Here is a 54,517-nt window from a genome sequence, read left to right on the forward strand (position 1 = left end):
CAATTCCTGTCTTTGCCCATTCGACCAGGATGTCGCGCGCTTGGCGAAGGAAATATTGTTGATGGTTCGGCAACGAAGCGCCATAGTTTTCCAGATCTGCGGCGGTCAACTGGTTAATTACGCGAGTGGGATCAGTCGTTACGAGAAATTTTAGAATCCCGCGCGTCCGGCTCAGCAAGCGCACGAGCCGTTCAGGCGCATTCGCCAAAAGCAACGCTGCAAATGCATCTCGCGCTTGGTGGCAAAACTCTTGGGAGGCGCCAGGCAAGTTGGTAAAGTTGAAGCAAACCGCCCCGTGCGCAGTCGGAATCTTCCAGCTTAGCGCCGATGGATAAAACTCAATTCCGTCGATGGTGCGGGCAGCAGCCTGCGGTACACTGGGAGCACGCGCGGTCATGGCTTTAGTCATCCTGCTCTCCCTTCGTCGCCTCTCCCACCACGGCTTGCTGTATCTTCACGGATGCTTCGGTCGCCTGGCGTCGTGTCCGGCGCTTCAGATAGTGGTCGGAGCTATTCGAGAAGTCGGACCAGCCCATGGCATGGTTGCGGGCGCGGCGTTCGTCCTCCGGCGCCAGTCCTGCCTTGTCGGCCACCTCGGAGAAGTCTTCGTTCCAGGTATGCCGTAGGACATGCGAACTCAAGCCATCGCCTACTGCTGGGTGTCGCTCGCGTAGCGTCCGAAAGACCTTGGAGAGCGCTGCCAGCGATAGCGGCAGCCCCGTATCGTCGGCGACGAACAGGAAATCATGCTTCCGGGCTCCCCGCAGGCTGGATCGGTGCTTGACGATGTGCTCGTGGGTCAAATAGGCCAACTCCTCGCTGATGCCGATGCCCCGTTCGCGGGTCTTGGTGTTGGGTTGGTACTTTCGAGGATCCTTTTTGTCGTCCGGCCGCCGGACAATTTCTGCCATATTCCGGCGAAAATTGAGCAGCTTGATTCGCAAACCAAGCAGCTCGCCCCGCCGCAGTCCTGTACCAAGTCCCCACAGGACGATGAGACGGTTGCGCTCGCGGACGAACTCGCCCTCCCAAGGGTTGTCCGGGCAGCGAGGATCGACCACACGAAGCAGTTCGGCCTTCTGTTCCGCTGTGAGGCTTAGGCGGCTGGATTGCCCTCGCGCCTTCGGCGTGCGGGAGCGCAGACGACCAAGAAACTCCCGTAACAGGTCCATATACTCGGTCTTTTGCTCAAGCGTCTTGCATACCTGCCGGGCCGCACGATGCCCCAGCCATTCCAGGTACGCGCCGGCATAGTAAAGACGGATGGCAACAGTGCTGAGAGCGACCGTGGATTCCTTCCTGGTCTTAACAGCACGACTGCGCACCTTATCGAGGCTAATCACCTTCGGGGCTGCCACTTCCATATTTCGGCCGCCGGTTGGCGTGCTGTCCATTGGAAGGTAGGCTGTCCGAACGAGGTCGTCCAACTCGTGCAGGTCAAGAAACCGCGCCGACGCGAACCGCCCTTCCAACTCTATCTTCCGTTCCCCGATGAAGGTCAGGAGAAACTGGACGCCGCGCAGCGCCTGCTCGATTGTGGCTGACGAGCCGGTGTTCGGGCGGATATCGGTACAAGCGTAGACACAAGGGTCGTAGAGCGGAATTCCGGTGGCAGCATCCACCAGGACGGGCATCCTTTCACCGTCCTCGAACACCGTTGTGCGGACCGCGTAATTGACAGTGTCGCTCATCTACCGCTCCTGCCGCGCAGTTAGGGCATCCAGGCAGACCTTCACTGCCGGCACGAATCCCAGTCCGGTGACATGCCGGGCAAAGTCGATTGCGCCTCCGCCACCGCGGTTGGCTGCTTCTGGCGGAAGCAGCTCGTTGACGAACTTCTCGTCTGTGACGACGAACCGGAAGTCCCGTCCGCCATAGGAAACGTGCACACGGCGGCTCTTACGTCCGGGCTCAAGCGGCTCATAATCAGCGTCGACTTTGTAATAAGCGCCGAGAAAATCCAGTACGGCCGAGAACTTCACTTCGCGCGCCGCATCGATCTGCTCCTGACCCCACGGACCACCCATAAAAGCACTCCTGAACAGCACTACTGCTTTAAGAGATATTTCTAACCCATGGAGCACTTATTTACACATTCGACTGGTGCACCATATGTTGAAAAGCCTACCATAATGTTTTCCGGTAGACAACAAGCATAGTGCGCGGGAGTATGCGTCGAAGATCGGAGTTGTTACCACTTTTGATGGTAGTAACCCTAACAGTTCCGACTGGAAGCTGACCCCACAAATTCGCTTGCGCACCCGGCTGGCCAAGGACATGGCTGCTCGCGGTTACCGGGAAATCGTGACCTTGATCGGTACGCGCTTTGACGAGTCCGAAGCCAGGGAGCGCGCGATGCGCGACCGACAGGAAAGCGAATCCATGCCGGTGCGCGACAATGCCGGCCACCTGTCATTGTCGATCATCGCTTCGTGGAGCACGGATGATGTGTGGGAATGCATCAGCAGGTTCATGGACGAGGGAACGGCGCCATTTCCGCCAATTGCCCCCGCCCGCACATTTGTCCGCCTTCACCAGCTCTACAAGGACGCGAACGAAGGTACTTGCACCATCGTCCTGGGTGAAGGCGGCAACCGGGCCGCTTGCGGGGCGCGTACAGGCTGCGCTGTGTGCACGCTCAGTGGAGAGCGCGACAAGAGCATGGAGTCCATGATCCGGGAGCCGCAGTACGCGCACCTGGCCGGGCTGAACCGCTTCCGCAACCTGCTGCTGGAAAACCAATGGGATTTGTCCAAGCGCGAGCTCGTGGGCCGCACCATCAGCGACGCGGGATACATCCGTATTTCCCCGGACACGTATTCCTATGCGTACCGCATCCAGCTGCTTCGTTACCTGTTGACGCTGGATGCCATGGAAGCCGATCGCGCCGAGCAGCACGAAGCCGATTACGTGGCAGGCCGCATTCCCCGCACCCCGGAGAATGAAGAACTGTGCTCGCCGCAGTTCGAGTTCGTTACGCCACGAAAGCTCGTGGCTGTCGATTTCCAGCTGTCGATGCATCACTTTTGCGACGGGGCTTTCCCGGCGATTCGCGAGTGGTTCAACGTGCGAACGCTGGGCAGGCGGTATCACATGCCAGCGCCAAAAACACCCGTTCCCAAGCCGGCAATCCCGGTCCATGGGTGGTACAAGGTTGGCGCCTTTGATGCGGAAGTGCCTACTTGGGGCCTGTACTCGTTTGAGGCCGAGAAATGGAATCGTTACCGCCATTCCGACCGCTCAAGCGCCTATGCGCAATCCACACAAGGCGAGCGCATGGTGTATTTCGAAGAGGCGGACCAGATGGAGGTGGACCCGATGGATGCCAACTTGTTTGTCACCGCAACTTTCGACATGCAGATGTACCAGCAGGCACAATGGATGGATCCGCTCGAGTCGGCGCGGTTCTGGCTCAATGAGGGCTTTTTGAGGCTTCCCTCTGGCATGTCGGCGGTCTACCAGAACATGGCGACAAGGGCGCAGTACTTCCGCCACCTTGCAGAAAAGCTCAACGTCACGCCAGCGGAACTGGATCAGCACCTGATTGCCAATGGCATTTCGGAAGCTCAGCATACGCTGCTGCTTCGCTCGACTGCTGCTGACGACATGCCGCTGTTTGCCGTTCTCGACGAGGAACCGGTTGCCGATCATCCGCCAACCGATCTATTCTCCGCTGAAGAACTGTTTGCTTGATCCAAAGCCGCTACCCATCCGGGTGGCGGCATTTTTTTTGTCCGCACATTTCCACGGGCCAGGCGACTTGCCTGCTACTTTGGAGATACCAAGATGGACATTTTCGTTCGCAAGGGCGAGCCGACGCCCGACCTGCTTAGTACCTGCAATACCCTGTATTTCGAAGACCCGCACCTGAGTTATCACTACAGTCACACCGGGATGCGCGTGCGCCTCTTGGACAACGCCTTCAAGCCTGGCGCGGTCGTCCGGTGTTACTACGTCGAGTCGCGCTTCAATAATCCGGTGGCCACCTACAACCACATCAGCCGGGAACTGGGCGGCGACGTGCGGCCGGAAACGATCGCGCAATACCTGTCGACGCTTTCCTTTGCCGCCGGGCGGTACGGATTCGAGCCGATCGACGTGTCCGACGAAGTGAGGTTGCATTACTCCGAGGGCAATGGCACCAACACTTTCAGCCCCTTCGCCCTGGACCGTTTGAAGCCGCTCAGGGAGGTGCCGGCGAAATGGACGATGGCGCATGCCAAGCGCGCATTGGCAAATCACCAGTTCAGGAACCTGCGCTGCAACGGCGTCTATTCGGATGACTACGCCTACGACGCCGCCGTGGACTTCCATCGCGGCCCGGTGGATCACCTGGTCATGCTGGAAAAGCTGGTGGAATCCCCGTCTGGCTGGTGGACATCGCTGGATGGAAACGGCAGCGTAAGCCTCTGTTGCCACCACTTCGATTCAAATTCTTTCCAGTTGGAAATGCAGCCGTATTGATCCTTATGCCCGCTTGTCTTCGGACAGGCGGGTTTTGTTTTTGGGGTTCAACGGTGACATCGCCCGCACAGTTGGTCTATGCTGAAAGCTTGAACGACGAGGATCCCAATGAATCGATTTTCCGATGCTTTTTCAAACATCGACAAAAGGATCGACAAGATGGCGATCGGCATTTCCCGATTGCAATTGATGGCGGGCGCTTGCATGGCGCTGAACCTGTTCATTCTGTTCGCGCTTTTTGTAAGCTAACCGCCAAAGAACGATTCCTTTTTCATTTTTCGACATTTCTCCTGCTCTGCCAATAGTGGCAGGCACTCATCTAGGAGAAAACCATGTCGAAAGACGTATTTGCCCAAATCGTGCAGCAAGAGCGGGAAAAGCGCCAAAACGAAGCCGCGCGCAAGCAGGCATGGCACAAGTCTGCAGGCGACCTCGTCAAAACCTTGCACGCGACCTTCCTGCAGTTCTCGGATTGTCTGCTGGACTTGGCGCTGTGGAACGGCACCCCGCTTCGGAACGTGCAGGATGACGGCACTTTGCGGGCCGACGGTATCCGTGTTCGCTACAGGAACGCGGACAAATGGCAATGGCTGGACCTGAAGGTGGTTGCGGAAACGGAGAAATCCCGTCAATCCGTGACGCTGGAACAAGGTGGACAGGGCATGGGCGGTGATCACGAGGTGTTGGTCCGGTTTCCGGAACAAGCAACGCCCACGTATATGTGCAGATCGCTCCTTGAGGCGCTGATGCCGTACCTGCAGTTGCCGGAGCCGCAGCCAGAGGAAAAACCGCAAGACAAGGATGACGAGGCGCAGACAGGCCAGTGGCGCCCCATGTCGATTGCGTTTTCCCGACTGGACAGGCTGGAAATCACCAATCTCGCGGTGCTGCACATCGATACCTTGCACAACGACGCTGACCAGGCTATCCGCGCCATCCGGCGTGCTGTCACTGCTTGGGTACAGTCCAGCCAAGCAGGGAAGGTTGTCTATGCCGGCGCAGACGACGATCTGAACATCGGCGATCTTCTTGGGCATGACGCCCTGGAGGACAAGGATCTGCTGGCATTGCTGCATGCGCATGGCGTGGTCGTGCACGATGTCGACGATCCAATCATCGTGCCCTACGACCGCGTTCTGGTGGATTCGATCATGGATGCCGATGATGGCCAGATTGAGCGCTGAGCGACGGCGGCTGATTACCGCCATGCGACGCATGACTCAAGACGCGCGCTCCCGGCTGATCGCAAATGCGAGCGCTGGAGACACCCGCGATCCGCGGATCACACCGTCCCGGCTGGACAAGCTCATGGCCAGTGCCGGCGGCAACGCCGCGCAATATCGGATTGTCCATGTCGTGGAGGACGACATCGTCACCTACATCAAGACGAGCCGCCCGGCGAGCGATGAAGGGGTGACCAGGCAATGCACGCTCGCGTCATGGCGAAACTGGGCTGCCAAGGCTGTCGTTGTCCATCAGGCGTCGTTGAGCTTCTACATCCCTGATGCTGGCTGGATGCTCCACTGGGAAGTCATTGCCGCGCTTGACGAGCTGGACGACGTCCCATCGCCCAGTTGACCTTGACCTATTGCTCCCTCGCCGCCGGCGAGGGAGTTTTCTTTTTGTGTTCGCTACATCTCCGAGCGCTCCGCAATCCCGCAGGGCATACCAGTTTTGAACCAAAGGAAATCCAATGACACAACAAGTCAGCATCACCTATTGCGGTATGGACGGCACAGGCAGGAACGTGACCGAAGCCAAGAAGGACGCCGCACGCAAAATCGAACGTCTCATCACAGGCGATTGGACCCCATTCATGTTCCGCCACCACGGCTGGACCGGTTTCGTTTTCCGAACCAACATCCAAGCCCAGGAATGGGGCTACAAACTTTACCAAGACGATGAAACCAGCCAAGCTGTCTTTGCCGCGAGCCTGTTTGCCAGCCGGGACGATGCGATCACGGCCGCAGCGTGGCATATCTCCCAGAACGCTGGCACCTATGCCGGACTGGAAAAGTGGCTGACCGGCGCCAAGCAGCGCGAACTGGACGAGTATTTTGCGTGGCAAGCGGCATATGCTCAGGCCAAGGCGGAAGGACACCTGCCCGAGCAATGCCATGTTCTTGCCAACCAATCCAGGGCGGGCGTTTCAGAGGTGCAGCATGGCTGATCGTACCGGCTTTCATGCCTGCGTGGCGCAGCCCAACACGCCGGAGACGGATCTGCAGCCCCGTGTCCCGCACCTAGTTACGTTCTGGACCGCGGGCGAGGAGATCGCGATCCGCATCATGGCCGAAGCCCCCGACGACGCCATCGACAAAGCGCGCCGCATGACTGATGAGGCAATCGCCCGGCACCGCGTTTAACCATACAGATCCTACCCAGCCCCGCAAATGCGGGGCTTTTTCATGTCCGTTGCGAACGCGTTTTGTTTTCCGATGCATCTCGTCCACTTTGCCCATTTTTCAAGGAGAGCATGATGCAGCAAATGTCTTTAGAGTGGCTGACCGGCGAGGCCGGATCACAGCGCTGGCGCCAGCACCAGAGCAGATTCGTCCCGCCGGCAGTCCGATTCGACCCGTCGCGCGTGGAGGTGACCGAGATCCCAGAAGCGATCGCCAAGCCGTTCGTGCTAGGCCATCATTACTCGGGCAGCTATCCGGCAGCCCGGTTCCGGGTGGGCCTGTTCGTGAAGCCAGTCTGTGGTGACGAATACCTCGGCGGTGTCGCCGTGTTCAGCGTACCAATGCAGAACGCCGCGGTCCCCAAGTATCTCGGGGTGGAAGCCGGGCAGGGCGTTGAGCTTGGCCGCCTGGTGTTGTTGGACGATCCACTGCTCGGCTTCAATGCAGAAAGCTGGTTCGTTAGCCGTGCCTTTCGTTTGTTGCGCGCGCGTTTGCCACAGATCGCTGGCGTGCTGTCCTATTCCGATCCCATGGCGCGATATGCGCAAGACGGCAGCAAGGTCTTCCCCGGCCATGCCGGGATCGTCTATCGTGCGCTTTCCGGCCATTATCACGGCAGGTCGTCCGCCCGAACCCTGATCGTCGCCAAAGACGGCCGGACCGTGTCCGAGCGGGCCTTGAGCAAGATTCGGCTGGGCGAAAGCGGTGTCGAATACGCGATACGCCAGCTTCAGGCCATGGGCGCCCCCGGCAGGCTCCCTTTCGAGGATGGTGCCGGCTACGTGGCACGGGCATTGGAGGAGGGCGGCTTTCGGCGGGTGAAGCATCCCGGCAACCATGTCTTTAGCTGGACACTCAGGCGGGCAGTCGCTTCACCGCCTTCGAGTCATTGATACCCAATCCCCGGTCGCCATGCGCGCCGGGGATTTTCTTTTCCGTTCCACCACATCTCCATTCGCAATGCATGCACCGCCCGTCCACCCGGACCGGCGCAACCATTCCAATTGGAGAATCACATGAAAACCGAACACGTTTCAATCGGTGCCTATCACGTCACGCTGTCGCTGGACGATGACGGTCATCTTTCCCTGTACGTGCGAAGCACTGACGGATCGTCCATCGTCGATGTTTCCGACGACAATGCGCAGGCAGGGGAGGCGGCGTTTCGTCTGTCCACCCGCGCCATCGAGGCAAAAGCGCGGGAACATGCCGAGTCCGGCGAAGAAACCCAACAGCCGCCCCTGTACCAGCGAGAGTTCCCGAACTTCGGCGTACTCGACGTCCAGATCCCTGGCGGCTTCGTGGACGTGTCCTGGCACAACAATGCCTGCCCGAGCTGGCGCGTCGAGAAAGGCAACGGCCACTACCTGCAGCTGTTCGTCGACTATGCCCGTCCGGAAGACCGGGACACGCCAACCCTGCCGCGATTCAGCCTGCATCTGCACGATGCGCACATGGACTACATCACGCCGGTGATCCAGTCCAACGACTATGCGGACATTCTCGCGCTTCTGGAGAACTACGCCAGCGCCATGCCGAAGGTTGTCATCGACCACGTATCTACCTTGAGCCGGGAGCAGATGAACGCCTGGTACGAGTCGAATGTCGGGTACCGTCCGGACGACGACGCGGAGCTCACGCTGGATGAGATTGGTCTGCAAACTGCCGAGATGCTCTATTACCACGCCGGCGGCGAAGAGCGGCACTGGAGGCAAGCCGATACGGCTGAAATCTGGAAGCTTGCCCGGGACGTCAAGAGCGGCTACGTGATCTATTCGGCCAACGAGTCGGCCGCCGCCGATGGCTCAGGCTTTTGGTCGGACCGGGACGGATGGGTGCCGCTGAATCAGGCCACGCGGTACTCGGAAACAGACCGCAACACACTGAACCTGCCGCTGGCCACCGGACAGGATGCGCAATGGGTCATATTCAATGTCGCCAAAGCGCACTACGGATGATGGCCCATCGCCAGTCCTGACACGCGATTGCGTTTGACTCTCCGCCCGGCGTCAGCAATGAGGTCGGGTTTTTTATTGTCGGCCCTTTTTTTTGAGCTTGCATCTCGAACTGCTTTGTTTTGCGGGGACCGCCCCGTTTTCCACGTTCGAGGCAATTTCGCCTCTTTTCCCAAGGAGATCCACATGCAGGCAGCAGTCGCACAAACTACCCCCATGCTTCCCCTGTCGGCCATCCACGCCGGTAAGAACCCCCGTACCTACTTCGATCCGAAAGAGATGGAGGAACTGACCGCCTCCATCAAGGCGAAGGGCATCCTGCAGCCGATCCTGGTGCGTCCGGTGGGCGACGCCTACCAAATCGTCGCCGGCGAGCGCCGCTTCCGGGCAGCGACCGCCGCAGGCCTGCCGGAGATCCCGGTCAGCATCCGCGACATGACTGATGACGAGGCAGAAGCCGCTGCACTCATCGAGAACGTCCAGCGGGCCAACATGTCGCCGTCGGAAGAAGCCGAAGCCGCCGCACGCGTGCTCGGCACCTGCCGCAATGACCGCGACGAAGCCGCAAGGCTGCTTGGCTGGTCGCGCGAGGTGCTGGACAAGCGCCTGGCCCTGAACAATCTGTCGGAGAAGTCCCGGACCGCCTTGAACGAGCGCAAGATCAAGCTCGGTCATGCGGAACTGCTGGCTGCTGCCCCGCGCGACATCCAGGACAAGGCGCTCGATGCCATTCTGGCAAACGGCATCACGGTCGAAGCCTGCAAGGAAATGCTGGCCAAGATCGCCCGTAGCATGGCATCGGCCATTTTCGCCAAGGATGACTGCGCCGGCTGCCAGCACAACTCGGACAACCAGTCCGTGCTGTTCGGTGAATCGGTCGGCCGCGGGTCCTGCACCAACGGCGCCTGCTACGACAAAAAGACCGAGGAAGAACTGGTCAAGCGTCGTGACGCCCTGGTCGACGAGTTCCCCAAGGTCGAAATCGTCCGCCCCGGACAGCAGTACACGGTCATCAAGCTGAAGGTCGATGGACAGAAGGGCGTGGGCGAGGAACAGGCCAAGGCCTGCCGCGCCTGCGCCAGTTTCGGGGCAGTCGTGTCGGCCACGCCGGACAAGCTGGGTCAGACGTTCAAGGACCTGTGCTTCGATACGGTGTGCAACAGCAAGAAGGCGGCAGAGTATGCCAAGGCTGTCGAGGAAGCGGAAAAGCAGAAGGCCGCAGAGGAAGCAGCCGCGCAACCGGCAGCAACGGATGCGCCTGAAGCCGCAAAGGCAACCAGCGACAAGGCCAAGGTGGCATCCACGGCGAAAGCCGGTGCCAAGGCTCCCGCCAAGGCAGCGCCCAAGATCAAGGTGCAGATTCAGGAAAGCACGCGCCTGAAGGAATACAGGGTTGAGCAATGGCGGAAGATCGCCAAGGCCGAACTGGTCAAGCAGCCGCAGCGCAACCTGGTGGTACTGATTTCGCTGGCGGTGTGCAGCAACATCAACCATGTGTCGTCAATGAAGATGGCCGACGGACTCAGGAAGCTCTCCGGTTCGGATGTGACGTCCTCTTTCTACGACATCGGTATCGCGCTCGATCTGGCCGACAAGCTCGACGAGAACGGCAAAAAGACGATGTTCCTGGGCCTGGCTGCCACAGCAATGGACGGTATCTCGGAGAAGAACCTGTGTTCCGTTCTCAAATTCCTTGAGGTGGACATGACCGTGCATTGGTCGCTGTCGGACAAGTTCTTCGAGCTGCTCACCAAGAGCGAGATCGAGGTACTGGCCGAGGAAGTGGGCCTGAAAGCCGCGCTGGGCGACAAGTTCAGCAAGGTCATGTCCGGCAAGAAGGACGAGATCATCAAGGCGCTGATGAAAGTCGATGGTTTCAAGTACGAGGGCTGCGTGCCCAAATGCATGATTTACCCGTCCTGATTTTCCCTGTTTGACCAACCAAGCCTGCCCGGATATTCCGGCGCAGGCTTTTTTTTTCGGGCACATATCCCTGTGCTTCGACTTTTCCCTGAGCAATTCCGCTCATTTTTCTAGGAGATCTACATGTTTGCGCAACTCACAGATTTACTGAAACAAACCGGACTCACTCTCACCCTGGAAGCCAAGGGCGAGCAGATCCAAGTGGTCGTTTCCCCCAAGGTCAAGGCCGGCAGCAATGTCGGGCTGGCCCAGCCGCTGGTGCTGATCGGTTCGCCCGAAGAACTGGACGCCGAGTTCGCCACTGCGCTGGCCCAATTCACTGGCGCCCGTCAATCGCTGGTCGACCAGGTCGCCATTTCCACCGCAGCACTGGAAGCCGCCAAGAAAGCCACCGCGGCCAAGCCGGCGACGGCAGCCAAGTCGGTTGCCGCTAAAACGTTGACTGCCAAGGCCAAGACGGACGAAGACGACACGCTCATCTTCGGCTCCCAACCGGCGGCGGCATCCGTTGCAGACGACAACGACGACGCGGAAGAGGGCGATGATGCTCCCGCTCTTGCCGCCGCTGCACTGGCACCTGCCGCATCAGTTCCGGCAACCTCCGCCGCGACGTCGGACTACAACATTTTCGCTTAAGGAGATACGCATCATGGCAATCCAAACCCAAACCCTGACCCGTGTTTTTTCCTACAACGGCGCGGAAATGGCAGACCCCGGCGCGCACATGTCGGTGGAAGAAGTCAAGGAAGTCTATGGCGCTTCGTTCCCCGAGCTCGTCAACGCGACCATCGAGGGGCCCGAAGTCAAGGGCGACAAGGCGGTCTACACCTTCGCGCGTGCGGTTGGCGCCAAGGGCTAGACATGAATGAGAAGCCGCTTGACGCATGGCTGGAAGCGAAAGCCACCCTGCCATCGACTGACAAGGGCCAGCGGCGCATCGCGCCGCTTCTTCAATCGATCACAGAAGGAGACGTGAAATGTTTCTCGATGTTGAGTACGCTCGGCTCATCCCGAAGGGGCCGGGCCATGCAGGTGCCCAAGGAATTCCTGCTGCCCCTGTTCTGACCATACCGCGCCTGGCTGCAGAAATTCCCATGGAGTTCCAGCAGCCCACGCATCCGTCGCTCGTGCTTCTGGTGCGGCAACTGTACCGCGCCGGCGTCATCAAGCAGGCGGACCTCGACCCCGATGTGTCAATCCCCGCGCTGCTGGAATCCGTCCTTCGCCGCGGCGTGCATTCGACGCTCGGCAGTACCGAATTGTCGAATTTCTTGATCGGCATTTCTGACAGCCAGGACGACTACTACGAAGTCGATGGCCGGCTCGATGACCATATCGACGAGGACAAGATGCCAACCGCCGACGAACAGGTGCGGCTTTTCATGGCGCCGCAGAGCATGCCCACGGTTTTTGTGGGCAAGAAGATCGCGGCACTGGAGGGGATCGAGCCGGGGCTGGGACAAACCGTCTACGCTGCGCTCGAATGGGCGGCATGGGGCGGTATCGGCGTGTTCACCATCAGTCATGTGCTGCACGACATCCCGTACCTTTACAACCTGGAAGACGGAGACGATATCGACCTGGATGAGGACGGTGAAGGGACAACCGACCCGAATGAAGATGATGACGAGCGCATCACGGCTGACGTGCTCAAGCAAGGCTTGCCCGACTGGGCAGACAAGGCCAAGCTGCTGCTCACGCCAGCGCAATGTCTGAAAGCGATTCAACGCCCCGACACGCCGGAATGGGCCAAGCAGGTGGTTCACGCAACACTGGCCGCGGCAGACGTGTTCAAGGCAGGAACGGGTAACCTCGGTTTTGTCGATCGCTACGAGCAGGAGCCGTTTTTCCGGCAAGCCATCATCCGGTTCTCGGACGAGGACCAGATCGGCCGGGCGGCGGATGACTACGAGAACATGGCCAACCAGTGTTCCGACAATTATACCGACCTGGTGCACCTCGCCAGGGTGGACTTGCGGGATGTTGGAAACGTAAAGAAATGGTGGCAGGGTGTCTTCGACGGATGCAAACTGATCCATGCCATTGACCAATTGCTGCTCGCCCTCAACGACGACTAGCAACCCAGCCGCAGACGCCTTCGGGCGCTGCGGCTTTATTTATGTCACTTGGGTGCGGACTGATCACTCGAACCCGCAACAGCATCGGATGGCATGAACCCATGTGCCTTAGCGTCGGCAATGCACGCCTCAAAACCCTGGCGCAGATATACGCCTGTGACAATTCCGCTTTTCCCGCTCGCCTCGCAGGTGACGGACTGTCCTTTCGAATTGGTCAAGGTAGTTTTGTACGTTGCGCAACCCGAAATAGTCGCAATGCCAATCAATACCGGTGCAAACAACCTTGTCAATTTCCGCATAGATGTCCCCCAATTTTTGCCGGTTACCGAACGTGTTGCATGACCAGATATTTGCAAAGTCTTACTGGGCGTCGTTACGGGGATAGTATGTTCCGGCAGGGTGTGGCTTGCTAATAGCATTCTTAGAATTCCGATTATCCTAGCAGCGCCATCAAGGAAGAAGCCAGCGCGACTGCGCCGCACGCGATCGCGAATTTTTTATCTCTTCGGAGGTACAAAAACCCGATCACCCCAACGACTCCAGCCGTGAGTAAAAAAAATGTCTTCAAAGACTAGCCCTTTCGTATGCGTTCGTAACTGACATCAACATCAAGACGGACAGACGCCCCTTCAATACAATCAAGGATCTCGCTATAGTTTATTGGCACTCGCGTAGTGACGCTTCGAATGTACCTGAACCGATGACACCCCCGCGGTAATACAAAGTACGTGAGCCACTCGCTGTGTTGTCGATATCGGCGAGCATTCCAGCACCACCCATACCGTTCAGCCACATGACTGTATAGCCTTTTTCCGTTTCCCTCATACTCACGGGCACGGTCGTTCCCAAGTAGCCTGCGCCGTTCTCCCAACGATCTGTAATACATATAGCGACCGTCTTAGCCGACTTTATGCTGTTAGCGACGATGTCGGGGGTGGTATTCCTCAATGCTCCAGGAGTGCTGCATCCCGAAATAGCCGCAGCAAATATAGAAGCGTTGCCGATTAAAACAATTTTGTTTGTACGCATAAGGAATAATCCAGTCTCTCAATCAGCACTTCGGACGGGATGGAATTTTCACTATTCACCGTCTTGAAAATGTCATCTTCTTGAAGAAGAAGCAAGTCTATACGGTGTATAACCAAGTGTCGATATTCCTCGACCACATTCAATGCATCAGCCGTTTTCGACCGTTTCTTTTTTTTCCGCATATCCCTCCATTACGACAACCGGGCGCAAGCCCATCTTTTGGAGGAAAACATGGAAATTACCATCAGCAGCTCCGCACCTACCTTTCGGGCACAGAAGGCTTTCATCATCTATAGCGACGGCGCCGCCGGCAGGCGCGCATTTGTCACCTCTCACCCCATCGTGGAGACAGAAAAAGGGCCGATCTTGGCCGAGGGCGTGCGTGCGACAGAAGACGCGGTCCGGGACGTCATCAAGAGCCTGGCCGAAACGATCGTCAATCCACTGTGCCTGCTTGATCCGCACATTCTGGCGGCCTCCGATGAAGTCACCATCTGGTGGGTTCCGTCCGGTCACCGCCGCATCGCCTTCGACACGAAGGAGATCGGCAAGCGCGCAGCAATCACACCGCAGCCGGCATTGCTGTTCGCCGTGACCCGCAAAGGCTGGTTTGTCCATGCCCTCAAGACGGATGAGCGGCCTACCGCGAAGACCAAGCTCTATGTCGCACCGTACTTCAATGTCTGGTCGCAGGGCAAAATCTGCACCGGCTCGACCGTCATGCCGCAGACCGCGGCGAACATGGATCCAAACGTTTGGACGACGGCATTCTTCGCGTCGGCTTTCACGCATCCAAACATCCATGGCAAGAACCAGCTGCTCAAGCATGAATTCGGGCCGTTTGCGTTCTGGCGGGATATGTTGGACGGCGAGCATGACACTTTCCCGGACGTCCTTGTGGAGTTTCGCAATGGCTCGTCCAAGAAAGCGGTCACGCTGGGCGACTACCTTGACTTGCATGCGCGAGGTGCGCTGTGATGAATCCCATCGATACTGCGCTGCAAAGCGTCACGCCTACCGTCATGGTTCCGCGCCATGAGCCCTTCGTCCCGCTGCAAGCCAATGGGCACCGCTTTCTGGCGGCGTCCGATGGTCTTTGGCTGGAAGCCCGTCGCCCCTGGCTGTACCTGTGCTGGCCGCTGGTTAGGCAGGAGAAGGTGGCGATGCCGTACGGGACGCTTAAGCAAACGCTGTCGGCAGTCCCCGTAAAGTCTCACCTGATGGACGAGTTCATCATCATGGCGCAGGAAGTCTACCCGCTCGAATGTGCGGCATGGGTGGTCTGGGACGAAGTGACAGATGATCAGACGCTATTGCCGATGGTGCCGACTTCTGCCACGGTCGCGTCAGTCGTGTTTCAGCGGCCGCGGCTGCAAGCGGGGCAACACTTGTTATTGGACCTGCACTCGCACGGACAGCTCGGCGCATTTTTTTCTGGGCAGGACAACCGGGATGACCGGGGCGAGTTCAAGCTTGCCGGCGTTCTGGGCCGGGTCAATACCGTCATTGAGGCGAAGTTTCGCCTGTGTGCCAACGGACTGTATGTAACGCTGCCTGACCGCATTTACGGCCAGCGGCCCCAAACATTGGAGAGAACCTATGAAAGAGCATTTCATCCATTCTGATCTGCTACGCAGGGAAGTCAAAATCGACGTCATCGGCGCCGGCGGCACAGGAAGCCAAGTCATCAACGGCTTGGCACGCTTGCACCTCGCGTTGCTATCCCTCGGGCATCCGGGCGGTCTTGACGTGACGCTCTGGGACGACGACGTGGTGTCGCAGTCCAACGTCGGCCGGCAGGCGTTCTTCCCGGTTGACGTCGGCTCGCACAAGGCTCCCACGCTGATCAACCGATTGAACGTCGCGTTCGGCCTGGGCTGGGAAAGTAGGGTAGAGCGCGTAGCCAGCCGCACGTCCTTGCGATCAGACATCGTCATCGGCTGCGTGGACAACAGACGGGCGCGTCGAGCCATTCTCGACGCGGCTTCGGACGGCTTCCATGCGAAGTACTGGCTTGATTGCGGAAACCGCATGTCCGACGGGCAGGTTATTCTTGGCGAAGTGCCGAGCCGCATGGACCGGGATGACACGCCGCGCCTGCCGCATGCCGGCGACCTGTTCCCCGAACTGGTTGATCCGTCGCTGGACGCCGCTGACGATGCGCCAAGCTGCAGTTTGGCCGAAGCGTTGGAGAAGCAGTCGCTGTTCATCAATACCGCCATGGCGATGCAGGCCTGCCAGCTGCTATTCGAGCTGTTCCGGCATGGACGCATTACTCATCATGGGCTGTTCATGAACCTGAAAACAGGGAGGACCTCGCCGTTGCCAGTCTCTCCCGAGACATGGAAGCGGTTCGGATTCATCATGCCTACCCCCAAGCCTGCAAAGCAAGCGAAGGGAATGGTTGACCGCCTCGCCGCCTGATCCACCAACCGCTACTCCTTTCCGGGGTAGCGGTTTTTCTTATTTCTACCGCTGCATCTCTCCCACTTTGTTTTTTAACCGTGGCGATCGCCACTTCTTTAGGAGATGCAAACATGGGAGCAACAATCACCTGCGGCAAACTGGCCTCCGGCTTTAAGCGTTCGGATGGTACCGTCGTCTACGTTCTGTTCGAGCAGACGTATGAGTCCAACTGCTACCCCCATACCCCAAAATGGAGCGCGGTCGCCATCGGCTCGTACCAGGACGTCATGCACTTCGTTTTCCACGTCGCGGCCGTCTGCGAAGGTGGCATGGTGCGCACGCCGCGCGGCGACATCACTGCCCAGACCTACATCAAGGGATGGAAGAGGGCGCTGGCGCAACCGGTCATCATGCCCGACGTTGCCGTGCGCCTGAAGATCAGCGACTCATGGCGCGGGACCATCGACCGCGAGCAATGGGAAGCTGCCAAGGCAAGGCTGCATTCGACCGGCCGCAATGATTTGGTCGAGGAACTGGAAGCGGGCAGGGAAGTGCTGCTGTCGCTGCACAGCGATGCGGAGGTCATCATCGCCGTGTACGGGCGCTTCGGGCCGTTCTCGCCGTGGCGCATCGTTAAGCGTGAGGACACCGTTGCCGAAGTCGACAAGAGCCTGGTGCCCGAGCCGGTGATTGGCCGCGTTAGGATGCCGTCGATCCGCATGCTGCAAGTGTCGGCCTATGAGTCGGAAATGCTGCAATCCGTGGACGGCGGGCCGTGGAAGCTGGCTGGCTGGCGGTATTCGGCCATTGGCGACTTCGTGCGTCAAGTCGCCTATCCGGCTGAAATGGCATGTACCGGCAGCGCCAAGGCGATGATCGCGGCCTACCGGGAACTGATGCAGGCAGCGCCGCTGGCGCCGAGAGAAACCACGGTGACGGTGACGGTTTCGCCACCGGACGTGAACAAGTACCGCGTCCAGACGGCAACCGAGCTGGCCCAAAAGCTGGGGTATGCGGCGGAAGGACAGCCGATTCCGGCGCAGTACACGGTGTCGATCGGTGAGTTGGAAGCGGCGGATCCAAATCGAGACAAGCACGTCGTCTATAACGCCACGCACCTGGACGAGAACCAGTGCGACTGGCACGTGCCGGGCATGGTTTCATCCAACGGATCAGATGGAGAAATTGTGAGTTCTGAACAGGCGATGCCGATTGAGCAGATCGCATTGATCTGATTGTTGAACCGTCTACCCGTTCAAGCCATCGGCTTGGACGGGTTTTTCATTTCTTGAATCCCATTAGTTCAAAAGCGATTTCTATGTCGAAATAACATTATTAGAAAGATCAAAATTCAGGGAGCTGCCATGCTGGTTAAGGGAACGACACTTACCGACACCTTGTACGACACCGCCGAGGACGATCTCATTCAGGGCTTCGAAGGTAATGACAATCTCTATAGCCTTTATGGCACCGACACCATATACGGTGGCAGCGGTGATGATGTCATTACCATTTACTATCAGGCCAAAGGCGGCAAGGCGTATGGTGAAGACGGCGACGACAAATTGTCTGCCTACAGCGGCTCCAAAATTGTGCTTGATGGCGGGGCAGGGAACGACACTCTTTATGTGGGCGACAAGGTAACGGATGCAACGCTGCTGGGCGGCGACGGTAACGACACGCTCAACGCGACTGTTGCAACCGGCAATATCCTTGACGGTGGCGCCGGTAATGACAAGCTTTATTCCTACAACACTGCCACGCAATCCACGATGTACGGTGGTGATGGGGATGATTATCTTAGTGCAACGAGCGGAACGGGCAATAAGCTCTATGGCGGCGCTGGCAATGATACGTTGTATGTCAGCACGGGATCGGGAAACTTGCTAGACGGCGGCGCGGGCAATGACGATTTGCATATCTACGGTACTGCGACCCAATCGACACTTCTGGGCGGAGAGGGTGACGACGTTCTAACGGCCACATCAGGCTCGGGAAACATACTCGACGGCGGTCCGGGTAATGACAAGCTTTACGGAGGACCTAACGGCGACACTCTGCTTGGAGGTCCCGGTGACGACATCTTTTACGGAGGAACCAACGGCAGCATTATGGATGGCGGCACCGGGTCGAACAAGCTTTATGGCGGCACCGGTGACGATACCTATCTCATCCACAGTCTCTATGACTACATATATGACCAGGGCGGCAACAACAAGGGTACGGTCTACGTCGACTTTTACAAGACGAGTCCACAGGTTCAGAACTGGACTTGGGCGCCAGGGGTGCAAAAGCTCCCCTATTGGATAGACAGTATCACTGATGCGGGCGCTCCAAGGATTCCCACCATTCTTGGCAGTTCCAAGACCTACTATTTCGCCTTTCCAACAACGGCGCCGAGCTATAAAACAGGGGCTGATGCAACGACGTTCGTCGCCTTCACCGAAACGGAAAAAGCACTCGCTCGCACGGCACTGACCTATATCAGCACCGTCCTCGATCTCAAGTTTGTCGAGACAACGACGACGGATGCGTTAAACACCATCCTCTTTTCAAACTCCACCCAAACCATATCGAATGGGCACGCGAGCTATCCAAGCGAGGGGTTTGATGGCGATGACGTAGCCTTGGCAACGACCACCGCAAATTTGACAAGCCCGATTGACGGCACATATACCGCGCTCACGATGATTCACGAGCTGGGACATGCGCTTGGCCTCAAGCATACGTTTCTGCACAACACCGCAACGGGAGGAGACGAGCCCGGACCGGCATTACCGTCGGCTGAAGATAGTTCGAAATGGTCAGTGATGAGTTATATCTCTTTCAAGGAGAACTATCACCTCAAATACTCGCCATTTGACATCGCTGCGCTGCAATACATCTACGGGCCGAGTCATCAGGATACGAGCGACAGCATCTACCAACTGTCGACAACCACCACCAACATGATCTGGGATGGCGGCGGGCATGACAAAATTGATGGCACGGCACTCACGCAACCGCTCACGCTGTACCTGACGCCGGGCTACTGGGGATACATCGGCGCGAAATCCGACCTGATGTCTTCTCCCGGACAGGTCACCGTGAATTTCGGCACCCTCATCGAAGACGCAGCGGGCGGGGCAGGGAACGACACTATCACTGGCAATGCTGCGGACAATACGTTGAGCGGCAATGGCGGGAACGATCTGCTGATTGGAGGTGCGGGCAACGACCTGCTGGACGGAGGAACGGGCATCAACATGGCCGGGTTTTCCGGGTTGGCTGCGGATTACGTCATCACGAAAACCGCAAACGGATTCAACGTCAAGGACGCCAAGGGTACGGACGGAACAGACACGCTGGCCAACATCCAGCGCCTGCAGTTTTCTGACAAGAACATCGCCCTCGATACGGCTGACAATGCAGGAAAGGTCTACCGGCTTTATCAGGCAGCATTCAACCGCAAACCTGACGTGGCAGGCCTTGGCTGGCAGCTAAAGGCAATGGACATGGGAACGCCACTTTCACAACTGGCGCAGAATTTCATGTCCTCGACCGAGTTCAAGACACTCTACGGGGACAACCCAACGACATCGAAGTTTGTCACGCTGCTCTATAACAATGTGCTCCACCGCGCACCGCAGCAGTTCGAAACCGATTTCTGGACGAACATCGTCGACAAGGGTGCGCCAGTGAAACAGTCGCCGGCGACCGTAATGGTGAGTTTTAGCGAAAGTCCGGAGAACCAAGCTCAAATCGTTGGCTCCATCCAGAACGGTATTGAGTACCAATATTATGCGTAGGATTGCAGCCCCTTATCCACATACTTTACTCTGCCCCAATTCTTTCGCATAAACAACATTATGTTAATAAAAAGACAACATTAGTTTCAAGAAAAACCCCGGCTCTTGACTGGGGTTCGTAGATCACTTGGCGAAGATTGTAGTCAGGGCAACAACGCCCAAGAACACGCCTATCGCAGTTTCTCGGACAATGGCCCTCGACAGCGCTTGCTGTGCCGGGGATTCCTTTTCGTTCACAAAAAATTTCATATCAAGCTCCTGTCCCAAAGAATATATCCTCGTAACACGCTGATTTCAAGAGAGTATCGTTGATGAAATATTACGAGTCGGCGTGCCACGCATCGATCAACGGCCCAACATGAAAGCTTCTGACGTCTGAACGACTAGAAAGCCAAGCCGCCACCGCCTCACGATCATCTTCCGTCGCTGATCCTCTTGCCTCATGTGCCACGAACCCTTCGAGCCAACCGCCGTAACATAGCTTGCGGGGCTCGATTACTTCCCCAAGGAACGCATCAATGAAGCGTTCTGCCTCGTCGCCGCTTTCGGCCCCGGAAAACACGATATCGACAGTGAATCCGAATTCTTGGAACTGTCCGAGATGCAGCTTTTTTTTGAGCCGGCGACTGCGGTTCTTGTTATCGGCCTTGATCATCTCGCACTCCTCACTGTGTCTTAAAAAGCAAACGCGCTTTCCTGCTTTCCGAATACCTGCTCTGTCTGTTCCAGCGCGAGCAGTTCTGCTGCGGCCCTGGCCATGCCGCCTTCGAACTCCAGCATTCCGGCGCGTTCCTCGAAATGCTCGCGCGCCGCTTCCGACATCGTTGCGACCTTCGTTGCGATGCTCTTGTTTGCGAGGACTACCCACTTGCGGCCTTGAGCCATTACTTTCTCCCATGTTAAATGCCGATGAGGCCGAGCAGCTGGCGCGATCTGGCCAGCAGATCATCCCGTTCGGGATCCGCCTTGATGCCCTGGTTGCGCTTGATGTAGTCGGCCATGTGGCGCACCAGTTGTCCGAGCGCTTCCAGTTCTTCCCTGGTCGGCGTGTCCGGGGATGACGCCTGCTTTTCCAGCAATGACACCAGCAGCAACACTGTCTCGGGCGCTCCGCCTAGTACATGGTAGCGCGAACTTACATCCGGCCACTCTTCGTCGTCCTCGCTCGTGTGCAAATACGCGAGCGCGCTTTCTTTAATCGGGGTGAAATCCATGCTCAAAAAAATGCTTGTCGTTCCAAAACCTTCCTGAACTCGTCAGGGAGCTCGCAATTGTCTGGGCAACCTTCGAACATCGGCGCAATTTCAACAGGCACGTAACCGGCCAAACCGCATCCGATGGGCGTCACCTGAAACAGCATTTCGGGGTGAGTCGCGGCAAACGCTTTGAACCGATTGGCGGCCTCTTTGATCTGCTCAAGCGGCAAGCTTTCCAACTTTTGGTTCTTCGTCGGGATCGCATAGCTCGCCCCCTGGAAGCCTTCGCCCTTGCCGTTTATCGCGCCATGGTATTGACGCGCGAACAGCGCCGCGCCCTTGCCGTGGCGGCCCGCCAGGTTGCTGCCAAAAACAAAAATCTTCGTGTGTCTTTCCATGCCTACCTCCTACAGCCCGGCCAATTGCTCTTGTCAATGATACCGCCCTTCCCTCGTTGCCCGGCGCCTCCCATGCCGCATGTCGTTAATTTTTCACGGACATCTCCAACCGCCATGCAATTTCGCTGGTACCACTGGAGAAAAAAATGAATGCCACCACAGTCTCATTCCCGGCATCCCCGAACGCGGCGCTCTATGCGCTTCTCGCAAGCGCAGACCTTGTCACCATCGACGGAGGTCCATACGTCCAGAACTGGGACATCGCCACCGAAACGGGTGATCCGGAAAACCAAGTTGTCCTGTTTCACTGGGAAAACGAAGGTCTAATCTTCACCACCATCCTGACCGAAGGCGGCATTGCCGCGGGCAGACTCAAAGATGAATGCTTCGTCTGCGATGACTTTGAAGGCGAACCGACCATCATCCGGTTCTTTAAGGTCAGGGAAATCAAGTCGCAATCACTCCAGGGTGACGCGCCCTTCCCTGTCATCGTGCATGCTCGCCGGCTGATCGAAAAGATTGACCGCGCCGCGTCCCTTCGCAGCGGCCAGCCGGCCGGCGAAATCAAGGCCGAAGACTGGAATGAACTGATCGCCATTGCTGGGGACCTTCGTTCCGCGTTGGGAGGCGCTTGAATTTGGCTCTTTGAACAGCAACAAGCCACCTCCGATCATGGAGGTGGTTTTTTTATTCTCATCACCCTTCATGAAAAACCAAAGCCCGGCACCTCAATGAGGTCCGGGCTGGTATTCATCAATGTCTGGGCGTCACCGTCCAATCTGATTCTAAGCTTGCATCGCCATTCGTTCGCTCATCTCCGCGATGAATACCCGGGATTCCATCAACCCGTACCGTGCAAGGCGAACCGGTATGTCCTCCAAGGCGAGATCACCGCTTTCGATGCGTTTAAGCATGTAGTCCGCCACATCCCCCTCGGTAATCTCCTTGCCAGGACCTTGCAGGTCCATGGCGTCTAAACTGGGCAGAAACCCTCCGGCTGATGCCATGGCATCCAGACATTCCACCGATGCGCCGGCGCTGCGCAGGAGATCCCTGGCATTGTTCCACGCCGCTTCCAATTGCGCTTTGGCGACGCCTTCGGGAGGTCCGTACCAAATGGTCGAAATTGCGTTTTCCAGATCGCCAGTGGAATGGTCCCGCAGCTCGATAGATCCCGGCTCTGCGATGGCATTGAGGATGCGGGCAACGTCATGGACCAGCTCAGGGAAAGAATCGCCGACATCGCCGCAGGTATAGAGCGAGATCGATTGGACCATCCCGCTTTCTAGCGCCATCGAGACGGTATTGTCGCCATACAGGGTATTGGACAGCAGTTCCTCGTGGGTCCAACCGAAATATTCCGAAAGTGGCGTCAGCGCATTCAGTGCGGCTTCAACAGACACGTTGTCCGCAAACGTTATTTCCGCGTTCATGCTGTGATCAAAAGACATTTTTTCTCCTTGTCTGTCGTAGTTTGCGTCGGCACGCATTGCCGAGCGATTGACATGTGGGCGGAAAAATAACGTGCAGGACTTATTTTTAACGCTGCATTTCCGAGCGCTTGGCGAAATGGTTCGCCAGCTTCAACGGAGATCAACATGGAAAACACCACCGCAGCAGTCCTGCCTACCGCGTCCTTCAAGTGCACCGAAGGCAGCAGCAACAAGCAGTACCACATGCAGGTCAAGGAAGTGGACGGCGGCTTTCAGGTCGCGTACCAGTATGGCCCGATTGGCGGCACACTGACCCCCGGCTCAAAACCGGCCAAGCCGGTTCCGCTGGAAAAAGCCATCAAGCAGTTCGAGTCCATGGTCAAGGAGCGCCTGGGCAAACAGTACGTGCGCACCGACAGCGTCGATGCACCAGCCGTGGTTGCCGTGGAGCGCGTGTCCTTCGGCACCCTGCCCCAGCTGCTCAATGCAGTGGACGAGGCCGACGTCCCGACCCTGCTGGCTGACCCGTCGTGGTTCATGCAGGAAAAGAAGGACGGCAAGCGTTTGATGGCGCGGCGTATCGGCGACCAGGTCACCGCAGGCAACAAGCTGGGCCTGACCTGCCCGATCCCCGAGGCAGTCAAGGCAGCATTGCTGGCTTTGCCGGTGACATCAGTACTGCTCGACTGCGAGCTCGTCGGCAATACCCTGTTCGTGTTCGACATGCTCGAACTGAACGGCGTGGACCAGTCGGGTGGCAGCGTCGTCACACGGTACACGGCCTACCAGCGCCTGTTGGCCCAGCATGACGGGGTGCTGAAGCCGGTCGACGGCTTTTTCAGCCCACAGGACAAGGCCGAACAGTATGCGAAGGCCGACCGGACACGGATCGAGGGCTTTGTCTTCAAGCGGGCCGATGCTCCCTATACGCCGGGACGCCCGAACTCAGGCGGCACGCAGCTCAAGTTCAAGTTTACCGAGTCGGCTACCTGCATCGTGGACGAGGTATCGGACACGCGCCGCTCCGTGGCGCTGGCGCTGCTCGATGACCGCGGCGAGCGGGTTTTCGTGGGCAACGTCACGGTGCCGGCGAACCAGTCGACTCCCGTCGAAGGGGACCTGGTGGAAGTGCGCTACCTGTATCGGCAGGAAGGCGGCTCGCTGATCCAGCCGGTGCTGCTTGGCCAGCGCGATGACGTGGCGTTCGACGACTGTAAGCTCTCGCAGATCCGCCGCATCAAGGAGAAAGCTGCCGACAACGACTGATCAATGACCACCCTACCCGCTTCGGCCTTTGGCCGGGCGGGTATTTTTCTTTATTTCAATTCGCTAGAATAGGCGCACACCATCTTTCCCGTCATTCACTTCTTATACGGAGACACACATGAAGAAGTCCGAACTGGTCGAGCATCTGGCCAAGCGTCACGCGCTTGCGAAAAACGCTGCGCAACTCATCCTCGAAGACGTCGTAAACGTGATCAACGAAGGCGTGCGCAAGAATGGCCGCATCAGCATTACCGGCTTGGGCACCTTTACCGTGACCAAACGCGCCGCGCGTACCGGCATCAACCCGCAGACCAAGGCGAAGATCAAAATCAAGGCGACCAAGGTGGCCAAGTTCAAGCCGTCGCCGGCGCTGAAGGAAGCCGCTGCCAAATTCAAAGGCTAGATCGCTTGGATGCAAGGAGCAGGCGGCGCCGTGTGCGCCGCTTTTTGTTTTGAGATAGATAGACATGCCTTCACGGCGTCCAAAAAGGCCGCGTAGATCGATGTTTGCTTTTTTTTCTCCCGTCATCTCGGAAACCATGCAGTGTCGCATGGCTATCTCATTGGAGACCGACATGATCGAGAAAATCCCTGACTCCCACGCCAACCCCATTCGCTCTGCCGTCCTCATCGAAAACGCGGGACTTGGCATCGCGCTTCCCTGCAAGCTTGTCGATGGCAACCAAGTTCCAATGACGTCGGCAGAAGTGTTTGCGCTGGCCGATTCACTGCGCATCGCTGGCCACCGTTTACACGACCAGGAGCAGTTGGCACGGATTGTTCCCGGTACGGTTTTCTTCCACCGCATGTACCAGCTGCACGTCGTAGCAGTCCAGAACAGCACCGGGATCTACTTCCGGCATTGCGATCGCGACGGCGCGATCCGTTCTGAGCGCGAGATTTGCTGCCGGCCGCTGGACGTGCTTGTCCCTGTCCGAGAGCCGGAACCCGCCTGAACTGGACCGCAATCCTGAGTCGTTGACTCCCCTGCCCGCCCGGCATCTTGCCGCGGCGGGCTTTCTTTTTTCTGCTCAAACATATCGGCAACTACGCGATTTTGCGTGGCAACGTTTTGGAGAAGGAAATGAAGCCTTTGAAATTCGTGATCCCGCTTGGCGGCGATTGCAATGTCTACCGCGAGGTCGACGGCAAGCAAGTGGCGCTCACACCGCAGCAGCTGGAGCAGTGGGCGATGGAGCTGGGATTTCGTGCGAACGACCTGCGCGAGCGTCAGGCCATGGAAAGCATCCAGGCTGGCCAGCTTTATCAGTATCTCTGCGATGAACCCTTCTATGTGCTTGCGCAGTTCGACGCCAAGGAAGGAATGGTCTTTCTGCCCGCCGACAAGTATGGCAATGTCACCGGCAAAAAACCGGTATTGGTCTTCCCGTACGCGAACCTGGTGCGCGTAAAATCTCAAGGCAAGCTTGCCAAGGCGGCCGCATTTTTGGGCACGGAATTGGTACCGGCCTTTTAAAGGGGACAATCATGAGCGCGAAAACGATTTCTCCGGGAATGGTCGGTTTTTATAAGCCAGACCCTGGACACCGCAACAAGTCCCCCAACCTGGTCCTTTCGGCGACGAACGATCAAGTCACAGTCCAAGAGCCTTCCGGCTTGGTCTTCACGTTAGGCCGGGACGATTGGATGGACACTGAGGAGATGCGAGCTCGCTGTCACCACGTATTGACAGCAGCTCGGTATAACGGCACAGGTCCGTTTGCAGATCTCCGGGATCAGATGTTGAGCCGCTATTTTGACGTGATGGCTTCTGCCGTTGAACTCGCCGCGAGTGCATCCACGCCGCCGCAGTCCCATCACGCGTAAAATATGCAGCACTCACCTGTTTGACTCCAAAAGCACGCCTTGGCCACAAGCCCTGGCGTGCTTTATTTTTTATGCCGCATTTCCCCACGCTCGGCGAATCAACGTTGAGCGGTTTTGGGAGAAACACATGGAGCAACATATCGAAACCTGCCTGGACAAGGTCGCGCAGATGCGCGGCTGGATGCTCACGCGTCTGGTCCAGCCGCATCCGTGGAAGGGACTATCCACGTTGCCGGAAAAGGCAGACGGCACCTTCTATGCCGGGACCAACGTCCCCTTGCTGTGGATGCAGCAGGACCTGTTGGGCAGCAAGAGTCCGAAGTGGGGAACCAGCAAAGCTTTCCGCCTTCAAGGTAAGAACCTGATGGGAGGATCCATGCCGCAGACGGCGATCTGGTTCAAGTTCGTCGACGAGCCGGAAGATGGCGTCAGGTCGAACGGCTCTTCCGACGACCCGTTCCATCTGGAGCCGGTTGCGCGGTCGCGCCGAAAGCGCATCCTGCAGCCGGTCGCACTCTATAACGAGTGTCAGACAGAAGGATATTGCCACCTTGGCCCGCCGCCATGTCCCGAGCAGGACGTGCGGTCCCTGTTGGCGCCCTTCCCCGGTTTCTGCCGGCAGTACATGCAGCGCTGGAATGCGCTGGCTGAAAATGCCCGGCAACCGATCACGCCCGTGGAAGAAAGTTTCCTGATCCGGTTTGCCACCGACCTGGCTGCCGTCGGCTCAGGATACCTGCACGCGTCGGATATCGCCGCGCCCTACTCCGGCTCGGCCGTGGAAGCGCTGACATCGGCGGATGCTTCGCGCCTGATGAAACTGGCCGGCATCGCGCAAGACATGATTGCCCGGTATCAGAAGACAAATTTACCAAAGCCGCGCCCCGTCGCGGTGGATGATCCCTTCCCTGCCGTGAAGACCAATGCGCCATCACCGGCGCGCGTACCGATTGCCGAGACACCCATCGAGATCCCGATGGTGACGGCCACATCCATGATCCAGTCGAGCGTGCCCGCGCATGCATGCCTTGATTGGTGATCGACCACCCTACCCCGTTGCGCAAGCTTCGGGGTATTTTTTCCACTTTGCATTTTCAACAACCGCCAACACTTATCTCAAACTGCATTATGATTGCTTAAATCCAACCCCTCATTTGGACACCTTTTCGACTTTGCTGTCAGGCTCAATGGAATCAACGACTTATGAGTAGGAACTGGCGCTCCGCCGGCACCGTTGCGATTGGCCTTGGCAAGCGCCAGTTGGCCTTCCTGCGCGGCTACCTCGATGGTTTGCCGCTGCCGGTCCTCGGTCGCCGGTATCTTTCCGTGGGTGACAGCGATCTGGACTTGCGCGTGTTGAAGGCGCATTTGAAATCGATCCGACAGCAAGTCATGGTGATTGGTGAGCGCGGCGGGCGCGAATTCAAGGATGCGCGACTGCTTTTGCTCGACCCGGACAAGCTGCGCAGCACAGCAACGCAACCGATGTCGCTCGAGGAGTTCCGGCAGGAGCGCGATCCGTACGAGATGTATTCCGAGTCCGAGCTGCTGGAGATCTACCAGGAGGCGCTGGCCGATGCCCCGCCCGATCGCCGCGCGCAGCGCAATGAGCGCATCCGCCGGCGCCAGGTCGCGGTGCTGTCCCAGTTCGAGCATTTGCTGCATGCCGATCCGTCGCCCAAGGACGGGGTGGCGGGATGGCTGGAGCCGTCGCTGGCCTCCCGCCTCATCGCGGCCGAGATTCCCACGTTGGGCAAACTGGTGGCAGTCATCAACGAGCAGGGGTATTGGTGGTTCAAGCTGGTGCCGGGTGTGGGCGAAAAAGTCGCTCGCAGTCTGGCGACGTGGCTGGCCAGCCCATATATCGCCACCAGCTTGAAGACGACGGTTGGTCCGCATGCACTGAAGCGGCACAAGGAACATAAGAAGTCGCGGCATTGCGACCTTGATCGGCTGCGCGCGCCCTCTTCCGGTATTGCGCCGATTGAAGCCTTTGTCCCGCCGGCCCGCTTTGCCGCCGATCGGGAAGCGGTATTGGCATGGCTGGATGGGTACAAGGCCAAGCCATCGACCTATCGCGCCTACCGTAAGGAGGCCGAACGACTTGTGCTGTTCGCGGCACTGGAGCTCCGAAAACCACTTGCCTCTATATACATAGAGCAATACCGCGATTTCCTGGACCGGCTCGCCCCTGGCAATACCGAAGACTGGCCCTATCGCATCGCCGCCGCCGACTGGATCGGAGAGCCGAAGGCCAAGCGATGGACCGATCGCTGGCGTCCATTCACGGGTGCACTGTCAGACAAGAGCAGAAAACTGGCACTTGATGTCTGCAGGACGCTTCTCGCCCAATTGGCACAGCCTTCACATTAAAAGAGGACCAAAACTGGGCCAATTGAGTGTCTTCGGAAGATGGCAGCTTTGCAAAAATCGGTATACGGTTACTTCGAGTTAACGTTAATATCCCGGTATTCAGCATTTTTGAAATTTTCTTGAAAATGCCGAGTCACACAAAAACGGATAGGAAGCGATATGCTCGATCAAGTGACCCACGTGGAAAACAAGCTCGCCGAACTAGAACGAGTCACATTAGATGACCTAAGTCAAGTCGCTCAGGATGCGCGTAGCGTGCTAGATCAAGTGCATCGCATCATGCAGCATCCCAATCCAGCAAAGACGCCACCCACCTTCCAAAGCCCGTATATCGCAGAACTATGCAAAATCGATAAGGGCCATATTCGGCACCTCGCGGAAAAGCATAAGCTTCCTTACGGCACAAAAATTCCCGGTTCCAAAGCCCATGAGTACACCTTGGAAGAGGTCATTCAGTGGGTGAACACATTGGGCAATTACCCCAAGCGACCCGAGGGACAACAAGGCTTGGCTATCGCCGTCGTCAATTATAAGGGTGGAGTGGCCAAAACGAGCACCGCGGTCGCACTCGCTCAAGGATTGTCGCTCCGTGGACTGAAAGTCCTGCTGATCGATCAGGACGGCCAAGGGACAGCGACACAGATGTTCGGCATCAATCCCGAGGAGCATGTCGATTACGAGCACACCATCATGCCGTATATCGAGGAAGACCAACCGGACCTGAGATATGCGGTTCAGCCAACCTACTGGCACAACCTGTCATTAATTCCGGCGGCCAGCGTCATCCTTGCTGCCGAATTCTCTCTGCCAGCGAAGGCCGCCAAGAAAGTTGATTTTTGGAATTTCATCAAACGTGGCATCGAGCCGTTGCGTCAGGAGTTCGACGTGATCATCTTTGATACGTCTCCTAGCCTCTCACATCTGACGATGAATACCATGCTTGCAGCCGATGGACTGGTGATGCCCTGCCCTCCTGACGCGCTTGACTTCGCTTCGAGTGTTCAGTTTTGGGGGTTGTTCGACGATCTGCTGCGCGCCTTCCGCAAGCATGACCCGAATCTTGCGGCCAAGACGTATGCGTTCATGACGGTCGTTATGACTAAAGTTCAGCCCTCCGAAGGACACCGACTGGTGAAGCCATGGCTGAAACAGGCATATGGGCGTCACATCAACGTTCTCGAAATCCCGGAGAGTGCGGCAGCACGAATGGCAGCTGCGCAATTGAAAACAATCTATGACCTTGGCAAGGCCGAGGGCACCGTCGAAGCATATCGCCGATTCAAGGAGCCAATGGACAAGTTCTGTGACGACATCCTTGAGAAGATTGCCCTGGCTTGGAGAGCGTAATGGCAAGCAAGAATTTTGAGAGGCTGGCGGCCTTGACTGCCGGGATCACGCCGGCGAAGGATCCTATCAGCCAGCCGAACCGAATGAAAACGGCGCCTGGCGCAATGATGGAAGTCGCGCTTCAGCGGGACGCAGCCGAAGCCAAACTCGCAGAAGCTGAAGCACGGGTATCGGAACTTGAGCAGGCACTAAAGAACGCCGAGGCGTCTCCAGTCCGCAAAGACATTAGTCCTGAGGCGATCGCAGAGCTGCGAGCCTCCAATGATGCGCTTAAGAGCGAAGCGGAGGCGGCACAAATTGCGCTTCGTCAGGCGCGCGAAGACGCCGAGCGACTCCAGCAAGAATATGAAGCCAAAGCCGCGACTCAAGTCGCCGAACTGGAGCGGGAGCTCCGACGGGCAAAGGAATCTGGAGGTGCGTTGGAGATCGCGCTCGACCGGTTGATTGAAATCCCCGGCCGGCGGCGCAAGCTCACTGAGCAAGAATATGCTGATCTCAAAGACAACCTGACGCATAACGAACTCGCTTCTCCGATTACAGTGCGACCGCGCGAGGATGGCAAGTACGAGATCGTCTCCGGACATAATCGTGTAGCAATATTCCGTGAGCTTGGTCGGGAATCGATTCAGGCGTGGCCGCGCGAGGTCTCCGATGACCAGGCGGAGGATATGGCGTTCTTTGCTAACGCCATGGCAGCAAAGTTGCCAGACTATGCCAAGTACCTTGGGTACAAACGGTTTATCGCCAAGCATCCCCAGATCAGCCAAAACGAGTTGGCAGCCAAGGCCGGCATTTCCAAGGCGGCGCTAAGCCGGCTAATGCAGTTTGATCTTTTCCCAAAGGAAATTCATGCCCTTCTGGTGGAAACGCCTTGGCTGATCGGGGCGTCTCTTGCAGGCTCATTAGTGAAGCTGGTCGAAGCCGGACATGGGTCGCACGTTTTACAAGCAATGCACCGCCTAGCGTCCGGTGAACTGAAAACTGAAACCCAAGCGTTGGCAGCAGCGACGAAAGCCTCCAAGCCGGCAGCGACCGTCGAAGTCGCTAGACCATTGGTCTACAAGCTTGGCAAGGCAGCTTACGCCGAGCAACGCTTGGTCAAGAAAAGCTTGAGAATCGAATTTGCTTCCGAAGAAGAAGCACAAGCCATTAGCGAGAGCTTGAAAAAACTGATTGAGTCTCGAATAGCTGCGCTGAAGTCGGAAAAGTAGGCGTTCCAAGTTGGAACAGTTTAAAAATCAATGACTTAGAAAAAATGAAGGAGGAAAACGAAGAATGAGTCCATAAAACGACCCAGTTTTCGTGGCCCAGAAAGCAAAAGCCCCGGCGGGAACCGGGGCCTAGCTGCGATCTGGAGGACTTCGGGAAAAGACCAAGCAAATCACTGAACAGATTCGAGTCTATCCCGAAGTACCTCAGAGCGCAATAAGCCACAGCCAAAAATTGCGCACTTCGGGGCTGTTTTTGCGATTACTCGCAACGACGCCGGGTAATACACACCCCTACCCTTCCCCGCCGTGCATGACCTGGACCCTTTGCGCCCATTCCTGGGCAGCGGAGCGATACCGTGCACCCGTTTGATATTGACACCTTTGAGCAGAAGTTCGGCCATTACCCGCGAGCCATCTACCACGCCATTTGGAAGGCATTGAACTACTCGCCCATTCACCGACCGCTGACAAAAGCAGAACTCCAAGTCTTGTGCGCATTCCTTTCGCGTGCAAACGCATTCGACGGCACGCTGCCAATCGGAGTCGAGGTCGGCACCATTGCCGGGATCGCAGAAGTCAGCCGAAAGACTGTCACCAGGTCAGTCGCCACCTTTCGCGAAATGGGATGGATGACCCTGGCCGACAGCGCTCAGCTTCGTGCAAAGTCAGGCGACGAAAAGGGCGCATGGACGTCGAATACCTATTCTTTCACCAGCGCCTTCTGCGTCCTGGTCGGCCTACCCTGCCCCGACGCCGCTGACCGCGCGACCCAAATCGCGGCCGCATCTTCCATCCAGCACCCCGGCAAGTCCGATCTTCCCTTTGCCGACGACATGCGCGAACTGCGTAAGAAGCATCAGCAAAACAAGGCCATCGAACTCCCCGACGAACTCAAAGCCGCGTGTGGCGAATTCGATATCCGCGACAAGGACATGGCCTACCTGCGCGGCCTGGCTGCCAAGGTCGAAGGAGACAAGCCGAAATACCAACTGGAGGACATCATCGTCTGCGCCCGCCCCTACCTGCAGGCCGACGGCTTGACCGGGCAACGCGCTGTGAATTACCTGAAAACAATGACGCAAAAGATCAGCGACTATGCAGGACGTGCCAGCCAGATCCGCAAATATGGCCCGGCACCGATCAAGAAGACCCAAGCCAAAGAACAACGTGCCATCGTTACCTACTGCCGCCACAAGACGTTCTACGGATCGAACGGTATCGTCGTCAAGGTTTTCGACGGCATAGCGGAATACCGCGACCACACCCAAAGCATCAGGACGCTGACCGGTACCGAACTCGAAATGGTCTACTCCCGTGTCGAGAGCGGTAAGCTGCGGCCAAGCGACGAGCATGAGCCCTTCATCAGTGCTGCGACCATCGAAGTCCCTGATACAACCGGGGAGACGCCGGCATCCAGCGCCCAGCCGCCACAGGCTACCGACGAAACCAAAGGCGCGTCTCTCAACGACGACACCACACGCCAGATGACGCAGCGGCTACTCGAACACTACGGCACGACCAACGTCGAAGACTTCCGGACGAAGATTTTCGATGCACTGAAGCCGCGTAGACGACATGCCGTAGAAGAGAGGACCAACCAAGCCTCGCGGGACAGGAATGTCCCACCGCATATTGGTTTACTTTCCTTTCCTACTTTAAAAAACATTAATTCGGATGTCTGCAAAAAAGCACAACCGAACCACCAGCGCTTTGGCGCGCCGGCAGTCATCGAGTAAACTTGCCAACAAGAACGATCAGGCCAAGACATGAGCAATCACGACAACACGCCGCAGCATTGGTGGAAGGACGACCAGGGCATTTACTGGCCGCCGTTCCTGCGCGAGCTTGTCTGGACCGATGCCCATCGCGCCAGATTGCATGAGCGCGCCCGACTCATCGGCGAGCCGCAGACTGCCGCCTGCGCCCTGGAACTCGAGCACCAAGTCCGGCCGATTACCACGTACTTTGAACTAAAGGACGCGTTCGACCGCATCGAGCAGCTGGACTACGATCTGGGCCCAGCACTGGAAATGGCAGCGGATCTGTTTGGCGACATCCCGCAAGAGGTAGCCGCAACCGAAATCGTCATGCCTACCAGGACGCTGTCGATGGTCGAAGAGGCGAGGGCGGCGGCTGAAGCCGCGCTGCGTCGCGCCATGATGCAACGCGCGGTGCCGACGAAGGTGGACGAGTGCCGCGACCAGATCAGGAAGATGCTGGGGATTCGTCGCCGGCGCGCGCCGGGAGCAGGGGACTGAGGCAGGAAGAGCAGGGTACAAAAACCCTGCGCTCGGCAGGGTTGTTAGGCGGGCGGTGAAAACGGCTTAGTGACTTGGCGCCGAAGGAACCAGCGAAAGCATGCCATCCAGCGAAACGCACCTCTCCATCACATCGCCCCACGGCGCAGTCGGATCCAGCATCCCGGCATCGTCCAGCGAGCGCGTGTCTGCAATCGCCTTGGCTGCGGTGGGCGCGTAGGTAATCAGGCGCATGTCCCAGCCGGCGCCAGGCGGGGAGGGCAGGGGAGCCATTCCCAAATCGAGCGCCGACACATCGATAGCCTCGAAGCGGTCCGGCTCGACCGTGTTTCGCCAGACGGCCCAGCGGATTGTTGAGTGGATGTTCATTACACCTCCGAATCCGAAATCCGTTAAAAGAGAACCCCCAGCCACATTCAACCGCCAAATCCTGTCCTGCTGCTCACCGGCGTGGACGGCTTTGATAATCCGAGCATTGTGGCAAGCATGCGATTTTGCCGGGGCTTCTCAGGCGGGGGAGCGTCAGCCGCTGGAACTGCAGATACAGGTTGCGGCGTCACTTCAAGCGAAGATTCCACGATCGAGGGAGCATCGGCCTGGTTGATCATCGCGCTCTCATGGATATCCATTGTCGAACCTGGGCTTACCGATGCTGGAACAGCGGGCAATCGTCTTTCATTCGGTTCTATAGGCTGATTGGTTGGCACCGCTCGCAAGGCCTGCCCGCCAGTCTGAATCGCGGCCCCTCGTAACGGAACGTCTGGTTCAGCCGGCAAAGACGCCGCGGGCGACGCGACAGCAGCAAGTGATTCGTCTGCCAAAGCAGGGGCGACTTTCGCGGTCAGATCGCTGTTACCGGATGCACCCACAATTTCCTTCACCAGCTTGTTCATTCCCCGGCTAGCGACCTCAACTTGGAACGAAGGGTCGCCGGCTGGATGGCCAGTTGCCTTCACAAAGCAATGAATCGCCTCGTGCAACAGCTTGGTCAGTTGGCGCGATGGGGCAGAAACAATGAACGTGTGAACAAGCGGGTCTTTCTTGAACTCGGTCGAAAAGGTACGCATCAACCGCTCTTGCCATTTCATGTCATTAAGATCCACGCCGGCAGCCATAACGTCCTCCACAGATTTATTGCTTCGCGATAGAAGCGGCATGCAAGCCGAGGCGGCAGAAACCTTCGGCAACGGAAAAGCGGGGCAGCTCGGGCATCCTTGCGCATGGAATGAACTCCTTGAGCCGGTCGAGCATCAATGGAGCGCCGCCACCAGCGATGACGAGGCCGGTCAGATAGTTGCGCCGGGTACCGAACCGAACCGTCGCCGTCTCAATAATCTCATCGATCAGCGGCGCAACTGAATTCGCAACCATTTCCCGAACGTCCGTCACATCATTGAAAATCTTGATCTCGCCCGTGCGAACCGCCATGTCGAGTGCGAGGAAGTCATTTGGAAGCTTAGCCTTCTTGAGCTGCGGAGCCAGTCGCTCATAGACCGTATACATGCCGCTGCACGATCCGGCTGCAGATTCAATCCGCTCCCCTTGCTCGAAAAGGGAAAAGTCGGTTGAGAACTGCCCGACCTCAATCGCGCCCCAGGACTCGTTTTCCAGATCCCTTGACGGGTTAATCTTGCCGTCCTGAGTGAACATAATCTCCTGCAGCGGCCCAAATGCCTGGTCTTGCGGCCGCACCGCAATTGTTTGCCCGTCCTTAAGCAACTTCGACAGGCGCGCGGTCACGCGTTCGCGCAAGGCATCGCGCTGGGCCATGAACAACCCGGACGGCAATCCAACGACCACCTCAAAGTGACTTGGCGGGGTTGGCTGGCGGGTCGCAATGTTGGCCAGTACACGCTGAAACGCGCCGACAACCAGCGCATCATGCTTGGCCGAATGGATCCAATCCTCGTCCAGGCCAGTGAATCGCTCCATGCGACCTTGGCGGCGGGCGGTCTCGCCGATGAAATACTTCTCGCCGTCGATTTCCACTGTCATGGCAGAGGTGCTGGGGGTGTCCTGCCCAAGCTCGAAAGCCTTGATCACGAATGTCGGGAAGCTATCTGTGTGATGTTCCCCCGGATGAAGCGAATTCGCCCACACAGATTTGGGTGCGGAGTGACCAATATCCAAACCAACTGACACTGACGTTTCCATTGAAGGGCTCCTTTCAATAATCTTTCTCATTAAAAAAATTTCCTTTTTAGAACATGAGGGCGTTATAGCACACTTTTCTAAAATGAAATAATGATCCAGTGCTCAACACGTATGAAATCCACACTTACAGGGCAAATCCACGCATACGGTATTCACACTTACAAGGCAAAATCACGCGTACGAAAACCACATGTATGGAATCCACGCGTATGGAAACCACACATATAGTGCGAATCCGCACGTATGGAATCCACTCGTATAACTGATTGCACACCTACGGAATCCGCACGTACGGAATCCGCACGTACGGAATCCGCACGTACGAAAAACACGCGTATGGAATCCACGCATATATGGCGTATTGGCCTTGTCGGAAGCGTATTTCGCTGGCGAGATAACCAGATCCACCTGAATTGGCCGCGCACCACGTGATACCGGCATAAGCACACGCCCATAGACGGGAAAAGCCGCGGGGCAGGGACGAAAAGCCGGGAGATTTACGGCCACGAACCCTTCGCATGGCCGTCAAACAGGCCGTTCGGGCGCGCGGCAAGGGCCTTGGAGGTCACACGGTTGCAGGGCCTGGGGCAGCAGGAGCGCGCGCCAGTGCCATTAGCCGCGCCTAATACGCATCCCACCAAACCCGAATACCGCAGAAACATAATAAGCATCCCACCAAACCCAAATCGACGGTTTTCGGTCCAACTTTTTGCTGCTTTTTTGAGCAAATTGCGCCGATGTTCCGTGGCTGCTGCTGGTCCTTTTACACTCTGCGACGTGTGGCCGGAAGACTTTGGCCCAATTACACGCCGTCGCTCTGTTGCCGGAACGCCAGCCTATGGACTATGCAAAAGCGAAAGGATTATTTCAATTTCGGAATTGGTGCTACAACGTCCCTGTTCGTAATAACAGGAGGCTCCTGATGGTGTTTGAAAGAGGTCCGAAGGCAAAGAAGAAGGTGCCGCTCAGTCCTGCGGCCGCCCAAAAAAAGCAGGCGCGCATCAACCGTGCCCTGTCCAAGTACACTGAGTTCCCCGAGTACCCGGAGCACATGTACCAGCGAGCGCTGGATGACCTGCAGCTGGCCACTGGCGCCATCTTCGAACTCGACAAGATGATTGCCCGGACAAACGCCTTGCTCCACCAGGCGCAGGGAGCCTATACCGGCAAAATCAGTGTTCGTTTCAAGCTGGCGGGGGGGACCGGAGCAGATCGTCAGAACCGGGTGCCCAATGCTGTGGTCTGGTTCGGTGGTGACGGGCCGAACATTTACAAGCCGGTGTCCGAGCGCCTGACCAGAGTGAAGTTACCGAAACTGAAGACCAACCGTCTACCCGTGCGCAGGCTGTTGAACCATCTGCAGATGCTGCTTGACAAGCGAGAGGCCATGGCAATGCGCGTCGTCGACTTCTCGCGTTCGATCAAGCAATCCCGCGACGGCATTACTCGTGCCGGGGTTGCCACCAATCGCATCGAAGCCGAAATACCCAATCTCCTTGAAGTCGATTTCACCAAAGTGATCTGACCCTCAATGTGCTGGCTGCGGCCGGCATCCCAATACGGTTTAAGAAAAAATGGAGCAAACATCGCGTCATGCCGATGCGCCTCTCCATGCCGTGTTGCCGCCGACTCAATACGGTTTAAGAAAAAATGGAACAAATTCGCAAAAGCGGAGCCGGGGTCAAGGACAGGCGCGCAGGCCGCATGCGGAGCGCAGCCGTAGGCGAGCACCGAACGGGCGAGCACCTGGCGCGAGCGAATCCTTGACGCTGGTGGAGCGCCACACGCTATGAGGTAGAGGGGCAGGGGTGGTTTTCTCCCTGCCCCGGATGCCTCGCGGCGAGCGATGGGGTTGTCTTTCCGTTGGGCGCAGGCCAACAACGTTCCGACAAAAAGAAAAAACTTTCAAACTTTCCCGCGTTTTTCCCTTTTTCGGGCTGATCTCACGGATAAAAACTATACAAACTTAACTTTGTATTCAAAAAAGATTGCGTTTCTTAAAATCAATGATAATAATCAACACAAATCGGAAGGCAGTCCCGAAAAACTTTCCTTGTCGAGGTCCCCCATGTCGCGCCCAGCCATCATCTCTGAAGACGTGTTCTCCTCCCTGCTTCGCATCGCTCGCAACCAGCCAGTCGATATCGGTGGCGAAGTGCGAACCGATGATGTCCTGAAGGATGAGGTGCTTGGCCGCAGGGGATATACGGCAGCGCAGATCCAGTCGGCGCTGCTGTTGCTGGCGCGTCGCAACCGCATTGCCGATCTCGGCCGCGGGCTGTTCCGCGTTGCTGTGCCGCGCTCGCCGGTCGAAGGCATGGCGGTGCATCCGGTCCTGCGCGATTTGCGCATTTCGGACGAGGGAATTTTTTTCCTGCAGATGTCCATGCTCGCCACGCGCGGGGCTTGCGCGTGATCCGCCGCACGCTCGTCGCAGCGCTGGCAGCCGTCGTTCTTCCTTCCGCGTTTGCCGTTGACTCGGCAACGGATTCCCTGATTCGCGCCCGCATGGCAGGCGAGGGCGCCACGGTAAAAGGCATCCAGCCTTCCCCGATCGCCGGCCTGTTTGAAGTGGCGCTGACTGACAACACCATCGTCTATGTGAGCCGGGACGGGCAGTTCGCCATCGTTGGCGAAATGATCGACCTGGTCAAGAAAATGGCCGTCACCCGCGAGCGCACGACGCTCCTGGCGGCGGCTGATTTCCCGGCCCTGCCGCACCAGTTGACGATCAAGAGCGGCCAGATCGGCGCCAAGACCAAGGTCATGGTTGTGGCCGATCCGAATTGCCCGTATTGCCATTCGTACTACAAGAAGCTCAAGGCTACGCCCGATATCGAGATCAGCACGCTGCTGGTGGCCATTCTCGGCGCGGATTCCCAGCAAAAGGCCATGTCGATCCTGTGCGCCGCCGATCCGGTTGCCGCCTATGAGGCGAGCATCAATGGCACGGTGCCGACCCCGGCGCGATGCGAGTCGGGGGAGAAAACCCTGCGTGCTTCCTTTGAGTGGATGAAGACGCATCCGGTGAAGACCACGCCAACGTCCTACTTCAATGATGGATCGCTTGAGGTGGGTGAGTTGTCGGTGGACTCGATAAAAAAACATATGTTTCGCTAAAAGCGAGCGAAACCATTATTCCAAAATCGCAGTTTTGCGGAAAATAGGCTCACACCAGATTGCATGACCCAAAGGATCAGAATGGAAACCGTGAGCACCGTCGGCCACCAGAACGAAAACGCCAGTTCGCAATATGTGGGCGAATCCTCGCACCGGTACGACCCCGGCGGCGAACGACTCTTGAACCTCCTGATGGAAAAGCTCGGCATTACGACCGACCGTGCCTTGTCGCGCACGCTGGACGTAGACACGGCGACGCTGTCGCGCATTCGTAACCGGCGCACCCCGGTCCCGGCCGCCATGATCGTCAAGATGCTCGAAATCACCGATTTGAGCGTGCACGAGATCAAGGCCGTGCTAAGAGCGCATCCCTAGACATTCCCGATACCGAACAAGAAGAGACCCCCGGATGTCCGCCCTACCAACGCCAAGTCGCATTAACGCTCTGGAAGCCTCGGTGCATTGCCTGGACCGTCTGGCCGATGCGGTGTCCTGTGCGCGGGGCAACAATACCAGGGTGGCCGTCTATTTTGTCGCTGCCAACGCGCCGGTATTGGACAACAGTGTTTTACCAGCCGCCTTAGCGGATCGGCTGCTCGCCGTCTTGAGACAGTGCGTGGGCCCTGAGGGTGACTGTGCACAATACAGCGGCGGCAGTTTCATCGCCTTCATTCCTTCGGCAGGATCGATTACCGAGGCAGCGGCAAAGATGCACGTCATCCAAGCTGGCTTCCTGAACGTCCTTCGGCGGGGGGAGTCCGGCCGCGTCCTTGTAGGCGCGAGCGTCTTCCCCGAAGACGATACCGATTCGTCGGGCCTGCTCATGCATGCCTATTCCGCCATGCTGGACAACCTGCTGACCGACGGCCAGTACTGCAATCTGTTCAACTTCGCCAAGCAGGCCGAAGAGTCCAGGCGCAACCGGGTGACGTCCGACGTGCTGCGTGCCTTGAATGAGAACCGGATTCGGGCGTACTTCCAGCCGAAGGTCAACATCGTTACGGGCTTGCCGACTGGCGCTGAAGCCCTGGCGCGTCTCATAAAGGAAGATGGCACGGTCATGGAACCGGGACATTTTCTCCCCTATATCAAATCAGAACGCTGCTTGCTGGAACTGGACTGCGCCATGCTCGAGCAGGCGCTGCGCCAAGGCATTGCGTGGATGGACGAAGGGATGCCGCTTGCCATGTCAGTGAATGTGGCGGCAAAGCTCTTCAACAATCGTCTGTTTACGGAACGGGCGCTGGTGCTGTTGGAGAAGTATCCGCGGTTCCCGCCCGCGATGCTGGCGATCGAGGTGCTGGAAAACCTCGATATGACGGACCTCGCCTTGGCGCGCGGCCTGTTTGCCGAACTTCGCGCACATGGCGTGCGCATCTATCTCGATGACTATGGCACCGGGCGCAGTAGCGCCGCGTACATGAAAGCATTTGAGGTAGACGGCATCAAAATCGACCGGTCCTTCGTTGGTGACCTGTGCAATGGTGCGCGGGGCGAACGTGACCGCGCCATCATTGCGGCCGCGGTGGAAGTTGCCCGCGCCTTCGGACTGCGCTACATCATCGCCGAAGGCATCGAACAGGAAGACACCGCCAAGGCGCTTGTCGACCTAGGCATTACCACCGGCCAGGGCTACTTCTATGCTCGTCCGATGCCGGCGGAGAAATTCCGCGACTGGTTCCATGACGCGCACCAGTCGTACCAATCCTCCTGATTCCAAACCGACGTTTGCAGAAAGCCCCGCCATGTTTTTTAAAAACCTCACCGTGTATCGCCTGCCGCGCCAGTACAAGCTCACCGCCGAGCAGTTGACCGGCTATCTGTCGAAGATGCAGTTCGCGCCGTGCGGCAACCTGGAGATGCAAAGCACGGGATGGGCATCGCCTACCAACGATGATCGTCTGGTCTATGCCAGCCACGGGCAATTCCTGCTGAAACTGGTCACCGAGAAGAAGCTGCTGCCCACGGCCGTCATCAACGAAGCGGCGGCCATCCGCGCATGCGAACTGGAAGAACAGCAAGGTTTCAAGCCCGGCAGAAAGCAGATGAAGGAAATCAAGGAGACGGTCACTGACGAGTTGCTGCCTCGCGCCTTTGCCGTCAAAAAGGCAACGATGGTATGGATCGATACCATCAATGGCTGGCTGGTGTCGGATGCGGCCACAGTTGCGGCGGCCGAGGAAGCCGTTACCCTGCTGCGCAAGGCCGTCGAGACTTTTCCGATCCAATCATGGAAAGTCAAGCAATCCAGCACCCTAGCCATGACGACTTGGTTACAGTCGGACGAAGCCCCGGACAGCTTTACCGTCGATGCCGAAACCGAGCTCAAGGCGACGGGGGAAACCAAGGCCAGCGTCAAATATGTGAATGCGATGGAGACGAAGCAGGTACAGGAGCACATTGCGGCAGGCAAGCGCTGCACCCGGCTGGCCATGACGTGGAACGACCGCGTGTCGTTCGTGTTGACCGATAACCTGACGCTCAAGAAGGTTGCGCCGCTGGATGTACTCAAAGAGAGCCCTGAAGAGGTGATGGATGACGAGGGGCGGCTGGAAGCAGCGTTCGCAGTGATGACCGGCGAGCTGGCCAGATTGCTGGACGCGATGACGGTGGCGCTGGGCGGCGAGGAAAACGAACAGCAGGACTGGGTGCAGGAGTCGCACTCGGCACCGGAAGCACTTCCCGCCAATGACGACGAGCTCTATCCGCAGGCGCGGGAAGTCGTGCTGCAAGCCGATCGGGCATCGATTTCGCTGGTGCAGCGGCAATTGCGCATCGGCTACAACCATGCTGCGCGGCTGATTGAGTTGATGGAGCAGCGAGGCGACCTGCCCAAAAAGCGCAGTACCCCGGAGCAAATGGAGCTGGCGTCAGCCTGATCTGGACCGAATAATTTCAAGGGAGAGGGAGTGAAAATGAAAGTGAATTCAACATCGCTGCTCTTGGCAGCGATGCTCGCCACATTGAGCGCATCATGCTTTGCCCAAGTACCGAAGACAAATGACGTTCTCGGAGTTCATACTGGCGACACAGAAGACAAGGTCATGGCGGCGCTGAAAGGTTCGGGATACGCCTTGGCGGGAACAATGAAGTATGCGGCAAGCCCGGGATTGGCTGCATCAACAGCGGAACTGGTGTTTCACAACAGCGCCACGGGAAGCACACTGAAGACAAAATTTACGCCTGTCACCGGGAAAGTTATGTTTATTGACCGCGAGGACCGCCCCGCAGAAAAGCCATCCGTCAAAGCTGTTGTCGATGCGATGATTGCAAAGTACGGAACGCCGTCATCGGCATTCGATAGCAATACCCGGTTGGAATGGCGCATGAGCGCAACCGGCACACCGGAAACCGGGCAGAACTGCAAGTTTCTTGTCAATATTTCCCGTTACGAAGCTCAGCGCTGCGGAATCAGTGTCTTCGCAACCGTATTCAACACCGTCAACCCACAGATCGCCAACGCGTTCACTACCAAAATTTGGGATTATCGCGTGACCCTTGAAGATTTTAAAAAGCAAGATGAACTGATGCAGTCACTGCAGAATAAAGAGATCGATAAGGCCCGATCCGTCAGCGCTCCGAAGCTCTAAAACCGCGGCTAACCCTTTTTCCGAAAGACATCTCAGTGAAAAAACTCACTTTTCTAGCACTTGGTTTGCTTCTGGCCGCTTCGCTCTTTGGATGTGGCAAGTCTGACGTTGCGCAATCGGCAGCGGCGAAGTCCGATGCGACTTACCCTGTGCACGTGCCCAAGCCGGAGGACTACATCGTTCAAGTCATCAAGCTCGAAGCCCGTGGCGCGACAGAGAACGACGCCTGCTGGAAGGCTACCGGCAATTACAATCTCGCCAGGTCCACCGGAGTCCTGAGAACCTATGTCGGTGCAGGCAAATGTGTTTGTAAAAAAGAGGGCGAGTCACTGCTCTGCAAGCGTAATGCGTTCATTGGAGCAACCACGACTGAGCCAAGTGGCATTCCCCGCAACCACGACGGCTCTCCAATGAAGTTCATCACCGAAGACGAATAGAAAAGCACAGGCCCGCATGGGTCCTGTGCTGTGATGTGATCAAATGCCGACAGCGGCCTCTCCAGTGGTGCCGAAAAACTCCAGCGCTCCCGCATTGTCGGTGGTGACGCCGCGGGATCCGACGCTGCTTCCGGCACTATCCATGACGTGGCCCTTCAGCAGAAGCAGTTCCTCCGCCTGCAACTTGTCCACGCGTTGCGCGAGCATCAGGTGGTGGTTGTAGGCGCCGCCAGCAAACGACCTGGTCAGGTACACGATGCCGGTTGCCGCTTCCACATAGCCGATGCGCGTATCCGACTGAATTTTGAGTCGCCCGTCGAAGTGGCCGGCGTGGACCGGATAGACGACAAACTCCTGTTCCTTGCGCATGCCGGCGAACTTCCCCGTGAAGCTGGTCGTGCCCATGCAATTCCTGCGAAAGCGCTCGATCATGCAACCTCCCGAGCGCGATGGATGGTCGTTACTTCCGCGTTGATAGTGTAAGCCTCGGCCACGGTCACATCGCCATACTGGAACTGCACGTTGAACTGCAACTGCTGGCGGCCGCCGTCGGCATGCACGACATGGACGCGATGAAACCACAGGCTGGAATCGGTATTCTGCCAGCCCCGTGCTGCACGGATGACTTCCGCGCCCAGACCGAAGTCGAAGTCCATCATGTGGGCCTCGGCGATCAAGCGGCGTCGCATCGTCAGCGAGTAGGCTTCGAGTTCGTCGCCATCGACGCGCTGCTCAGCGCGGACTGCGGCCTGGGTCAGGGCAGTGACCTGGTCCAGGTACTGCTGGGGGACGGGGGAGCCGTCCAGAAAACGCATGGTGAACATGGCTTTTCTCCTTGGATGACACGCCGGAATTGGCGTGGCAACTGGAGATGCGCGTAAAAAAATATCCCGTCTGGCGAAAAGCCAGAGCGGGACAGGTGGTCAATGAAGGGCAGCGAGGTGTTCTTGCCGCGCGGCGATCATGTTCTGGCCGACAGCGTGCGCCACGCGTATCAGCTCCCGGCCCAGCGCCGTCAGGTAATACACGGGCATATGGCGATCGACATCGTGCGCAACGAATAGCAGCCGGTTGGACTCCCGAATTTCGCGGTACCGGCACTCGTCATTGGCGAGGCTTGCCGCCAGCGAGCGATGGAAGGCTTTTGCATCGAGCCACGCGTCTATCTGGCGAAGCGCGACATAGGTATCTTTGGACAGGGTGTTTTGTGCCAGCCCGGACTCCCCGGCTGCGTGGAGCAGTTCCAGTGCGCGGATATGGGGGATTTTGAGGCGCACACGGTAGATTGCTGCCATGTCATAGGCAATCTCCCAGCCCTGGTCGGACAGGACAATCTCATCCGGGCCGCCGGCGACGCCAAAGCGGCGCTGCAGGGTAAAGTGCGCGGCGATCCTGCCTTGGAAAAGGCCAACGGATGCAATCTCGTCGGCCGTCATCAGGAATGGGGCGCCGCTGGAAGCGGCAATAGAAGGGGTGGTCATTTTCTCTCTCTCCGGTTATGCGGTATTGGCCGCGGGTCGTGGTAGAGAGAGATGCTGCAAAAATTTTAACTGGCCAATCGTTCAACTATGTTCGAGGGGTTATAGAAGTCAGGACTTTGCAAGCCAGCCGTGCTCAATGGCGTAGGACACAAACTCTTCAGGCTTGACGATGATTTCAGGCGATTTCTGCCCTGGGTACCGAGCGCCGGTCAGATTGCGTTCGGAGCACAGTTGCAGGTATGCGCCAACCGTGTTTTCCTGGCTGTTGGCAACCTGCCAAAGCAGATCGTAATAGGCACGTTTCGCTTGGCCAGCAGGCGTGTTTTGGCGATATGGTGGCGTCAGTGTCAGCGGCACAATCCGTGTTGTGGCGGTCAGGGGCATGGTTCCTCCGGACGGAAAGAAATAGACACAAGGAAAAAGAGACGACTGTGAGATCGTCGTTTGACCTCGGTTAGCGTAGCGTGTTCGTTTGCCCCAGAGGTGACGTCGATCAAAAGAAAATCCCGGCCTGCAAGCAGGACCGGGGTAGTGCAATCAAAGCAGCGACAGCTGCCGAGGATCGCTCGACAAGCTGCGCAATTCAGCTAACGGGTTTCTCGCTGCCAACACCAAAGCGGCGACCGCCCCCTTCAAGCCAATCATGGTCGTGTGAAAGCGCTTAGTATCTGCCTGCACCAGCGGCACCTTCTGGATCGACGGCGAAAAACGCTTCACCGCCGAACTGGCGCAAATTGCCCAGGTCGGACCGGCCACCTCCTTGATCGCATCCACGTTTGCTGCGTTCAGGTATTTTTCGGAAAGCAACACGAGCGACATGTCGGCCGGCTCGGACAGGATTTCCTGTACGCGCTCGGGGATGCGAAGCTCTCGTCCCCATTCGATGCAGTCGTGCTTCTCCATGTCGTTGAACGTCGCGTCGTAAGGCACGATCTCGTCGTTCTCTGCCAGAACGCCAAAACCCGCCGAAATGATGTGGACGTCGACCTGGTGGCCGGACGCCCGTGCGGCGGCTACCCCACGCATCAAATGAACATGGTGCTCGCCGGTGTACATGCAACCGGCTGAGAGACCAAACGAGGCAACCTCCCGGCGCCGTGCTTCAAAGTGAGCCTTTCCGGCCTGGAAATCCGCCAGCGTCAACTGGTTCGGTACCTCATGCGCCTTGCTACCTGTGCAGGTGCTGATGATGGAGATTTTCATGCCGCCTCCATCGCATCGAAGACATCGGACACCGCCACCGCGCGCAACCGGGCAGACAACGCTTTCTTTGCCGCCTCGCCTAGACTTGCCCGTAGCGCGTAATGCCAGAGCCAGTCCAGCTCCGGATCGATCTCCTCCAGCAGTTCCCGCAAACCGTTGCCCGACTTGTGCGCCTTTATCCATTGCAGAACAGTCGCCCGGTCCGTGATGCCGTAGGCTTGCGCCAGCATCTCCACCTGCCGCTTGGTCAGCATATTCCGCTGATCCAGTAGGTCGCAGATGATCTCCGTATCATCAAAGGGACCCGACCACTCCGTGCCGTCGAACTCGTCCCGAAGTTCGGCATGCCGGTATGACACTTCCGGCATGTTCGTGCGCAGCCGGTTGGCGTCAGCAGATACAAGGGCACCCGGATTTTGCTCGAGGAAGGCATACGTGCGCTGGAACAGCGGCAGCCCCATCGAGCCGCGACCAAGGATATGGAAGCGGTCATGCCGGATGGTCGCGATATCGGCCAGCGACATGGCGGCTGCAGCGCTCGGGATGCCCACCGTGAAGCGTCGGGTACCGAGGATGCGTGCAACCCGATTGACCGTCTCGCCGGCAGGCACTGGCCCACGCTGCGCCGGCACGACGGCGTGAATTCCCCGGTCGATGTAGCCAAGGATTTTCTTCCGGTGCTCCTGTAAAAGCTGCAGGGACCATTCCGGATTGCGCAGAACGTCGGGCATGACCAACATGACGTTGTCCATCAGGGCAGGGGAGAGGTCATCGATCACCTGGTCGTAGGTGGCGAACACTTCCGCAAAGTCGGCCAGTGGACTGGCGGCCTTGCCTTTGTCCCATGCCGTGAATGCGCCATAGGCTCCGCTGTCGATGAACAGTTTCCCGCCACGGCGAAGATGCGTGCGAAGTAGCAGGATGACGCGTGACACCAGTTTGTCAGCCACGACCCCAATAGCCTGTCCCAATTCGGACAGGCCTTTAGCGTCGTAGTAGGCCGAGGCGCCACTGACGAACACGGCCCAGAAGCGATCGGGCGAGACATCGTCATTCAGGGGAAACATGCTGCCATCGACCACCGGAACATCACGGGTCACAGTCTTGGGTGGTGTGCGGCGCTTCGGGGGATCTTCCGCAGGCTGGGCGGTGAACATTTCGGCTTGGGCGCCAGGTACAGCAGAGGCAGTCGCCCCGGTTTGGGAAAGAACTTGCATTGTCGTCTCCGTTGAAAAGTCGTAACGGAGGGAAATGCGTTATCAGGAAAAAGTGGATTTCATTCGGCCCCTCATGAACAGCATCGCCCAAAACGCAATACCGTCAATATTGACGGTTGACATATCCGCAGTGCGCGTATATGCTTCGCAATGTCATCAATATACACAGCATTGCACTGGAGGAGAAATGGCTAAAAGATCGACGGAGCAGGTAACCGGACAAACCTGGCTTTACCCGAGCAGCATCGATAAAACCACTTTTCAATACTATGTGTCCTACCTCTTCTTGCATCAGATCCGGGTTCTTGCCTGGGTAATGGGCGGACAGGAAGACTGGAGCATCCTGAAAAGCAGCTTAAATGCGAACTCGTTGGCAATCTGGGACGAACAAATTGCCGCGCAGGAGCTTCCTTCATTCCGGGATATCGAAAAGACGTCCTTTGCGAACTGTCTTCAGGCGATGTATGACCTCGCATATCACGGCGAGATGGACAAAAGCCAAGTCGAACCGATGGAGCATGAAACCCGCTATACCTGGGTAGCACTCATCGTCAAGGACTTGCGAACCTCTGCCGTGGCTCATCAATGGACAAGCATGAACGGGATGGTGGAAGAGTACGCGGAAGAAGTGTGGAAAGTCATCGAATTGGCCCAAGCGCGACTCAATCTCGAAGGAATGCGGGGCTTTCTAGACGTGGACGGCGACTTCGAACGCACCCAGACCCTGACGGTACGGCAGCTAGCCATCCTGGCCGACATGGAGGAAATGTCCATTCGCTCCGCGGCAAGCCGTAAAGGCCCGAATGCCCCGCCGGTAGCGGCAGGGGTGGAGGGAACGCGTTTTCACTTCGCGGAAGCTCAAAATTGGATTAAAGCTAAGGGCACGTACATTCCTATCACACGCAAGTCGGCTAAAGGAGAGATGGACCTTGCTAGAGCAGGATTTTTAACGATCAGTGACCTGATATCGTTTTTGTGGGCACGGGAAGAACACCTGTGGATGCAAGAAGGGAAGAAAAACAGGCCGGATGTTACGCACATTCTGAAGAAACATGGTGTACCGATCCAGAAAGAAGACTTTGAAGAGATGGGGATGTATTTGCTTGCACCAGGACTTCTCTCTGAGATCGCCGCTTATCTGAAGTTGCCACATGACTTGTTTTCACTGCGAGTGCGCCAAACTGTCGCCCGAGCGGAATCGTCTTCTGTCGATCGCCAGCTGCTGGCAATGACGAAAGGGGTAAAGCCATGAGCAAAGTTGCTCAGTTTATCGACGCGCGCATCGGCGAGCTAAATAAGCTTCAGACCCAGATCGCCCACGAGGTCGGGTTTAACAAACCAAACATGATCACGATGATCAAGCAGGGTAAGACAAAACTGCCCCTCGATAAGGTCGGCCTCATGGCCAAGGCGCTGGAATGTAATCCTTCCGACCTGTTAAGACTGTGCCTTATGGAATACGACCTCGAAACATGGAAAGCAATCGAGCCCTATCTCGGCGCGTTTCTCAGCGCTGAGGAAGTCATGCTTGTTCACGCCATGCGTACGCGGTCTGTTGCTCCGCTCGAAAACGTTCTGAATATGGCGCAGTGCGAAAAGTTGGATGAATTCCTAACCCTGCTTGCACCGCCGCAAGTAGATTCGCCGCAAAGGAATCAGACATGAAGTTCACAAAGCATGCAGCTCAACGGGTGCAGCAGCGCGGAATTCCGCCCCTGGTTATCGACTTGCTCATAAATTACGGTCGTGCAGAGCACGTTGGTGCGGGAACAATACGGTACCACTTCGATAAAACGTCATTGAAGCGCATGAAAAAGTACGCCGGGCCCCTCGCCGGATATCTCACTGAGCACCTCAATTGCTTCGTTATCGTTTCTGGAGAAGGAGAGCTCGTGACCGCGGCTCATCGTTTCAAACGCAGTCATCACTGAAGAAACACTCGTGGAAACTGCTGCACATGGAAAGAAGGAGAACGAACATGGAAATGCATTTGATCATCAAGAATGACCAGGACGCCCGCAAAGCATTGGATCTGCTAACCGAGTACCTTGCCAAGGACTGGTTGAGCGATAGGGCTCAAGTCCCTCGTCAAAGAATGCTTGGCTACGACTCAAAGATGGCACTGATTGATATGCCAAATCCGGTACCAGTACGGGCGCATAATCTACTTGTGGCCAACGAAATCTACACCCTTGGTGAGCTGCTCGCGAAGACGGAGGTCGATCTCATGAGGATCGACGGTTTTGGTCCCACTTGCCTCGAAGGAGTCAAAATAGCATTAGAAAAGATGGGGCTTCGTCTGGCACTATCAAACACGCATTGAGCCTTGATCAGATTGAACAGATTTTCGAGGGCAATGCACCTGATTTAGGCATTGCGCCCTTCTCAGGGATCAAATAGTGGGCTATTAGACTACGGACTATAATGTAGTCGCATCAAAAACTCATCGAAGCTGCAAGCGTCCGCGAATCAAGGATACCAAACAGGAAAATTATGGCTTACGAAAAAATATCGTCCGTCACCCCCCAGGATGTAAAAGCGTTTCTTCTTGAAAGGGGCGCTACTGAAGAATGCCGTTGTTGTGGACGCCACGCTCTTAAAATCATGGCGGGCGATGGGGCGACGCCGAGCCTGGTCTTCGTGCCAAACGAAGGTGGCATGAATCCTGACTCCGGTACTTTACCGGTCGCAGTCGTAGTGTGCCAAAACTGTGGAACTTTGCGCATGCATGCTCTTGGCGCAATTATTGACTGGAAGCGCGCGACTGACAGCCAGGGCTAGACACTGCGAGGAAAGCAGATAACTCAGAAGGAAATGATATGGTTGAGTTTCTCGCCGTTGTCCTGGCATTCGGAGCTTATTGGTTGGGATATAAACTAGGCCGCGCTGACGGACAAAAAGAAGTTCTCATTGACTTGAGAGCGCGCATGAGGGCATGTGTTCAAAATTTATCTGGTCCTCTCAGCAAATGGAACATATCAGGGGGTCTGGTAGATATTGATTTTTACGGAGATTCGCCGCACGGTGTGGGTTACCTTGACGGACCGTTTAGCCCATCGTTCATGATCGTGAACGAGCAAGAGCTAGAAAAAAAGTTGTCGGAACGATTGTCGTTGAGCAGAGAGAGCACGGAACAAATCGAAGTGGAAGATCCCCACTTCGCTAATTTGGCGGCAGATGCCGATTCGGAATGGGAAAGCACGAATGCATATATCGGAGAGTTGGATCGGCGACTTGGGGAGATGAGTCAAGAAATACGTGACCGCCCTAAATAAATAGTAATGCCCCTGTTCCAAGAATGGAATAGGGGCATTATTTTATAAGACTAAAGGCACTGCGGCGCTACCGTTCGGCGCTTATATCGAACCGGTCCACCATTAGCGCATGTCAGCACTTAACCTCTGCTTGCCTAGCGACAAAGCAGAGACTATCAGTATTAGATAAGCGGCGTCTTACGATTAGTGTCAGAAGCTAAAGCCGAATTGGGCACCTTTTACGGATTCGGACGCCACCAGTTTGCTCGCGACCGGCTCCGAGTCAAGTGGCTTACTCAAGACGATATGCAATGTCGGAACGCCAGTACCGCTTTCCGCAAACGCTCCTGCATCGATGTCGTCGATCTGGGCGTTAAGGTTCTGCAGGAACCTCAAAAACGCCTGCTGCTTCTTCTGTTTGCCGTGCATCCAGCTTACCGACGTGATGGCAGAGAGCACGCCGCCTGGTTTCAGGAAGCGGTAGGCGGCCAAGACATGAGCGCAGTCCTGCCCGTTGGAAAAGGGAGGATTCATCACGACGACGTCGACCAATCCCGTCTGCTCGGGTGTCACCGTCAGGAAGTCTTGTTCGATCACGTCATATCCTTTTGCCTGAAGCGCCAACACGTTCGGCCGATAGTTTTCGACGAGGATCAGCTTGGCACCGGCCGCTTCTGCGACATCTGCCAGCGCGCCATGGCCTGCGCTTGGCTCCATGACTACCTTGCCTTCGACCGATCCAACGGCGCCGACGATGCGGTGAGCCAAGTCTTCCGGAGTGAAGAATGACTGCGTCGTCTTCTTCGCATTGAGCGCCTTACCAGCTAACAAACTGTCGAAGACCTGCGCCACGTCGACCCCGGCATCGAACGCAAAATACCCCCGCGCGTTGTACTGCCCGCCGCTGGTTTCGATCAGGTGTTTGATTTGAGTGTATTGCTTGAGGCGGGTCTTCGGCAGAACAATCCTGTTGTCCTCCAGCGAGAGCAGGGCGATCTCTGCCTGAAGACTTGCCGGCGGCGCGGCCATCACCGGGTCTGGCGAGCAAATGCAATATCTACCTTCGTCGTGGATTATTGAGATCGTTTGTCCTGGCAAGAGCGAAGGTGGGCCGAGGATGATGGCGCCTTCGGCGAGTTGACCGGCTGCGTCCGCATATCCGTACTGTCGAAAATAGCGGTCAGCGGCGGCCCGGGAGATAAAATGGCATGTGTTTGTGTACTGCATCGTTGCCTCCAAAGAGAAATCCAACGCCAATTCGTTGTTCCCGACATGTTTGGTAAAAAAATACCCGCACGGCCAAGGGCACATGCGGGGTGGGGCTTAAACGTCGTAGCGGGCGCGGTAACGCTTTTCCGGTGAGCTCAGGTCGTACTCGACGACGATGTTGGTGGCGCCGGCAATCTCCTGCAGCAGTTCGTCCAGATAGGTTGCCGATTCCGCGGAGGTCCAGTTCGTTGAGTCAAGGACGATCTCTTCTACCTTGCCCCAGTCGCCCGGACGAACATTGGCGACGATTGCTGCCCGGACTGCCTGCAGTGGGGCACTTAGTCACCCAGTCCAGCCGCCGAGCGAAGGCGAGCCGTCGGGAAGGAAAATCATGCCTTCAATCGCGTGTATCGCGACGTACTCCGCCAGCAGGTATTGGTCGATGTACTCGCGCTGCTGTTGCGCCGTATAGGCGAAACTTTCGTCCAGTCCCAAAGCGCCGGTGACAACATCCCAATCAGGCAGGAACACCAGATTGGCATCCGCCGCGGCCCGAATCGCCGCATCCCAGTCGAGAATGCGCCGTTCGGTATGGACGGTGTAGGTCCAGCTGTCGTCGAGCCGGAAAACGCGGACACGGGCTTCCTCGAACAGGCGATGCAGGAGATAGAGCCGGGTTGTTTCGGTGAGCGGCTCGGCCGGCGCCTGGGAGGGCGTGACCTGTTTCATGCCGCGCAGGACCTCGTTGAGCTGCCCGACAGCCAGGGCGAGGCGTCCCACGGCGTCACCGGTGTCTGCGCAATCCTCGGCATCCGACAACTCGGTCATGATGAAGCGGAACAGGGAATTGCCGCATGCGTCGACGTCGTCTTTGCTCGTGAAGTGACTGAAGGCGCCGCCTTCAAAGGTGCTGGCGGCGTGCTGCTGGAAGGCATTGAACGTCATGGTTTTCTCCAAATGGGTAGCCAGAAAGGCCTGGCGATGGAGATGCGCCCACGCGGAAAAAGAGGCAAATGACAACAAAAAATCATTATTTCGGCGTTGGCTTCGTGCGTACAATCTGGGAGTTCCCAGCCCGCGGTCCACATCGACGGCTGACCGGATGTCGTTTCCCGACTTCGCAAGGAGCCCAGCAATGCCCGCCAACCCCTCCTGCGGCAATTGCGTTCATGAACAAAAGGAAGGGGGAGGGTTGCAAAACCACGATTCGAATGTAATGCAAGGGAGTCAGCATGCTGTTGTTTCGCGCGGCGTATCACAAACGGCTTAAAACCGATCTGGCTTGGCGCTTCTGTGGGATGTCTATCCTCCTCACGCTGGTCACGATTTCCGTCGTCGAAATGACCGTCACGGCGAGCTTGCAGGAGCAGATCGGACAGCGGCTGGCAGCGATGGCGTTCCAGACGGCCGACAAGCTCGACCAGGGCATGGCTGAGCGCTATCGCGAGTTCGAACTGCTGGCCGAACAGGGCAACCTCGGTGATCCCTCCGAGCCTCTGGCTCGCAAGCAGCAGCGGCTTGAACGCATCCAGAAGGCGTATCCCTACTATGCGTGGATCGGTGTCACCGACCTGCAGGGACGCGTGTTGGTAGATACCAAGAGTTTGCTGACCGGCGTTGACGTCTCAAAGCGGCCCTGGTTTGGCGGCGCGCTGGCCGGCACGCATATCCAGGATGTGCATGAGGCCAAGTTGTTGGCGGCCAAACTGCCCTACGCGGGAAGTGAGCCGCCCCGATTTGTCGATGTCGCCTTTCCGTATTCCGGTCCTGACGGCAAACCGGCAGGCGTCGTCGGTGCCCACATGAGCTGGAACTGGGCCGCGCAGATGCAGCGTGACGTGCTGGCTGTGGCAGGCAGCCCCAGTGTTGAAGGGTTCATTGTGTCCAAGGATGGCACGATCCTGGTCGCGCCGGTGGGCAATATCGCCCGTCCCATCCCAGCATTGGATGGCTCTGGCAACGGCACGAAGGGCAACGGATACCGGATTCAGCGATGGGCGGACACGGAGGAATACCTCGTCGGCTATGCCACCACGCGTGGCCATCAAGCGTATCCGGGGCTCGGATGGACGGTGCTGGTGCGGCAGAACGTGAAGTCCGCCTTTGAGCCGGTGCGGCGGACGCAGCAACTGATTTTTTGGCTGGGACTTGGCATTGCACTGGTTTTTTCCGCGTTCGGTGTGCTCCATGCCCGCGGATTGGTCGCGCCGCTCGTGGCGCTGGCAGACGGCGCACGCCGCTTGCGACTGGGGCAGGCGGCCAGCCTGGCGCCGACAAATGCACATCATGTCGAGGTGCAGGAATTGGGTTCGGCGCTGACGGCCCTGGTCGATGATCTGCAGGCCAACCAAAAGACGCTTCGAGACCTGAACGCGTCGCTGGAAAACAAGGTCGCCAAGCGCACCCAGGCACTGGCGGCCAGCGAGGAACGCATGCGAATCATCACCGACAACACGCCGGTATTGATCGCCTACCTCGATGCCCAGCAGCGCTTTCAGTTCGTCAACCGCACGGGCGCCGAATGGCTTGAACTCGACCGGAACGCCATTGAGGGTCGGTTCGCCAAGGATGTCCTGCATGAAGCCGCCTATGCGGCGCTGGCGCCGTCGATGGATAAGGCGCTTGCAGGAGAGCACACCACGTTCGAACACAGCCGCCCTTACCAGGGCAAGCATCAACACCTGACCACCCAGTTCGTCCCTGAGACCGATGCCCGCGGCCGGGTCGTAGGCTTTTTTGCATTGGCGCAGGACATCACGGACAGCAAGAACTACCAGCTCGCGCTGAAACAGGATTTGCTGACCGATGCACTGACCGGGCTGCCCAACCGAACCGCTTGCCTGCAAGAGATTCAATCGGCGGTGGCGCGCACGCGGCGCAGCAGGAAGCCATTTGCCGTCATGTTCCTTGACGTCGACCGGTTCAAGCAGATCAATGACACCTATGGTCATGACGCCGGCGATCAGGTGCTCATCGAGTTTGGACGGCGGCTGCGCCAGAGCGTTCGGGATAGCGACTTGGTGGCACGGCTTGCGGGGGACGAGTTCCTGATCATCGCGCAGGACGTCAATGATCCGGTGGACGATACGGTTCTCATCGCACAAAAGGTGCTTGATGCCATGATCGATCCCCTGCAGGTTGGTCAGAGTGAGGTTCACGTGACCACTAGCATCGGGATTGTGGTTGGTAGCAGCGACGACAGCGACCCAGCAGCGATCATCAAGCGAGCGGATGCCGCCATGTACGACGCCAAGCGCGATGGCCGCAACTGCTATGCCTTCGCCAGGCACGAGCGCAACGCCGTCGACGTCATCGACGGCTGAAAGCAGGGGCCAGGCTTGCCCCGGCCGCAAGCATTCCGGTACATGGTTCTGCTCCAAAAAGCCAATCCCGCACCGCCAAACGGCGCGTGCGGGAAGGGAAGATCAGCAAACGGGCGGCGTCACAGCGTCGCGTGTGCTTCTCAGGATCTGGGTGCCCGGCTCAAACTCTACC

At 57.5% G+C, this 54,517-nt stretch carries 65 protein-coding genes (1 of these 65 running past the window's edge); 44 read left to right on the forward strand and 21 right to left on the reverse strand.

Annotation, left to right across the window (positions count from 1 at the left end; genetic code table 11):
* The 3 genes in view from G3574_RS03295 to G3574_RS03305 are tightly spaced (each overlapping or abutting the next) and all read right to left on the reverse strand, a layout consistent with a single transcriptional unit that may run on beyond the window.
* Positions 1–409, reverse strand: the 5' portion of a protein-coding gene (locus G3574_RS03295; RefSeq protein ID WP_163960594.1) for a site-specific integrase. The gene continues 1,133 nt to the left of window position 1, outside the view; 409 of the gene's 1,542 nt are visible here — the first part of the coding sequence; the start codon lies at positions 407–409; its stop codon lies off the left edge, out of view.
* Positions 402–1,691 carry a site-specific integrase gene (locus G3574_RS03300; protein ID WP_163960595.1) on the reverse strand — a complete coding sequence of 430 codons (1,290 nt, stop codon included), beginning with the start codon at positions 1,689–1,691 and terminating at the stop codon, positions 402–404. Before G3574_RS03300 ends, G3574_RS03295 begins: the two co-directional genes overlap by 8 nt.
* Entirely contained in the window at positions 1,692–2,027 is a 336-nt protein-coding gene (locus G3574_RS03305; RefSeq protein WP_163960596.1) for a hypothetical protein, read from the reverse strand.
* A gap of 250 nt (positions 2,028–2,277) precedes the next feature.
* Between G3574_RS03305 and G3574_RS03310 the strand changes: the two genes are divergently transcribed.
* Positions 2,278–3,693: an adenine nucleotide alpha hydrolase family protein gene (locus G3574_RS03310; RefSeq protein WP_163960597.1), complete on the forward strand. Its 1,416-nt coding sequence runs from the start codon at positions 2,278–2,280 to the stop codon at positions 3,691–3,693.
* A 93-nt stretch (positions 3,694–3,786) separates the two neighbouring features.
* Positions 3,787–4,464, forward strand: coding sequence for a hypothetical protein (locus tag G3574_RS03315; protein ID WP_163960598.1), 678 nt, complete (start codon positions 3,787–3,789; stop codon positions 4,462–4,464).
* A 132-nt stretch (positions 4,465–4,596) separates the two neighbouring features.
* Here G3574_RS03315 and G3574_RS03320 read toward each other — a convergent pair whose 3' ends face one another.
* On the reverse strand, positions 4,597–4,749 hold the full coding sequence (locus G3574_RS03320) for a hypothetical protein (RefSeq protein WP_163960599.1): 153 nt from the start codon (positions 4,747–4,749) through the stop codon (positions 4,597–4,599).
* Positions 4,750–4,796: 47 nt separating this feature from the next.
* Between G3574_RS03320 and G3574_RS03325 the strand changes: the two genes are divergently transcribed.
* From G3574_RS03325 to G3574_RS03375, 10 genes are all read left to right on the forward strand, one after another.
* Positions 4,797–5,648: a hypothetical protein gene (locus tag G3574_RS03325; protein ID WP_163960600.1), complete on the forward strand. Its 852-nt coding sequence runs from the start codon at positions 4,797–4,799 to the stop codon at positions 5,646–5,648.
* 31 nt (positions 5,649–5,679) lie between these two features.
* Positions 5,680–6,042, forward strand: a complete 363-nt coding sequence (locus tag G3574_RS03330; RefSeq protein WP_163960601.1) for a hypothetical protein — start codon at positions 5,680–5,682, stop codon at positions 6,040–6,042.
* A gap of 115 nt (positions 6,043–6,157) precedes the next feature.
* On the forward strand, positions 6,158–6,634 hold the full coding sequence (locus G3574_RS03335) for a hypothetical protein (RefSeq protein WP_163960602.1): 477 nt from the start codon (positions 6,158–6,160) through the stop codon (positions 6,632–6,634).
* Positions 6,627–6,830 (forward strand): hypothetical protein, encoded by a 204-nt coding sequence (locus G3574_RS03340; RefSeq protein ID WP_163960603.1) that lies wholly within the window; start codon positions 6,627–6,629, stop codon positions 6,828–6,830. Before G3574_RS03335 ends, G3574_RS03340 begins: the two co-directional genes overlap by 8 nt.
* A gap of 110 nt (positions 6,831–6,940) precedes the next feature.
* Positions 6,941–7,762: a Mom family adenine methylcarbamoylation protein gene (locus tag G3574_RS03345; RefSeq protein ID WP_163960604.1), complete on the forward strand. Its 822-nt coding sequence runs from the start codon at positions 6,941–6,943 to the stop codon at positions 7,760–7,762.
* Positions 7,763–7,885: 123 nt separating this feature from the next.
* Positions 7,886–8,827, forward strand: coding sequence for a hypothetical protein (locus tag G3574_RS03350; RefSeq protein WP_163960605.1), 942 nt, complete (start codon positions 7,886–7,888; stop codon positions 8,825–8,827).
* 183 nt (positions 8,828–9,010) lie between these two features.
* Positions 9,011–10,747: a PRTRC system ParB family protein gene (locus G3574_RS03355; RefSeq protein ID WP_163960606.1), complete on the forward strand. Its 1,737-nt coding sequence runs from the start codon at positions 9,011–9,013 to the stop codon at positions 10,745–10,747.
* A 123-nt stretch (positions 10,748–10,870) separates the two neighbouring features.
* Positions 10,871–11,383, forward strand: a complete 513-nt coding sequence (locus G3574_RS03360; RefSeq protein ID WP_163960607.1) for a PRTRC system protein E — start codon at positions 10,871–10,873, stop codon at positions 11,381–11,383.
* Positions 11,384–11,396: 13 nt separating this feature from the next.
* Complete coding sequence (locus G3574_RS03365; RefSeq protein ID WP_163960608.1) at positions 11,397–11,606, forward strand: PRTRC system protein C; 210 nt, start codon at positions 11,397–11,399, stop codon at positions 11,604–11,606.
* 118 nt (positions 11,607–11,724) lie between these two features.
* Positions 11,725–12,825, forward strand: coding sequence for a PRTRC system protein F (locus G3574_RS03375; RefSeq protein WP_205609650.1), 1,101 nt, complete (start codon positions 11,725–11,727; stop codon positions 12,823–12,825).
* Between the two features lie 657 nt (positions 12,826–13,482).
* Here G3574_RS03375 and G3574_RS03380 read toward each other — a convergent pair.
* On the reverse strand, positions 13,483–13,854 hold the full coding sequence (locus G3574_RS03380; RefSeq protein WP_163960611.1) for a hypothetical protein: 372 nt from the start codon (positions 13,852–13,854) through the stop codon (positions 13,483–13,485).
* Between the two features lie 231 nt (positions 13,855–14,085).
* Here G3574_RS03380 and G3574_RS03385 point away from each other — a divergent pair, with 231 nt between their 5' ends.
* The 5 genes from G3574_RS03385 to G3574_RS03405 all read left to right on the forward strand — a co-directional run bounded on the left by G3574_RS03385 (position 14,086) and on the right by G3574_RS03405 (position 20,048).
* A complete protein-coding gene (locus tag G3574_RS03385; protein ID WP_163960612.1) occupies positions 14,086–14,832 on the forward strand; it encodes a PRTRC system protein B in 747 nt (248 codons plus the stop codon).
* Positions 14,832–15,479 (forward strand): PRTRC system protein A, encoded by a 648-nt coding sequence (locus G3574_RS03390; RefSeq protein WP_163960613.1) that lies wholly within the window; start codon positions 14,832–14,834, stop codon positions 15,477–15,479. The genes G3574_RS03385 and G3574_RS03390 overlap by 1 nt, the downstream gene beginning before the upstream one ends.
* Positions 15,454–16,278 carry a PRTRC system ThiF family protein gene (locus G3574_RS03395; RefSeq protein WP_163960614.1) on the forward strand — a complete coding sequence of 275 codons (825 nt, stop codon included), beginning with the start codon at positions 15,454–15,456 and terminating at the stop codon, positions 16,276–16,278. Before G3574_RS03390 ends, G3574_RS03395 begins: the two co-directional genes overlap by 26 nt.
* A gap of 113 nt (positions 16,279–16,391) precedes the next feature.
* The gene (locus G3574_RS03400) at positions 16,392–17,495 is read left to right on the forward strand and encodes a hypothetical protein (RefSeq protein WP_163960615.1); all 1,104 of its coding nucleotides are present in this window, start codon (positions 16,392–16,394) and stop codon (positions 17,493–17,495) included.
* A 129-nt stretch (positions 17,496–17,624) separates the two neighbouring features.
* The gene (locus G3574_RS03405; protein WP_163960616.1) at positions 17,625–20,048 is read left to right on the forward strand and encodes a M57 family metalloprotease; all 2,424 of its coding nucleotides are present in this window, start codon (positions 17,625–17,627) and stop codon (positions 20,046–20,048) included.
* Positions 20,049–20,367: 319 nt separating this feature from the next.
* On the opposite strand, the gene G3574_RS03410 is transcribed toward G3574_RS03405, so the two are convergent.
* From G3574_RS03410 to G3574_RS03425, 4 genes are read right to left on the reverse strand one after another with little or no spacing between them, the layout of a single operon-like run.
* Entirely contained in the window at positions 20,368–20,703 is a 336-nt protein-coding gene (locus G3574_RS03410) for a YggL 50S ribosome-binding family protein (RefSeq protein ID WP_163960617.1), read from the reverse strand.
* Between the two features lie 20 nt (positions 20,704–20,723).
* The gene (locus G3574_RS03415; protein ID WP_163960618.1) at positions 20,724–20,933 is read right to left on the reverse strand and encodes a hypothetical protein; all 210 of its coding nucleotides are present in this window, start codon (positions 20,931–20,933) and stop codon (positions 20,724–20,726) included.
* Between the two features lie 14 nt (positions 20,934–20,947).
* The gene (locus G3574_RS03420; RefSeq protein WP_163960619.1) at positions 20,948–21,262 is read right to left on the reverse strand and encodes a hypothetical protein; all 315 of its coding nucleotides are present in this window, start codon (positions 21,260–21,262) and stop codon (positions 20,948–20,950) included.
* Positions 21,263–21,264: 2 nt separating this feature from the next.
* The gene (locus G3574_RS03425) at positions 21,265–21,642 is read right to left on the reverse strand and encodes an A1S_2505 family phage non-structural protein (protein ID WP_163960620.1); all 378 of its coding nucleotides are present in this window, start codon (positions 21,640–21,642) and stop codon (positions 21,265–21,267) included.
* A 146-nt stretch (positions 21,643–21,788) separates the two neighbouring features.
* Here G3574_RS03425 and G3574_RS03430 point away from each other — a divergent pair, with 146 nt between their 5' ends.
* The gene (locus tag G3574_RS03430) at positions 21,789–22,277 is read left to right on the forward strand and encodes a hypothetical protein (RefSeq protein ID WP_163960621.1); all 489 of its coding nucleotides are present in this window, start codon (positions 21,789–21,791) and stop codon (positions 22,275–22,277) included.
* 150 nt (positions 22,278–22,427) lie between these two features.
* Here G3574_RS03430 and G3574_RS28245 read toward each other — a convergent pair whose 3' ends face one another.
* Entirely contained in the window at positions 22,428–23,093 is a 666-nt protein-coding gene (locus G3574_RS28245) for a hypothetical protein (protein WP_235952966.1), read from the reverse strand.
* Between the two features lie 147 nt (positions 23,094–23,240).
* Between G3574_RS28245 and G3574_RS03440 the strand changes: the two genes are divergently transcribed.
* From G3574_RS03440 to G3574_RS03490, 11 genes are all read left to right on the forward strand, one after another.
* Positions 23,241–24,341: a WGR domain-containing protein gene (locus G3574_RS03440; RefSeq protein ID WP_163960622.1), complete on the forward strand. Its 1,101-nt coding sequence runs from the start codon at positions 23,241–23,243 to the stop codon at positions 24,339–24,341.
* Positions 24,342–24,459: 118 nt separating this feature from the next.
* On the forward strand, positions 24,460–24,744 hold the full coding sequence (locus tag G3574_RS03445) for an HU family DNA-binding protein (protein ID WP_163960623.1): 285 nt from the start codon (positions 24,460–24,462) through the stop codon (positions 24,742–24,744).
* Between the two features lie 172 nt (positions 24,745–24,916).
* Positions 24,917–25,297 carry a hypothetical protein gene (locus G3574_RS03450; RefSeq protein WP_163960624.1) on the forward strand — a complete coding sequence of 127 codons (381 nt, stop codon included), beginning with the start codon at positions 24,917–24,919 and terminating at the stop codon, positions 25,295–25,297.
* A gap of 128 nt (positions 25,298–25,425) precedes the next feature.
* Positions 25,426–25,818 carry a hypothetical protein gene (locus G3574_RS03455; RefSeq protein WP_163960625.1) on the forward strand — a complete coding sequence of 131 codons (393 nt, stop codon included), beginning with the start codon at positions 25,426–25,428 and terminating at the stop codon, positions 25,816–25,818.
* An 11-nt stretch (positions 25,819–25,829) separates the two neighbouring features.
* Positions 25,830–26,168 carry a hypothetical protein gene (locus G3574_RS03460; protein ID WP_163960626.1) on the forward strand — a complete coding sequence of 113 codons (339 nt, stop codon included), beginning with the start codon at positions 25,830–25,832 and terminating at the stop codon, positions 26,166–26,168.
* 127 nt (positions 26,169–26,295) lie between these two features.
* Positions 26,296–27,207 (forward strand): ArdC-like ssDNA-binding domain-containing protein, encoded by a 912-nt coding sequence (locus G3574_RS03465; protein ID WP_163960627.1) that lies wholly within the window; start codon positions 26,296–26,298, stop codon positions 27,205–27,207.
* 164 nt (positions 27,208–27,371) lie between these two features.
* Positions 27,372–28,541, forward strand: a complete 1,170-nt coding sequence (locus tag G3574_RS03470; RefSeq protein WP_163960628.1) for a phage integrase family protein — start codon at positions 27,372–27,374, stop codon at positions 28,539–28,541.
* A gap of 159 nt (positions 28,542–28,700) precedes the next feature.
* Positions 28,701–29,888, forward strand: coding sequence for a ParA family protein (locus G3574_RS03475; RefSeq protein WP_163960629.1), 1,188 nt, complete (start codon positions 28,701–28,703; stop codon positions 29,886–29,888).
* The gene (locus tag G3574_RS03480; RefSeq protein ID WP_163960630.1) at positions 29,888–31,099 is read left to right on the forward strand and encodes a ParB/RepB/Spo0J family partition protein; all 1,212 of its coding nucleotides are present in this window, start codon (positions 29,888–29,890) and stop codon (positions 31,097–31,099) included. Before G3574_RS03475 ends, G3574_RS03480 begins: the two co-directional genes overlap by 1 nt.
* A 356-nt stretch (positions 31,100–31,455) precedes the next feature.
* A complete protein-coding gene (locus G3574_RS03485; protein WP_163960631.1) occupies positions 31,456–32,835 on the forward strand; it encodes a helix-turn-helix domain-containing protein in 1,380 nt (459 codons plus the stop codon).
* A 30-nt stretch (positions 32,836–32,865) separates the two neighbouring features.
* A complete protein-coding gene (locus G3574_RS03490; protein WP_163960632.1) occupies positions 32,866–33,357 on the forward strand; it encodes a hypothetical protein in 492 nt (163 codons plus the stop codon).
* A 66-nt stretch (positions 33,358–33,423) separates the two neighbouring features.
* On the opposite strand, the gene G3574_RS03495 is transcribed toward G3574_RS03490, so the two are convergent.
* Genes G3574_RS03495 through G3574_RS03505 form a run of 3 tightly spaced genes read right to left on the reverse strand, consistent with a single transcriptional unit; the run spans position 33,424 to position 35,541 of the window.
* A complete protein-coding gene (locus G3574_RS03495) occupies positions 33,424–33,726 on the reverse strand; it encodes a hypothetical protein (protein ID WP_163960633.1) in 303 nt (100 codons plus the stop codon).
* A 47-nt stretch (positions 33,727–33,773) separates the two neighbouring features.
* Positions 33,774–34,472: a flagellar biosynthesis protein FlhF gene (locus tag G3574_RS03500; RefSeq protein ID WP_163960634.1), complete on the reverse strand. Its 699-nt coding sequence runs from the start codon at positions 34,470–34,472 to the stop codon at positions 33,774–33,776.
* Positions 34,473–34,488: 16 nt separating this feature from the next.
* Positions 34,489–35,541 carry a ParM/StbA family protein gene (locus tag G3574_RS03505; RefSeq protein ID WP_163960635.1) on the reverse strand — a complete coding sequence of 351 codons (1,053 nt, stop codon included), beginning with the start codon at positions 35,539–35,541 and terminating at the stop codon, positions 34,489–34,491.
* A gap of 892 nt (positions 35,542–36,433) precedes the next feature.
* Here G3574_RS03505 and G3574_RS03510 point away from each other — a divergent pair.
* From G3574_RS03510 to G3574_RS03545, 8 genes are all read left to right on the forward strand, one after another.
* On the forward strand, positions 36,434–37,036 hold the full coding sequence (locus G3574_RS03510; RefSeq protein ID WP_163960636.1) for a hypothetical protein: 603 nt from the start codon (positions 36,434–36,436) through the stop codon (positions 37,034–37,036).
* A gap of 321 nt (positions 37,037–37,357) precedes the next feature.
* Complete coding sequence (locus tag G3574_RS03515) at positions 37,358–37,927, forward strand: hypothetical protein (RefSeq protein WP_163960637.1); 570 nt, start codon at positions 37,358–37,360, stop codon at positions 37,925–37,927.
* A complete protein-coding gene (locus tag G3574_RS03520) occupies positions 37,924–38,631 on the forward strand; it encodes a DsbC family protein (RefSeq protein ID WP_328804715.1) in 708 nt (235 codons plus the stop codon). The genes G3574_RS03515 and G3574_RS03520 overlap by 4 nt, the downstream gene beginning before the upstream one ends.
* 81 nt (positions 38,632–38,712) lie before the next feature.
* Entirely contained in the window at positions 38,713–39,006 is a 294-nt protein-coding gene (locus tag G3574_RS03525; RefSeq protein WP_163960639.1) for a helix-turn-helix domain-containing protein, read from the forward strand.
* 34 nt (positions 39,007–39,040) lie between these two features.
* Positions 39,041–40,345: an EAL domain-containing protein gene (locus G3574_RS03530; protein ID WP_163960640.1), complete on the forward strand. Its 1,305-nt coding sequence runs from the start codon at positions 39,041–39,043 to the stop codon at positions 40,343–40,345.
* Positions 40,314–41,510 (forward strand): recombination-associated protein RdgC, encoded by a 1,197-nt coding sequence (gene rdgC, locus G3574_RS03535; protein ID WP_163960641.1) that lies wholly within the window; start codon positions 40,314–40,316, stop codon positions 41,508–41,510. Before G3574_RS03530 ends, rdgC begins: the two co-directional genes overlap by 32 nt.
* Before the next feature lie 36 nt (positions 41,511–41,546).
* Positions 41,547–42,221 (forward strand): hypothetical protein, encoded by a 675-nt coding sequence (locus G3574_RS03540; protein WP_205609651.1) that lies wholly within the window; start codon positions 41,547–41,549, stop codon positions 42,219–42,221.
* A gap of 35 nt (positions 42,222–42,256) precedes the next feature.
* Positions 42,257–42,658: a hypothetical protein gene (locus tag G3574_RS03545; protein ID WP_163960643.1), complete on the forward strand. Its 402-nt coding sequence runs from the start codon at positions 42,257–42,259 to the stop codon at positions 42,656–42,658.
* 39 nt (positions 42,659–42,697) lie between these two features.
* Here the strand turns inward: G3574_RS03545 and G3574_RS03550 are convergent, their stop codons facing one another.
* The 6 genes from G3574_RS03550 to G3574_RS03575 all read right to left on the reverse strand — a co-directional run bounded on the left by G3574_RS03550 (position 42,698) and on the right by G3574_RS03575 (position 46,559).
* On the reverse strand, positions 42,698–43,090 hold the full coding sequence (locus tag G3574_RS03550; RefSeq protein WP_163960644.1) for a hypothetical protein: 393 nt from the start codon (positions 43,088–43,090) through the stop codon (positions 42,698–42,700).
* Positions 43,087–43,482 carry a hypothetical protein gene (locus tag G3574_RS03555; RefSeq protein ID WP_163960645.1) on the reverse strand — a complete coding sequence of 132 codons (396 nt, stop codon included), beginning with the start codon at positions 43,480–43,482 and terminating at the stop codon, positions 43,087–43,089. The genes G3574_RS03550 and G3574_RS03555 overlap by 4 nt, the downstream gene beginning before the upstream one ends.
* A gap of 99 nt (positions 43,483–43,581) precedes the next feature.
* Positions 43,582–44,139: a hypothetical protein gene (locus G3574_RS03560; RefSeq protein ID WP_163960646.1), complete on the reverse strand. Its 558-nt coding sequence runs from the start codon at positions 44,137–44,139 to the stop codon at positions 43,582–43,584.
* A gap of 108 nt (positions 44,140–44,247) precedes the next feature.
* Positions 44,248–44,523, reverse strand: coding sequence for a hypothetical protein (locus G3574_RS03565; protein WP_163960647.1), 276 nt, complete (start codon positions 44,521–44,523; stop codon positions 44,248–44,250).
* Between the two features lie 153 nt (positions 44,524–44,676).
* Positions 44,677–45,342, reverse strand: a complete 666-nt coding sequence (locus G3574_RS03570; RefSeq protein ID WP_163960648.1) for a DUF6884 domain-containing protein — start codon at positions 45,340–45,342, stop codon at positions 44,677–44,679.
* Positions 45,339–46,559, reverse strand: coding sequence for a hypothetical protein (locus G3574_RS03575; RefSeq protein ID WP_163960649.1), 1,221 nt, complete (start codon positions 46,557–46,559; stop codon positions 45,339–45,341). Before G3574_RS03575 ends, G3574_RS03570 begins: the two co-directional genes overlap by 4 nt.
* A gap of 34 nt (positions 46,560–46,593) precedes the next feature.
* Here G3574_RS03575 and G3574_RS03580 point away from each other — a divergent pair, with 34 nt between their 5' ends.
* From G3574_RS03580 to G3574_RS03605, 6 genes are all read left to right on the forward strand, one after another.
* The gene (locus G3574_RS03580) at positions 46,594–47,811 is read left to right on the forward strand and encodes a hypothetical protein (protein ID WP_163960650.1); all 1,218 of its coding nucleotides are present in this window, start codon (positions 46,594–46,596) and stop codon (positions 47,809–47,811) included.
* Positions 47,808–48,224 carry a helix-turn-helix domain-containing protein gene (locus G3574_RS03585; RefSeq protein ID WP_163960651.1) on the forward strand — a complete coding sequence of 139 codons (417 nt, stop codon included), beginning with the start codon at positions 47,808–47,810 and terminating at the stop codon, positions 48,222–48,224. Before G3574_RS03580 ends, G3574_RS03585 begins: the two co-directional genes overlap by 4 nt.
* Complete coding sequence (locus G3574_RS03590) at positions 48,221–48,490, forward strand: hypothetical protein (protein WP_163960652.1); 270 nt, start codon at positions 48,221–48,223, stop codon at positions 48,488–48,490. The genes G3574_RS03585 and G3574_RS03590 overlap by 4 nt, the downstream gene beginning before the upstream one ends.
* 47 nt (positions 48,491–48,537) lie before the next feature.
* Positions 48,538–48,882: a DNA-directed RNA polymerase subunit alpha C-terminal domain-containing protein gene (locus G3574_RS03595; protein WP_163960653.1), complete on the forward strand. Its 345-nt coding sequence runs from the start codon at positions 48,538–48,540 to the stop codon at positions 48,880–48,882.
* Positions 48,883–49,052: 170 nt separating this feature from the next.
* A complete protein-coding gene (locus G3574_RS03600) occupies positions 49,053–49,340 on the forward strand; it encodes a hypothetical protein (protein ID WP_163960654.1) in 288 nt (95 codons plus the stop codon).
* A gap of 38 nt (positions 49,341–49,378) precedes the next feature.
* Entirely contained in the window at positions 49,379–49,834 is a 456-nt protein-coding gene (locus G3574_RS03605; RefSeq protein WP_163960655.1) for a hypothetical protein, read from the forward strand.
* A gap of 189 nt (positions 49,835–50,023) precedes the next feature.
* Here the strand turns inward: G3574_RS03605 and G3574_RS03610 are convergent, their stop codons facing one another.
* A complete protein-coding gene (locus G3574_RS03610) occupies positions 50,024–51,040 on the reverse strand; it encodes a hypothetical protein (RefSeq protein ID WP_163960656.1) in 1,017 nt (338 codons plus the stop codon).
* 324 nt (positions 51,041–51,364) lie between these two features.
* Positions 51,365–51,967, reverse strand: coding sequence for a hypothetical protein (locus G3574_RS03615; protein WP_163960657.1), 603 nt, complete (start codon positions 51,965–51,967; stop codon positions 51,365–51,367).
* 287 nt (positions 51,968–52,254) lie between these two features.
* Between G3574_RS03615 and G3574_RS03620 the strand changes: the two genes are divergently transcribed.
* A complete protein-coding gene (locus tag G3574_RS03620; protein ID WP_163960658.1) occupies positions 52,255–54,345 on the forward strand; it encodes a diguanylate cyclase domain-containing protein in 2,091 nt (696 codons plus the stop codon).
* The last annotated feature ends 172 nt before the right edge of the window (positions 54,346–54,517 follow it).

The sequence above is a fragment of the Noviherbaspirillum galbum genome (assembly GCF_010974945.1).
GTDB lineage: Bacteria > Pseudomonadota > Gammaproteobacteria > Burkholderiales > Burkholderiaceae_D > Noviherbaspirillum > Noviherbaspirillum galbum.

Bases quoted from the DNA above. Each gene is read 5' to 3' on its own strand.
- G3574_RS03615 (WP_163960657.1), bottom strand. From the start codon at position 51,967: ATGACGTTCAATGCCTTCCAGCAGCACGCCGCCAGCACCTTTGAAGGC.
- G3574_RS03400 (WP_163960615.1), top strand. From the start codon at position 16,392: ATGGGAGCAACAATCACCTGCGGCAAACTGGCCTCCGGCTTTAAGCGT.
- G3574_RS28245 (WP_235952966.1), bottom strand. From the start codon at position 23,093: ATGTCTTTTGATCACAGCATGAACGCGGAAATAACGTTTGCGGACAAC.
- G3574_RS03475 (WP_163960629.1), top strand. From the start codon at position 28,701: ATGCTCGATCAAGTGACCCACGTGGAAAACAAGCTCGCCGAACTAGAA.
- G3574_RS03430 (WP_163960621.1), top strand. From the start codon at position 21,789: ATGAATGCCACCACAGTCTCATTCCCGGCATCCCCGAACGCGGCGCTC.
- G3574_RS03365 (WP_163960608.1), top strand. From the start codon at position 11,397: ATGGCAATCCAAACCCAAACCCTGACCCGTGTTTTTTCCTACAACGGC.
- G3574_RS03450 (WP_163960624.1), top strand. From the start codon at position 24,917: ATGATCGAGAAAATCCCTGACTCCCACGCCAACCCCATTCGCTCTGCC.
- G3574_RS03405 (WP_163960616.1), top strand. From the start codon at position 17,625: ATGCTGGTTAAGGGAACGACACTTACCGACACCTTGTACGACACCGCC.
- G3574_RS03440 (WP_163960622.1), top strand. From the start codon at position 23,241: ATGGAAAACACCACCGCAGCAGTCCTGCCTACCGCGTCCTTCAAGTGC.
- G3574_RS03335 (WP_163960602.1), top strand. From the start codon at position 6,158: ATGACACAACAAGTCAGCATCACCTATTGCGGTATGGACGGCACAGGC.
- G3574_RS03560 (WP_163960646.1), bottom strand. From the start codon at position 44,139: ATGACCACCCCTTCTATTGCCGCTTCCAGCGGCGCCCCATTCCTGATG.
- G3574_RS03590 (WP_163960652.1), top strand. From the start codon at position 48,221: ATGAAGTTCACAAAGCATGCAGCTCAACGGGTGCAGCAGCGCGGAATT.
- G3574_RS03465 (WP_163960627.1), top strand. From the start codon at position 26,296: ATGGAGCAACATATCGAAACCTGCCTGGACAAGGTCGCGCAGATGCGC.
- G3574_RS03330 (WP_163960601.1), top strand. From the start codon at position 5,680: ATGACTCAAGACGCGCGCTCCCGGCTGATCGCAAATGCGAGCGCTGGA.
- G3574_RS03530 (WP_163960640.1), top strand. From the start codon at position 39,041: ATGTCCGCCCTACCAACGCCAAGTCGCATTAACGCTCTGGAAGCCTCG.
- G3574_RS03525 (WP_163960639.1), top strand. From the start codon at position 38,713: ATGGAAACCGTGAGCACCGTCGGCCACCAGAACGAAAACGCCAGTTCG.
- G3574_RS03510 (WP_163960636.1), top strand. From the start codon at position 36,434: ATGGTGTTTGAAAGAGGTCCGAAGGCAAAGAAGAAGGTGCCGCTCAGT.
- G3574_RS03575 (WP_163960649.1), bottom strand. From the start codon at position 46,559: ATGCAAGTTCTTTCCCAAACCGGGGCGACTGCCTCTGCTGTACCTGGC.
- G3574_RS03585 (WP_163960651.1), top strand. From the start codon at position 47,808: ATGAGCAAAGTTGCTCAGTTTATCGACGCGCGCATCGGCGAGCTAAAT.
- G3574_RS03315 (WP_163960598.1), top strand. From the start codon at position 3,787: ATGGACATTTTCGTTCGCAAGGGCGAGCCGACGCCCGACCTGCTTAGT.
- G3574_RS03410 (WP_163960617.1), bottom strand. From the start codon at position 20,703: ATGATCAAGGCCGATAACAAGAACCGCAGTCGCCGGCTCAAAAAAAAG.
- G3574_RS03340 (WP_163960603.1), top strand. From the start codon at position 6,627: ATGGCTGATCGTACCGGCTTTCATGCCTGCGTGGCGCAGCCCAACACG.
- G3574_RS03355 (WP_163960606.1), top strand. From the start codon at position 9,011: ATGCAGGCAGCAGTCGCACAAACTACCCCCATGCTTCCCCTGTCGGCC.
- G3574_RS03550 (WP_163960644.1), bottom strand. From the start codon at position 43,090: ATGATCGAGCGCTTTCGCAGGAATTGCATGGGCACGACCAGCTTCACG.
- G3574_RS03360 (WP_163960607.1), top strand. From the start codon at position 10,871: ATGTTTGCGCAACTCACAGATTTACTGAAACAAACCGGACTCACTCTC.
- G3574_RS03515 (WP_163960637.1), top strand. From the start codon at position 37,358: ATGGGGTTGTCTTTCCGTTGGGCGCAGGCCAACAACGTTCCGACAAAA.
- G3574_RS03540 (WP_205609651.1), top strand. From the start codon at position 41,547: ATGAAAGTGAATTCAACATCGCTGCTCTTGGCAGCGATGCTCGCCACA.
- G3574_RS03445 (WP_163960623.1), top strand. From the start codon at position 24,460: ATGAAGAAGTCCGAACTGGTCGAGCATCTGGCCAAGCGTCACGCGCTT.
- G3574_RS03595 (WP_163960653.1), top strand. From the start codon at position 48,538: ATGGAAATGCATTTGATCATCAAGAATGACCAGGACGCCCGCAAAGCA.
- G3574_RS03395 (WP_163960614.1), top strand. From the start codon at position 15,454: ATGAAAGAGCATTTCATCCATTCTGATCTGCTACGCAGGGAAGTCAAA.
- G3574_RS03425 (WP_163960620.1), bottom strand. From the start codon at position 21,642: ATGGAAAGACACACGAAGATTTTTGTTTTTGGCAGCAACCTGGCGGGC.
- G3574_RS03490 (WP_163960632.1), top strand. From the start codon at position 32,866: ATGAGCAATCACGACAACACGCCGCAGCATTGGTGGAAGGACGACCAG.
- G3574_RS03565 (WP_163960647.1), bottom strand. From the start codon at position 44,523: ATGCCCCTGACCGCCACAACACGGATTGTGCCGCTGACACTGACGCCA.
- G3574_RS03380 (WP_163960611.1), bottom strand. From the start codon at position 13,854: ATGCGTACAAACAAAATTGTTTTAATCGGCAACGCTTCTATATTTGCT.
- G3574_RS03580 (WP_163960650.1), top strand. From the start codon at position 46,594: ATGCGTTATCAGGAAAAAGTGGATTTCATTCGGCCCCTCATGAACAGC.
- G3574_RS03555 (WP_163960645.1), bottom strand. From the start codon at position 43,482: ATGTTCACCATGCGTTTTCTGGACGGCTCCCCCGTCCCCCAGCAGTAC.
- G3574_RS03345 (WP_163960604.1), top strand. From the start codon at position 6,941: ATGATGCAGCAAATGTCTTTAGAGTGGCTGACCGGCGAGGCCGGATCA.
- G3574_RS03470 (WP_163960628.1), top strand. From the start codon at position 27,372: ATGAGTAGGAACTGGCGCTCCGCCGGCACCGTTGCGATTGGCCTTGGC.
- G3574_RS03320 (WP_163960599.1), bottom strand. From the start codon at position 4,749: ATGTCGAAAAATGAAAAAGGAATCGTTCTTTGGCGGTTAGCTTACAAA.
- G3574_RS03300 (WP_163960595.1), bottom strand. From the start codon at position 1,691: ATGAGCGACACTGTCAATTACGCGGTCCGCACAACGGTGTTCGAGGAC.
- G3574_RS03460 (WP_163960626.1), top strand. From the start codon at position 25,830: ATGAGCGCGAAAACGATTTCTCCGGGAATGGTCGGTTTTTATAAGCCA.
- G3574_RS03350 (WP_163960605.1), top strand. From the start codon at position 7,886: ATGAAAACCGAACACGTTTCAATCGGTGCCTATCACGTCACGCTGTCG.
- G3574_RS03620 (WP_163960658.1), top strand. From the start codon at position 52,255: ATGCTGTTGTTTCGCGCGGCGTATCACAAACGGCTTAAAACCGATCTG.
- G3574_RS03495 (WP_163960633.1), bottom strand. From the start codon at position 33,726: ATGAACATCCACTCAACAATCCGCTGGGCCGTCTGGCGAAACACGGTC.
- G3574_RS03480 (WP_163960630.1), top strand. From the start codon at position 29,888: ATGGCAAGCAAGAATTTTGAGAGGCTGGCGGCCTTGACTGCCGGGATC.
- G3574_RS03415 (WP_163960618.1), bottom strand. From the start codon at position 20,933: ATGGCTCAAGGCCGCAAGTGGGTAGTCCTCGCAAACAAGAGCATCGCA.
- G3574_RS03385 (WP_163960612.1), top strand. From the start codon at position 14,086: ATGGAAATTACCATCAGCAGCTCCGCACCTACCTTTCGGGCACAGAAG.
- G3574_RS03605 (WP_163960655.1), top strand. From the start codon at position 49,379: ATGGTTGAGTTTCTCGCCGTTGTCCTGGCATTCGGAGCTTATTGGTTG.
- G3574_RS03390 (WP_163960613.1), top strand. From the start codon at position 14,832: ATGAATCCCATCGATACTGCGCTGCAAAGCGTCACGCCTACCGTCATG.
- G3574_RS03500 (WP_163960634.1), bottom strand. From the start codon at position 34,472: ATGGCTGCCGGCGTGGATCTTAATGACATGAAATGGCAAGAGCGGTTG.
- G3574_RS03305 (WP_163960596.1), bottom strand. From the start codon at position 2,027: ATGGGTGGTCCGTGGGGTCAGGAGCAGATCGATGCGGCGCGCGAAGTG.
- G3574_RS03505 (WP_163960635.1), bottom strand. From the start codon at position 35,541: ATGAGAAAGATTATTGAAAGGAGCCCTTCAATGGAAACGTCAGTGTCA.
- G3574_RS03375 (WP_205609650.1), top strand. From the start codon at position 11,725: ATGTTTCTCGATGTTGAGTACGCTCGGCTCATCCCGAAGGGGCCGGGC.
- rdgC (WP_163960641.1), top strand. From the start codon at position 40,314: ATGACGCGCACCAGTCGTACCAATCCTCCTGATTCCAAACCGACGTTT.
- G3574_RS03610 (WP_163960656.1), bottom strand. From the start codon at position 51,040: ATGCAGTACACAAACACATGCCATTTTATCTCCCGGGCCGCCGCTGAC.
- G3574_RS03325 (WP_163960600.1), top strand. From the start codon at position 4,797: ATGTCGAAAGACGTATTTGCCCAAATCGTGCAGCAAGAGCGGGAAAAG.
- G3574_RS03310 (WP_163960597.1), top strand. From the start codon at position 2,278: ATGGCTGCTCGCGGTTACCGGGAAATCGTGACCTTGATCGGTACGCGC.
- G3574_RS03420 (WP_163960619.1), bottom strand. From the start codon at position 21,262: ATGGATTTCACCCCGATTAAAGAAAGCGCGCTCGCGTATTTGCACACG.
- G3574_RS03455 (WP_163960625.1), top strand. From the start codon at position 25,426: ATGAAGCCTTTGAAATTCGTGATCCCGCTTGGCGGCGATTGCAATGTC.
- G3574_RS03600 (WP_163960654.1), top strand. From the start codon at position 49,053: ATGGCTTACGAAAAAATATCGTCCGTCACCCCCCAGGATGTAAAAGCG.
- G3574_RS03570 (WP_163960648.1), bottom strand. From the start codon at position 45,342: ATGAAAATCTCCATCATCAGCACCTGCACAGGTAGCAAGGCGCATGAG.